Annotated in this window: 49 protein-coding genes and 1 tRNA gene (1 of these 50 running past the window's edge); 14 read left to right on the top strand and 36 right to left on the bottom strand. The window is 62.1% G+C overall.

The genetic code is table 11. The annotated features are described in order from the left end of the window. Positions 1 to 128 precede the first annotated feature (128 nt). From JI752_RS12015 to JI752_RS12075, 13 genes are all read right to left on the bottom strand, one after another. Positions 129 to 428 carry a hypothetical protein gene (locus JI752_RS12015; protein ID WP_216964350.1) on the bottom strand — a complete coding sequence of 100 codons (300 nt, stop codon included), beginning with the start codon at positions 426 to 428 and terminating at the stop codon, positions 129 to 131. A 35-nt stretch (positions 429 to 463) separates the two neighbouring features. After that, positions 464 to 1,129 (bottom strand): hypothetical protein, encoded by a 666-nt coding sequence (locus JI752_RS12020; RefSeq protein ID WP_254200729.1) that lies wholly within the window; start codon positions 1,127 to 1,129, stop codon positions 464 to 466. Positions 1,130 to 1,215: 86 nt separating this feature from the next. Continuing rightward, a complete protein-coding gene (locus tag JI752_RS12025) occupies positions 1,216 to 2,190 on the bottom strand; it encodes a D-alanine--D-alanine ligase (RefSeq protein WP_216964352.1) in 975 nt (324 codons plus the stop codon). A 634-nt stretch (positions 2,191 to 2,824) separates the two neighbouring features. Then, positions 2,825 to 3,085: a hypothetical protein gene (locus tag JI752_RS12030; RefSeq protein WP_216964354.1), complete on the bottom strand. Its 261-nt coding sequence runs from the start codon at positions 3,083 to 3,085 to the stop codon at positions 2,825 to 2,827. A gap of 1,300 nt (positions 3,086 to 4,385) precedes the next feature. Beyond that, the gene (locus JI752_RS12035; protein WP_216964356.1) at positions 4,386 to 4,829 is read right to left on the bottom strand and encodes a hypothetical protein; all 444 of its coding nucleotides are present in this window, start codon (positions 4,827 to 4,829) and stop codon (positions 4,386 to 4,388) included. Positions 4,830 to 5,558: 729 nt separating this feature from the next. Further along, on the bottom strand, positions 5,559 to 5,846 hold the full coding sequence (locus JI752_RS12040) for a hypothetical protein (RefSeq protein ID WP_216964358.1): 288 nt from the start codon (positions 5,844 to 5,846) through the stop codon (positions 5,559 to 5,561). Between the two features lie 59 nt (positions 5,847 to 5,905). Next, a complete protein-coding gene (locus JI752_RS12045) occupies positions 5,906 to 6,475 on the bottom strand; it encodes a hypothetical protein (RefSeq protein ID WP_216964360.1) in 570 nt (189 codons plus the stop codon). A 198-nt stretch (positions 6,476 to 6,673) separates the two neighbouring features. Then, a complete protein-coding gene (locus JI752_RS12050; RefSeq protein ID WP_216964362.1) occupies positions 6,674 to 7,438 on the bottom strand; it encodes a hypothetical protein in 765 nt (254 codons plus the stop codon). Positions 7,439 to 7,571: 133 nt separating this feature from the next. Further along, positions 7,572 to 8,045, bottom strand: a complete 474-nt coding sequence (locus JI752_RS12055; RefSeq protein ID WP_216964364.1) for a hypothetical protein — start codon at positions 8,043 to 8,045, stop codon at positions 7,572 to 7,574. Positions 8,046 to 8,368: 323 nt separating this feature from the next. Beyond that, positions 8,369 to 8,860: a hypothetical protein gene (locus tag JI752_RS12060; protein ID WP_216964366.1), complete on the bottom strand. Its 492-nt coding sequence runs from the start codon at positions 8,858 to 8,860 to the stop codon at positions 8,369 to 8,371. A gap of 81 nt (positions 8,861 to 8,941) precedes the next feature. Beyond that, positions 8,942 to 9,412 carry a hypothetical protein gene (locus tag JI752_RS12065; protein WP_216964368.1) on the bottom strand — a complete coding sequence of 157 codons (471 nt, stop codon included), beginning with the start codon at positions 9,410 to 9,412 and terminating at the stop codon, positions 8,942 to 8,944. A 142-nt stretch (positions 9,413 to 9,554) separates the two neighbouring features. Next, entirely contained in the window at positions 9,555 to 10,229 is a 675-nt protein-coding gene (locus tag JI752_RS12070; RefSeq protein WP_216964370.1) for a hypothetical protein, read from the bottom strand. Between the two features lie 141 nt (positions 10,230 to 10,370). After that, complete coding sequence (locus JI752_RS12075) at positions 10,371 to 10,589, bottom strand: hypothetical protein (RefSeq protein ID WP_216964373.1); 219 nt, start codon at positions 10,587 to 10,589, stop codon at positions 10,371 to 10,373. A gap of 1,569 nt (positions 10,590 to 12,158) precedes the next feature. Here JI752_RS12075 and JI752_RS12080 point away from each other — a divergent pair. Then, the gene (locus JI752_RS12080) at positions 12,159 to 12,914 is read left to right on the top strand and encodes a hypothetical protein (RefSeq protein WP_216964375.1); all 756 of its coding nucleotides are present in this window, start codon (positions 12,159 to 12,161) and stop codon (positions 12,912 to 12,914) included. Here the strand turns inward: JI752_RS12080 and JI752_RS12085 are convergent. The 9 genes from JI752_RS12085 to JI752_RS12125 form a co-directional block, all read right to left on the bottom strand. Then, complete coding sequence (locus JI752_RS12085) at positions 12,911 to 13,993, bottom strand: inovirus-type Gp2 protein (RefSeq protein WP_216964377.1); 1,083 nt, start codon at positions 13,991 to 13,993, stop codon at positions 12,911 to 12,913. The two genes, JI752_RS12080 and JI752_RS12085, sit on opposite strands and share 4 nt — an antisense overlap. Positions 13,994 to 14,204: 211 nt before the next feature. Next, on the bottom strand, positions 14,205 to 14,423 hold the full coding sequence (locus tag JI752_RS12090; protein WP_216964379.1) for an AlpA family phage regulatory protein: 219 nt from the start codon (positions 14,421 to 14,423) through the stop codon (positions 14,205 to 14,207). Positions 14,424 to 14,732: 309 nt separating this feature from the next. Beyond that, the gene (locus JI752_RS12095; protein WP_216964380.1) at positions 14,733 to 16,013 is read right to left on the bottom strand and encodes an AAA family ATPase; all 1,281 of its coding nucleotides are present in this window, start codon (positions 16,011 to 16,013) and stop codon (positions 14,733 to 14,735) included. 178 nt (positions 16,014 to 16,191) lie between these two features. Continuing rightward, positions 16,192 to 16,968, bottom strand: coding sequence for a lambda exonuclease family protein (locus JI752_RS12100; protein WP_216964383.1), 777 nt, complete (start codon positions 16,966 to 16,968; stop codon positions 16,192 to 16,194). 22 nt (positions 16,969 to 16,990) lie between these two features. Continuing rightward, positions 16,991 to 17,215 (bottom strand): hypothetical protein, encoded by a 225-nt coding sequence (locus tag JI752_RS12105; protein ID WP_216964392.1) that lies wholly within the window; start codon positions 17,213 to 17,215, stop codon positions 16,991 to 16,993. Positions 17,216 to 17,217: 2 nt separating this feature from the next. Beyond that, a complete protein-coding gene (locus JI752_RS12110; RefSeq protein WP_216964394.1) occupies positions 17,218 to 17,535 on the bottom strand; it encodes a hypothetical protein in 318 nt (105 codons plus the stop codon). 22 nt (positions 17,536 to 17,557) lie between these two features. Next, on the bottom strand, positions 17,558 to 19,609 hold the full coding sequence (locus JI752_RS12115; RefSeq protein ID WP_216964395.1) for a DUF262 domain-containing protein: 2,052 nt from the start codon (positions 19,607 to 19,609) through the stop codon (positions 17,558 to 17,560). 41 nt (positions 19,610 to 19,650) lie between these two features. Further along, positions 19,651 to 24,525 carry a type ISP restriction/modification enzyme gene (locus tag JI752_RS12120; protein WP_345777350.1) on the bottom strand — a complete coding sequence of 1,625 codons (4,875 nt, stop codon included), beginning with the start codon at positions 24,523 to 24,525 and terminating at the stop codon, positions 19,651 to 19,653. Between the two features lie 132 nt (positions 24,526 to 24,657). After that, positions 24,658 to 25,911 carry a hypothetical protein gene (locus JI752_RS12125; protein WP_254200731.1) on the bottom strand — a complete coding sequence of 418 codons (1,254 nt, stop codon included), beginning with the start codon at positions 25,909 to 25,911 and terminating at the stop codon, positions 24,658 to 24,660. Between the two features lie 267 nt (positions 25,912 to 26,178). Between JI752_RS12125 and JI752_RS12130 the strand changes: the two genes are divergently transcribed. After that, a complete protein-coding gene (locus tag JI752_RS12130; protein WP_216964399.1) occupies positions 26,179 to 27,237 on the top strand; it encodes a hypothetical protein in 1,059 nt (352 codons plus the stop codon). Between the two features lie 384 nt (positions 27,238 to 27,621). Here the strand turns inward: JI752_RS12130 and JI752_RS12135 are convergent, their stop codons facing one another. The 9 genes from JI752_RS12135 to JI752_RS12175 form a co-directional block, all read right to left on the bottom strand. After that, complete coding sequence (locus JI752_RS12135; protein ID WP_216964401.1) at positions 27,622 to 28,524, bottom strand: hydrolase or metal-binding protein; 903 nt, start codon at positions 28,522 to 28,524, stop codon at positions 27,622 to 27,624. Continuing rightward, positions 28,518 to 29,513, bottom strand: a complete 996-nt coding sequence (locus JI752_RS12140; protein WP_216964403.1) for a lambda-exonuclease family protein — start codon at positions 29,511 to 29,513, stop codon at positions 28,518 to 28,520. Before JI752_RS12140 ends, JI752_RS12135 begins: the two co-directional genes overlap by 7 nt. A 69-nt stretch (positions 29,514 to 29,582) precedes the next feature. Beyond that, entirely contained in the window at positions 29,583 to 30,539 is a 957-nt protein-coding gene (locus JI752_RS12145; RefSeq protein WP_216965317.1) for a DUF932 domain-containing protein, read from the bottom strand. 370 nt (positions 30,540 to 30,909) lie between these two features. Beyond that, the gene (locus JI752_RS12150; protein ID WP_216964405.1) at positions 30,910 to 31,374 is read right to left on the bottom strand and encodes a hypothetical protein; all 465 of its coding nucleotides are present in this window, start codon (positions 31,372 to 31,374) and stop codon (positions 30,910 to 30,912) included. Between the two features lie 152 nt (positions 31,375 to 31,526). After that, complete coding sequence (locus JI752_RS12155; protein ID WP_216964407.1) at positions 31,527 to 33,308, bottom strand: ATP-dependent helicase; 1,782 nt, start codon at positions 33,306 to 33,308, stop codon at positions 31,527 to 31,529. After that, positions 33,301 to 35,082: an AAA family ATPase gene (locus JI752_RS12160; protein WP_216964409.1), complete on the bottom strand. Its 1,782-nt coding sequence runs from the start codon at positions 35,080 to 35,082 to the stop codon at positions 33,301 to 33,303. The genes JI752_RS12155 and JI752_RS12160 overlap by 8 nt, the downstream gene beginning before the upstream one ends. Positions 35,083 to 35,316: 234 nt before the next feature. Beyond that, complete coding sequence (locus JI752_RS12165; protein WP_216964412.1) at positions 35,317 to 36,414, bottom strand: XRE family transcriptional regulator; 1,098 nt, start codon at positions 36,412 to 36,414, stop codon at positions 35,317 to 35,319. A 6-nt stretch (positions 36,415 to 36,420) separates the two neighbouring features. After that, positions 36,421 to 37,086: a hypothetical protein gene (locus JI752_RS12170; protein WP_216964415.1), complete on the bottom strand. Its 666-nt coding sequence runs from the start codon at positions 37,084 to 37,086 to the stop codon at positions 36,421 to 36,423. Between the two features lie 207 nt (positions 37,087 to 37,293). Beyond that, positions 37,294 to 38,412 carry a hypothetical protein gene (locus tag JI752_RS12175; RefSeq protein ID WP_216964416.1) on the bottom strand — a complete coding sequence of 373 codons (1,119 nt, stop codon included), beginning with the start codon at positions 38,410 to 38,412 and terminating at the stop codon, positions 37,294 to 37,296. A gap of 346 nt (positions 38,413 to 38,758) precedes the next feature. Here JI752_RS12175 and rmuC point away from each other — a divergent pair, with 346 nt between their 5' ends. Together rmuC and JI752_RS12185 are read left to right on the top strand one after the other, a co-directional pair. Further along, on the top strand, positions 38,759 to 40,402 hold the full coding sequence (gene rmuC / locus JI752_RS12180) for a DNA recombination protein RmuC (protein WP_216964418.1): 1,644 nt from the start codon (positions 38,759 to 38,761) through the stop codon (positions 40,400 to 40,402). A gap of 87 nt (positions 40,403 to 40,489) precedes the next feature. Further along, positions 40,490 to 42,319, top strand: a complete 1,830-nt coding sequence (locus JI752_RS12185) for an AAA family ATPase (protein WP_216964420.1) — start codon at positions 40,490 to 40,492, stop codon at positions 42,317 to 42,319. Between the two features lie 173 nt (positions 42,320 to 42,492). Here the strand turns inward: JI752_RS12185 and JI752_RS12190 are convergent, their stop codons facing one another. The 3 genes from JI752_RS12190 to JI752_RS12200 all read right to left on the bottom strand — a co-directional run bounded on the left by JI752_RS12190 (position 42,493) and on the right by JI752_RS12200 (position 46,384). After that, positions 42,493 to 43,704: an integrase arm-type DNA-binding domain-containing protein gene (locus JI752_RS12190; protein WP_216964422.1), complete on the bottom strand. Its 1,212-nt coding sequence runs from the start codon at positions 43,702 to 43,704 to the stop codon at positions 42,493 to 42,495. Between the two features lie 179 nt (positions 43,705 to 43,883). Further along, a tRNA-Ile gene (locus tag JI752_RS12195) sits at positions 43,884 to 43,959 on the bottom strand. 67 nt (positions 43,960 to 44,026) lie between these two features. Next, positions 44,027 to 46,384, bottom strand: a complete 2,358-nt coding sequence (locus tag JI752_RS12200; RefSeq protein ID WP_216964425.1) for a GH92 family glycosyl hydrolase — start codon at positions 46,382 to 46,384, stop codon at positions 44,027 to 44,029. A gap of 185 nt (positions 46,385 to 46,569) precedes the next feature. On the opposite strand from JI752_RS12200, the gene JI752_RS12205 reads away from it, so the two are divergent. The 7 genes from JI752_RS12205 (at position 46,570) to JI752_RS12235 (ending at position 53,416) form a co-directional block, all read left to right on the top strand. Continuing rightward, the gene (locus tag JI752_RS12205; protein WP_216964426.1) at positions 46,570 to 47,610 is read left to right on the top strand and encodes a LacI family DNA-binding transcriptional regulator; all 1,041 of its coding nucleotides are present in this window, start codon (positions 46,570 to 46,572) and stop codon (positions 47,608 to 47,610) included. After that, positions 47,607 to 48,893 (top strand): sugar MFS transporter, encoded by a 1,287-nt coding sequence (locus tag JI752_RS12210; protein ID WP_216964429.1) that lies wholly within the window; start codon positions 47,607 to 47,609, stop codon positions 48,891 to 48,893. The genes JI752_RS12205 and JI752_RS12210 overlap by 4 nt, the downstream gene beginning before the upstream one ends. Then, complete coding sequence (locus JI752_RS12215; protein WP_216964431.1) at positions 48,890 to 49,885, top strand: carbohydrate kinase; 996 nt, start codon at positions 48,890 to 48,892, stop codon at positions 49,883 to 49,885. Before JI752_RS12210 ends, JI752_RS12215 begins: the two co-directional genes overlap by 4 nt. Further along, positions 49,882 to 51,111, top strand: a complete 1,230-nt coding sequence (locus tag JI752_RS12220) for an AGE family epimerase/isomerase (protein WP_216964433.1) — start codon at positions 49,882 to 49,884, stop codon at positions 51,109 to 51,111. Before JI752_RS12215 ends, JI752_RS12220 begins: the two co-directional genes overlap by 4 nt. Next, positions 51,111 to 52,502 (top strand): glycoside hydrolase family 47 protein, encoded by a 1,392-nt coding sequence (locus JI752_RS12225; protein WP_216964435.1) that lies wholly within the window; start codon positions 51,111 to 51,113, stop codon positions 52,500 to 52,502. The genes JI752_RS12220 and JI752_RS12225 overlap by 1 nt, the downstream gene beginning before the upstream one ends. 71 nt (positions 52,503 to 52,573) lie before the next feature. Beyond that, positions 52,574 to 52,951 carry a nuclear transport factor 2 family protein gene (locus JI752_RS12230; protein ID WP_216964437.1) on the top strand — a complete coding sequence of 126 codons (378 nt, stop codon included), beginning with the start codon at positions 52,574 to 52,576 and terminating at the stop codon, positions 52,949 to 52,951. Between the two features lie 93 nt (positions 52,952 to 53,044). Further along, positions 53,045 to 53,416, top strand: coding sequence for a SnoaL-like domain-containing protein (locus tag JI752_RS12235; protein WP_216964439.1), 372 nt, complete (start codon positions 53,045 to 53,047; stop codon positions 53,414 to 53,416). Between the two features lie 230 nt (positions 53,417 to 53,646). On the opposite strand, the gene rpoD is transcribed toward JI752_RS12235, so the two are convergent. Both rpoD and dtd read right to left on the bottom strand, forming a co-directional pair. After that, entirely contained in the window at positions 53,647 to 55,503 is a 1,857-nt protein-coding gene (gene rpoD / locus JI752_RS12240) for an RNA polymerase sigma factor RpoD (protein WP_216964441.1), read from the bottom strand. Between the two features lie 74 nt (positions 55,504 to 55,577). After that, positions 55,578 to 56,018 (bottom strand): D-aminoacyl-tRNA deacylase, encoded by a 441-nt coding sequence (gene dtd / locus JI752_RS12245; protein WP_216964443.1) that lies wholly within the window; start codon positions 56,016 to 56,018, stop codon positions 55,578 to 55,580. A gap of 101 nt (positions 56,019 to 56,119) precedes the next feature. Here dtd and JI752_RS12250 point away from each other — a divergent pair, with 101 nt between their 5' ends. The 3 genes in view from JI752_RS12250 to JI752_RS12260 are tightly spaced (at most 40 nt apart) and all read left to right on the top strand, a layout consistent with a single transcriptional unit that may run on beyond the window. Beyond that, a complete protein-coding gene (locus JI752_RS12250) occupies positions 56,120 to 57,052 on the top strand; it encodes a lauroyl acyltransferase (protein ID WP_216964444.1) in 933 nt (310 codons plus the stop codon). A gap of 40 nt (positions 57,053 to 57,092) precedes the next feature. Continuing rightward, positions 57,093 to 57,590, top strand: a complete 498-nt coding sequence (locus tag JI752_RS12255; RefSeq protein ID WP_216964446.1) for a PH domain-containing protein — start codon at positions 57,093 to 57,095, stop codon at positions 57,588 to 57,590. After that, a protein-coding gene (locus tag JI752_RS12260; protein ID WP_216964448.1) for a PH domain-containing protein crosses the window boundary here: on the top strand, positions 57,577 to 57,671 show its 5' end (the start). 1,411 nt of this gene lie beyond the right edge of the window; 95 of the gene's 1,506 nt are visible here — the first part of the coding sequence; its start codon is at positions 57,577 to 57,579; the stop codon falls past the right edge of the window. The genes JI752_RS12255 and JI752_RS12260 overlap by 14 nt, the downstream gene beginning before the upstream one ends.

The raw sequence follows: 57,671 nt of genomic DNA on the forward strand, positions 1-57,671 counted from the left end.
AATAAGCTCGTTCATGGTGGACTCCTCTAAGCCGCGACTGTGCTCGCAAACTCAGTCTGGCACTCGATGAGTGCGCTGGTGAGGAGGAGTCCATCCCATTGCTAACGGCCAGGAGCGGACGTTCGCTCTCAACTCAACACCAGATATACCTCTGTGCCCTGTGGCACCCGGTCTTTTGAGATCTCAGGCGGCAGGGCGATGGGAGCAGAAACTCGCTCCGGCCTTGGGCGCGACCCGTAGTTGACCATTTCGACACCTGCGATCTGAGTATCAATGCTTTCGCCGGTGGGCAAGATCAGGCGGATCTTCGCGCCCATGCCAAAGGCAGGTAGATCGGGACTTACGGGAATGCCTGGAACAAGAACTGGGCCGGGGCGTCCTGACAGTTGAAATGCATGGTCGACCTTGAAAAGGAACAAATTAGCCATGCCTTCAAGCGTCCGCTTTGGGTCGTAAGCGGACGTTAGCACCGCCTGCGCGGGCCCGCCCCAACTAGCGAGGCGACCAGCCTTTCCTGCTGCCGGTTCGACTTATGGTGATCCGCCAGTGGTCGAAGCAACTCGGGATTGCTGACGCGAACCAGCTCGAATGTATCGCGGATGACGCGATCGATACGTGGCCCGCCTCCACCAAGAATGGCGGAAGCGAGCGCAGGGACGATCAGGGAGAGAAGCGCGGGATGCCCTGCGACGGCGTTGGCGAGCGCTTGCAGCGCGTGAGCCCTACGCAGGTTGTGTGGTTCGGTCTCCGCGACATCGACAAGGAGGCGAGCCACCTGCGCCGCCCTCTCGGAAGAAAGGTCTGCCAGCACACGCAGCGGCCAGGACGAGACGGTCACGATCCGATTTTGCTCACTCTGCTCCTTTGCGGCCGAGAATGCCGCTTCGAGGAGCTTGTAACGGATAGGACCGCTGGAAAACTCTGCTGCCCGCGCCAGAGCCTGGCATCGGTACCAGGGATGCCGTATGCGGTGAGCGACTTCCGCTGCAGCCTTCGGGTCATCTGAAGCCATTTCCCACACGCGTGAGCGCGCCAGCACGCCATCCCTGATGATCGACAACTCGCTCATGAAGACGTCATCGCGAAAGTGGAAGGACTCGAATGTCCGCTTTGGGTCGAAAGCGGACATTAGCACCGGACTCACCGCGTCTCCGCGCCAAATGTCCGCCATCGGCCACGAGCGGACGCTCGCTGTCGTTGGGATAGCTCAAGCCCCTAGCCGGGTCCTCGCGCGAGGGCTCGACAAATCAGGTGATCAAGTAGCGCCGGAAATGAAATGCCCGCGTGAAAAGCGCCCTCGGGATAGAGACTTGTCGCGGTCATCCCAGGAAGCGAGTTGAGCTCTAAGAGGAAGATCCCTCCCCGCTCATCTACCAAGAAGTCTGACCGGGAAAGATCGCGGCAATCGAGCGCGCGATGCGCGCGGACCGCGACGGACATCAGTTCCGCAAGCACTTCAGTGGACAATCTGGCCGGAAGGATGTGGTCACTGAGCCCCGGCGTGTACCGGTGCTCGAAGTCATACCAAGAGCCCGCGGGCGTTGCTACCTCGACTGGAGCAAACGCATAGCTTCCGTCTAGAGTGTCCAACACTCCGACAGTCACTTCCATACCGACAATGCGGCGTTCAACCATAAGATCTCTGCCGTAGAGCTGTGCGTCCGCGATTGCAGCTTCAAGATCCGCGACTGACGAACAAAACGTGACCCCAAGCCCAGAGCCTTCGCTAGATGGTTTAGCAACCAGATTAACTCCGAGCGCCCTTACGATATCTTCGGCAGCTCGCAACTCGTTCTTCAGCGCGCCCCCTTCGATAACCGGGAGCCCAGCGTCGCGAAACACGAGTTTTGCCAAGGGCTTTTGCATCGCCAGCTTGCTTGCCAGAACTCCGCTACCTACATACGGAATGCATAGGACCTCCATTGCGCCTTGGAACGTGCCGTCCTCGCCAGGTCCACCATGCATTACCGGAAACACAACATCGGGCACGAATTCAATCAACGCAGACATGACTGAGTGCCCATACTCGAAGAGTTCCATGACGTGCCCCAAACTTGCTAATGCATCCAAAACCTGCCGGCTGGAGGCGCGCGACACATTGGCTTCCGGCGACGGCCCACCGCAAACGACGGCGACCCTGAGAGCACGCGGATGCATGAGGATCGCTTCGCGGGAGATCTGTGGCTTCATGAGTGCTCAATTGGAGGTGTTTGTTGGTCCGGCATCGCCCATGTCGGCTTTGGGTCGAAAGCGGCCAAAAGCGGACATTGGACGACGAACCAGCCTAGCCCCCAACGGCTTGGCCGGATGCACTATCCGGGTGGCTGCGAAGGACGAACCCGTCGTCATTTGCGTTCGGCGAGCAATCGATGACGTACGTCGCATCGGCCTGAACAGTAAACCGAAACGTGGGAAATGCATCGAGGTAGATCCGACCGCCGGGTCTTCCGCATTCAAGGTCAGCGATGTAAGTGCCCGGCCTTAGCGATATCTGGTCAGCTGGATCGATGTCCTGAGAACGGACCATATGTTTGGAGTGTATGGACCGCAGTACCACGGCTGGCTCCCCGGAGGGCAACCGAGCAACCCGCACAAGCGCGTGGCCAGCAGGCGCAGGCTGGTTCACGAGGGCCAACGAGCAGCCAGAAAGCATCAACGCGATAGCTGCGCTCGCCCGCATGGCGTTCACCGTTGGAGGTTGGTGATATGGCTCACCTTGAACGACCGCTTTGGGTCGGAAGCGGACATTAGCACCAGTCCGACCGCCCCGCCCGGCCCAATGTCCGCTATAGGCCAGAAGCGGACATTGGTATCTGAAGAACTGTCAGGTCTGTTGTGCTTCGTCACCGGGCGCGTCCATAAAAGCCTGCCACTCCCCCATGTGATAGCTCTCTGCGTTGAAGAGCAGGCAGTATCGGCCCTCATGCTTGCCGACCATGCTGATGCATGCGTGAGTATCGCCATAATCCAATGAGATCCGGACCTCCATATCTTGATCCTCAAAGGTCTGCAGCTCACTAATCAGCTGCCTGATGGTCTTGCCACGAGTGACCCACGCTGGGATCGCGTGCTTCGGTTCATCCATCTTCTGCTCCTGAGCTTCAGCTTCGTGGGCCTAATTCGTCCAGGAGTGGCACTCCACGGAACCCGATCCGAATGTCCGCTTCGGGTCGAAAGCGGACATTAGCACCCCGGCGGCCGGGCCAGCCCGGTCGAACGTCCGCTATCGGCCAGAAGCGGACACTCGTTGGTACGCCGGTAGCTCGACGACAACGACCGTAGAGGGTCCAACCTGCATCGCCTTGTTCATTGCGAATACTTCGAGAGGCACGGACCTTCCACCAGACTCGAACCCGAATCTGAAACGCATCGTCGCGCCATCCTCGCTGATCGTCTTCGAGGAAATCGGGATGTTCGGAAACGAAAGAAATGGGGCCTGCGTGTCCGGGGAACGGAAAACGAATCCCAGGTCCGCGACCGAGAAGACGCTTCCTTCCGGTACCGATACCTCGATGAAGGCATACGTGTACGAGTCGCATCGCCCCGGAACGTCAGACTTTGGATTCTCGACAGACGCAACGCGAACGAGGGGCCTCGGCACAGGTTCCCAAGGCGGTGACAGCTCGCGCTCCTGTGTTCCGGGTTTACCTGGCTCATACCCAACAAAGCCGCCCACGATCGAACACGCCCCCGCCGGCGGCGCAAGAAGGACGGCCATGAGGCCCACTGCCGCGAAACGAGTCCAGTCCCACATCAAATGAACCTCATCCCTTAGTTCCTGGTTGGCCTGCACCCAATGTCCGCTATCGGCCCCAAGCGAATATTCGACACCACGACCTACTCACACCGCTCGGCGTGGTTGATCTGATTGATGAGTTCAGGCCGGCTATGCACCGGGGAAGCAGGCAAATGTACCGTCGGAGGGTTCCGTGTGAACCGAATCAGGACGGGCAGCATCCTCGAACCCCGCGCAAGGATCTCGCATTCTGGTTCCGTTGATTCGCCAAGATAGTGTCCAGCCAGGGCAGCCAGCGCCTCGTCGCCTGACACGGAGGTGTCTTTCACGAGTAACTCCAGCGCACGATTGGCGTGCAAGTTGGCGCGTTTATCACTCGCCCCCGCGCGAAGGGCCGTCAAGGCATCGCTGAAACGGGTGACGTGTCGCTGTGCGTCGGGGCTGAGGACGCTTGGCGGAGCGGCCGCCGTAATGCTTGCAGCAAACAGTGCCGTGATCCCCAAGACGCATGCGGCGAATCTCATCTTACCCCTCCCCTATCGGGCCATTCGCGATCCTTGCTACCCGTCGCGCCGGATGTCTGCTTTGGGTCGGCAGCGGACATTAGCACCGCTCCGACCATTCCCACGTCCTGCCGCACGTCGCGCGGCTATGGCTTTCGCCAGAACGCCCACCATGGGCGGTTCGACCGTTTAGCCTCGTAGAAGGAAGAAGGACACAGCACGGCCCACCGCCCATCCTGCTCCGACATAAAGATTCGTTGGGAATAGGTGGCCCCATCGGCCCTGCGCCCCGCTTCGGTCACGATGTGGAACTTGCCGGCATGGTGTTCGACCGCAGCCACACGCGAGATCACGCCGTCGAAATCTGGCGGAGTGGCCTGCTTCCATTTGGCTTCCAGCACCTCGGCCAGTTGCGAAAGCGTCGTTTCGTCGAACGCCTCGCCGGCCCCTTCCCAGGTCATATGGAGGGCCATCAGTTCGGCCTCGTGCCGGAAGTCACGGCATCGCAGGGCCGAGTCCATGTCCTTGTCGCGATATGCCTGTTCCAACGCGTGCAGGGCCTTCTGGGGCGAGGAAAGTTCGAACTCCATGTCTTGGCTTCCTTGCTGTTGAACGATGCTTCACGTTTTGAAGGTGGTGATTGATCTAAGGGTGCGACAACAACCATGGCGGAAACGCGGCTGCTACCTTCTCCGAAGCGTGCTCGAACGACAGTCCGATTTCGTTGTCCGTGACTGGCACCCCGAGTAGCATCGTCACCGGAGAGCCATGCGAAACCGCAACATGCGTGCCGGACGGAACGAAGGCCATGTGCCGGTACGGGCTTCGCGCGTTGTGCCTGACGACGTCCTCGCAGACAAGGGGCCAGTCATCGGTTGAGCGTTCGTTCAACCAGTAGACCGAACTCACGAGGGCATTCGGAAGCCAGCGGGGCTGTCCGCACGCGGCAAGTTCGTACCGACCGGATGGCAGGTCAAGGCGCCTGTCACAAACCCCCACCGTCGTATACAGACGCGAGCGCTCCGGACCAAACTGCGCCACCAGCACTGGGCGGCGCCCATATTCGTCGCGGTACGCCGCCGCGCTGAAATGGCCAGTAGCGCGCGTGCGCAGGTGACTCACCAGTTCCTTGTGATGTGCTGCCGGCTCCACGCGTTCCTCGCTGCTTCCTTGTGATGCGACAACCCGGCTTCGTCCGCTTCGGGTCGGAAGCGGACCTTAGCACCGAGTTCCCGCCTCAGCCCTGCCCCAATGCCCGCTATCGGCCAGAAGCGGACATTCAATCTACGCGTGAGGACGCGAAACGCTGCGCCTTGGCCTCATTTCAAGCTCGTGATGGGGAGATTCCAAAGATCCCACGCGATCTTTCTACCAAGTTCCTTGTTGCCCGCCTCAAACGCGCCAAACATCGCTTCTAGCTGACGTTGCACACGCTCTTCTTCTTCGTTGTTTCGCAAATGCGGTCGGACCCTTGTCCAGAGCGTCTGAATCTCACTCTTATGAATATCATAGGTAGTCGGCAACCAATCCGGATACTCGTCGGGGGCATCCGTGGTGGCTAGGGAGATCAATCCGGCCAGATCACCTAGCAGTTCAGATAGCGACATAAGGAAGCTCCAGTCTGGCGCCAAACAATCTACTGAGCGGGGTCGGTTCGCATGAACTGTTAGCCATCGCCGACACACTTGATGTCAGAGATATACACGCCAAACTGGCCGTCCAAATAGTGCAGCTGACACAGGCGGGTTACCTTGGGACACAGGCTACCGCGTCCAGCGACTTTCCACTCCTCACCAGATGGAAGACGGAAGAGAGACCAGGCTCCTCTCACCTTGTCTCGCCCTGAATACATGCAGGTTGCTGAAGTGGAGGACTTGTCCGTTGAGAGCAGGGCCGTTGGATAGCTCGGCGCGCTCACAAGCACTGCTGCAATGAAGCTGCCAAGGAGAGCCGATGCTGCAGGAAACACCAAAACCGCCTTCGCGACTTGCCCGCGCTCGCCATGACTCCAGGCTGACGCGATCCAACGAAAGCCTCGCGGCTCGCGATCAGACCCCATCCACAGGGCAGAAGCCACGAGCAATCCAATGAATGTGAGGGCGGAACAACCGATGCTCAGGTTGAAGAAGGTTTGCGGCGCCGGCACATAGGGAGTCGACGCACTTACAACCAACACCGACACCATCACGCCGAAGGTGCCCAGTATCAAAAGCGGTGGATTATGGCCGCGTTGCATCATCGGACCACCTACCTGGCAGACGGGTGCTGCGCAGCAGTTCGCCACGCCTGGCAGAACCTGATCTGTGCCGTAACCTCCTCATCTACGGCCTCCCTATGGACCGCTACGGGTCGAAACCGGACATTTTCACCGCCGACGCGGGTCCGGCTCGCGGACCGTCCGCGATCGGCCAAAAAGCGGACGCTCCTCCGCCCCTTAACCCCGATCTGGCAGGTGGCCGGATTGGGTCAGCACATCTCGCGACTTGCGCATGAAATTCCCTTGGATCGAGGCAGGGAACTGCTGGAGGAAGCGAGTGTAGATGCCCTTCGCCTCGGCGCCTCGCCCCATGTTTACGTAGGTCACCACGCTTACGTACACGAGGCGTTCGGTCATGGTTCGATCACCCGCGACGCGCCGCAAGAGATCGAGCGTCTTCTCTGCATTCCGGAAGTCGTCGTTCGCCGCGTACGCGAATGCCAGAAACTGAAGACCTTCTACCTCATGAAGTTGCGAATCGGCGAACTGAAGATCAGCCAATGCTGAGGCGCATTTGCCTTTGATGCAGTCTTCTGCACCCCCAATCAAGCGGGTGTAAGGACTGTCCGGAAATCTCGCCCGCGCGTCGGCTGCCACGATGCCCCGCTCTTCCCTCCGACTGAACGTTCTGTAGAGGCTCCAGTAAAGAGCAGAAAGGCGCTTCGGCTCCGTCTGCGGGTCATTGCTCGCAATGCCCTGAAGCAGTGAAATCGCCTGATCGGGATCCCCTGTGTTCGTCGAGTAGACCGCGAGCTGGAAGTCGCGCTCGAAAGACCTTTTGCACTCATCTCGAAGCGCTGCCACCTTCCTCGAAAGGTCTGCTGAAGGGCCTCCAGCAATGAGCCCCGTGTTTCCTTTAGCCACCTCTGATAGAAGCGAATCGCAGTTACTAGCTCGGCGCTCGGCCGAACAAGACGGCATGGTTGAAAGCGCCATCGCCATGAGAAGGCATTTGGCTGACAGCATTGACCTGTGATTCGATGCAGAAGTCATCCGTTCCCTCGAACTAGAGATAGTCGATCTCAGCACCCTGCCCGCCGACGGCAGTGCCTGCCGCTCGCCAGGCCGGCATGGATCAGTAAATGCGCCGTGTGCAGTTGCCGCGAACTTCAAGGACCTCGAATGTCGGCGGAGGCGAACCTGAGCCGATATCAACGAGCAGTACCTGGCATTTCGCCTCGGACGTTGTCTGCCTCAAGGAATAGGTGTGCCCAAGCTCAGGAGTAAAGGAAATCAGGTTGTTGCAGTACCTGGAACCTACCTCGATCAGCTCCCCCGCCAGCCGAGCGCCCGAAGTGCGTTGGAAGGTCGCGAGAACATGCAATCGCTTGCCTGGCTGGACCAGTAGCGTCTGGTTCTTGTCCTTGCTGAAGTTGAATGCCGCCATGACGTAGCCAGGAGTCTTGCACTCAGCGTCGTCGAATGAGCTGAACATCTGCGCACTCATGAATCCGCTCTGGTCGGAAGCGATGCTCAGCTTCGCATTCGGCTCGGTAGGTGCCGGCTGCTTGTAGTTGTAGTTTCCGCAGCCGGACAACACGAGTGCCATTCCGCCGGCCAAGGCTAGGCACACGGGCCCAAGGCCCATCACAAGAGGTCGCATCCGTGTTGTCCCCTGGTAGGAGCCGCAGGCCGGGACCCCTTCCCGGCCGGGCGATGCTCGCATGAGGTCGAGGCGCTAGCAATCCCGCGACGTTGGCCAATGACCGCTCTGGGTCGAAAGCGGACATTACCAGCCCGGCCACCGGCCGTCCTGCCCGAACGTCCGCTATCGGCCAATAGCAGACATCGCCGGAGTGGCTGAGTTGGGCCAACCCGCGAAAGCGGGTTCGGCTTGAATGATTGCTAGGCCTTATGGGCGAGGGCCTCAAGTCACGACTTCGGGGCGGGCGTCCCTTCGAGCTTTGACTTTGATTGCCTGAGTTTGGAAATCGCGTCTTCGTACATGAAGCCACCTACTGCGGCAGAGATGGCTTTGAGGAAGAGTCGCTCAGCCTCTTGCAAATTAGCGATTTCTGATTGCTGGGTGGCAGTAGCGACATGCGATGAAGAGGCCAACCCTAGCTCTTGATCCGCGAGCAGGACGTTCACCCACGCGTACGAAGCGCCGTTCTGGACACCATAGTCGCCAAGTACCAGGAATGTCAGGCCCTCGTGCCTTACGCGAGTACAAATTCCAGAAAGTTTGGGGTCGTTGATCCCGCCGCTCTGAGAGATGAGCTTTGCCAATTTCGCATCTGAAGCGACGGGACATTCTGCATTCACTTGGCCTGTAATGCTCAGAGCAAGAATTGCGATAGCCAACTTCCTCATACGATCACCTTGGAATGTGAGCCGACGACTGAATTGGGTCGAAGCGGACATTAGCACCGCCTGCGCCGACTCGTCCGGTCGACCGTCCGATATCGGCCAGAAGCAGACATTCGCCGAGGCCAGAACTCGCCTTCAGCCTCCACCAAGGTCGAGACCGGCGCCAAACAGGGACTCGATTTCTGCTGCAGTCGTCCAGCGAACTTGGGGCGAATGCTCGGAGAGCAGCTCCACGCAGCAGTCTCCAGAAAGAATGCAGTAGTGGGAGAGCGGACCGCGAAAGGCTCCGACCTTCTGTGCCCAAGCAGAGTTAGCCACTTTCAGAAACGGTCTGCCGCCAGGTTGAGTCGCCGCAAGTTGCGGATCCCACGTTGGCAGGGTGTCGTCGTGTATCTGGATGGATTCGACAGGCCCGAACACAAGCACTGGGCATTTGCCATTGCGGAAATGCCCGTCGCAAACGACCAGAAGATGATTCGTTCCAAGGTGCAGCACCCAGGCTCCGTGAAGGAAATCCGGCGCATCGGGAAGCGGTTCCCATACCTCAAACGATTGCATGTCGTGCAGTTTCCTGGGGAACGTCCGCTTCGGGTCGAAAGCGGACATTAGCACCTGCCACCGAACGAGGACCCGGGTGTGCTTTGGTTACCCGAACTACGATGGCTACCTCGCTTTCATCGCATCCAACTTGGGTTCGCTTCGCGAACCAGGCTGCGCGCGCTTTGGCCAGATCAGCGTGCCCACCAGATCAGGAACGCAGCCCCAGCTCTTTCGACCAGTCGTATCGCTGATGGACGAGCAGCGTGTCCAGATACCACAGGTAGACGGACGCGGCGTCGTTGAACGACGCCCTTCGCGGTATCGCTTCCCGCCCCGTCAAGTAGTACGTGGCGTACTCCAGCCATCCGCTCGTGTCGTCCATGTCGAGGCCAAGGCGTCTTGCGGCAGCGGTGACGCGAGCCGGCTGGGGTTCATCCGGCCACTTGCAGTTCATTTCCAGCAAGTAAATCAGGTACGCGGGGGCATCCACGCCGGGGAGTGCCCGCAGCGTCCTTGGATCGCTTCGAAGTGAGGCGAGGTCGCGCCGAAAGCCACTGAGGTCGAGGACCGTGCCGTCGCGGTCGGACAACTGGGGGTCGTCCAGCGTTTCGCGCGCCTGCGCCAACCAGAACGCCTTGTCCTTGCGACCATCGAGCTGCGCGAGATGGGTGGTCGCATAGGCGGCCGCCGACTCCGCATCCGCAAAGAGGGGCGTCAGAACCTGATCCATGCGAAAGCTGTAGCCGAAGAAGTACTGCTGACCGTCGATCCGGACCGGCTCGATGCCGCCCACTACCATTGCACCGTAAGGCCGCTGAGCGGCTGCCTGTGCACACAGCGCACCGCAGAACGCTAACGCGGCCAATTGAATTGCCCACCTCATGCCCGCCCCCTTGCGATTCGACCTCCCCGGGTCGAGACCAGACATTAGCACCTGTGCGAGCGGCCAACCTGCCTCAATGTCCGCTAACGGCCAGGAGCGGACGTCGCGGTGACATGCAGGAACACCCGGATGCGGTTACGCCTACGAAGCGAGCAGGACCGCCAGCGCGACCAGGAGGCCAACGACGATGAATTGCATCGGCCACGCCGCGCGCGATTTCCGCCGAATCAATCGTCCTGTTACGAATGCCGCAAGCGGAAGAGGAAGGAGGAATAGACCGGAAAACGCTGCCAGCAGGCCCGCATGCGCGTCGCCGATTGCGGGATGCAGCGGCATGGTGAGCAGATAGAGGGCAATCATTCCAGTAAGGAGCGCTACGAGATAATTGCCATGGGCCAACACCCGAAGGGCTCTCATACCAGTTTCATCTCCGCCATCCCATGTCCGCTTTGGGTCGAAAGCGGACATTAGCATCGCTGCAGAGGAACTGTCCGGCCGAGGATCCGCTAACGGATAGAAGCGAAGACTTAGCCAAGCGGCGCCGATCTGCAATGGGCCATCAGCTCAGAACTCTGTCTGTACTGATCACGAGTACCTAGCTGGCATTGGACCATCGGCGCGGATGGCCTCGAGGACGCTGGCTGGGTCGCTCTGGCACCAGTAGCGGAAGTACACGGCCGGCTTCTCCGCTCCCCTGAAGATATCTCCCACACTCGTTTCAAGAGGGATCAGAAGTTGAGGGAGGTCCCACTGTTGCGCCATGACCCCAATTGGACTCGCACGACCCGCGACATCGATGAGCCACGTGGCTTGGCCACCCGCGGTACCCGCGAGAGGGCAAACCCGCCATGCCATAGCCAGCATTTCCAGCACATTGAAAGAAGAGGCCACGGAGAAAGTGGCTTCGTGCGATAGGACATCGTCCCCCGCGCAAACGCTATCCCGATCAGCTGTAACGGTGAGGAGCATCGGTAACGGGATCCGTAATGGCCGCCTCGGGTTGGAAGCGGACCTTAGCACCGCCGGCGACGGAGTGGACCAGAGGGATGCCCGCTAACGGCCATTAGCGGACCTTTACATGAACTTGGCTACGAGCGCGAGCGACGTCAGGTAGAATGCCGCAACCAGCAGGGTCAGGCTCCACTCACGTGTATTCAAGTGCAGGTAAAGATGCCTCTCTTGGTGGATGCTTGATCCACCGTACAGCCGCATCGGAGCGACAAACTCCGCGAACGTCCACCATTGATTGGCGCAAAACGACAATCTTTGACGGATCCCGCAACACTCGCCAACGTCATGCAACTACTGGTGGCCCACCAGCCCTCGAATAACTCACGCATCCCATTGCTATAGCAAGAACTTTGGAACAAAGCATCTAGCAATGACTCACCTTTTGACTCACTTTTTGATCGGCAGAGGTCGGATTCGATTGGACTGCATTGGACATTTCGCTGGGCCCCGGATCCGGCAGGCTGATAGCCTCGCACGTCGATACGTGGAGACGAAGCGTTGCCCAGCGCGGAATCTATCGAGCACCTCTTCTTGATGTCCACCGGCAAACGCTCGTCCTATTCCTGGCGCCAGGACAGCGTTGCGCAAGGCGGACTGCTCCGGCGCGATTATTGACGCGCGGCACCGGTGGCGCCCGCACTAGATCTTCGTGCGTTGCCCCGAAGACTTATCATCGATTGCCGGCGGGCAACTAGCGAGAGTGCTCCGTAACAATCTTGCTCGCCGGCCTTGCCTCCGTCCGCTTCTTAATCCACATCCACAGCCGGCCTGCCGCCCTCTGCCATGACACAGCCAACCGGCGCCCGCCTCTTCACCAGCCCTTGTGCGCCCTGCCCTCACGAGTGCGGAGCGCATCCACCGCAGGCACTTGGCCTGATTGAACGAGTGCCATGGGCCACTCTGTCTGGCCTAGCTCCTATGGCGCGCGACGCCTCAATCGACCATGAAGCAGCATCGGGGCTTTATCTGGCGAGCTGGTACAAGTCCACGCAGGATCCGCCTTGCCTGCTCCGAAGCTTGGAAGGCGCGCTCTACCAGATCATTCTGGTCAAGATGGCCCGGTTCGACTGCACCTCAACGCAGGCTTTGTGCGAGTGGCTTACCAGAGCGCGGCAACGCTTCATGCAAGGACTCCCCGTCAGTGTGTATGCGCAGTTCCACCTTCAAGCGGAAGATTTCGCCCTTGATGACCTGATCGATGTGGCTCTGGGTTACTGGATCGAAGCGGCCCAGGCACATGACGCGGCCAGTCCTGCGCGCAGCTGGCCCTCCCTGGCGCAAGCCAGCCTCTATCTCGGACTAGTACTTGGTCCGACCTACGCGATGGAGTCGGGAAAAGCTGGCGGTCTAACACGCAGCGCCAAATTTGACTCGCTTAAAGAGAAGATTCTGGAGCTGCTTCGGACGTTCCCCGACAAGCACTTCCCGGACCTCAAGCATGCCAGGGAAGCTATCACCGCCCCACTGAAGGCCTTCTGCGACGAGTCCCGTGACAGCCGGAGTACGAGTCTGGAGCAGTTTCTGAAGCGATGCAGTCAACAACAGAGGAAGGCGAGCTCGCGCGACAATGAAATCCGCGCCGAGTTTCATCGCGTCGCAAGCAGAGTCGGACCGGGACGCCCCCCGCAAAGTTGCCCTCGCGGAGTAGCCGCACGTCGGACGCGGCGACGTTAAGTCTGCAAAGCGCCCTGCTCCCCAGGATCATCAGCAACGGGCATCTGGGCAGGAGACGTCTGGCGAGGACGTCCTCGCCCGCTGTGTCTTCCGGGCAGGACACCCTTGCCGAACACGCGACCGATCTCTGGCCCAACCAGTCGGGCGTAGTAGTCCACCTTGGCCAGATACATGGCCGCCTGCTCCAGGCCCTGGCGCAACCGGACATCGGCATGGTGGATCAGCCCGATCCCTAGGCACCCACGTAACCGGTACGCGTCGGCATGGGCATTGCAGTTCCAGTACACGCCCCGCTCAGTGATTGCCTGCCACTTCTGGCCCAAAAGCTTTCCCCAGCTGATCCCTTCGCGGACCTGATGGCCGTTGAACAGAACCATGAGGTGGGTATGGTGTCCCTTGATTGCGCCGTATTCACGCTTCCACACGTAGCCCACTTGGCCGGGGAGCTTTCGGATATGCCCCAGCATCTGGGTGAGATCTTCCTTAGCCTGCGCGTCGGTCACGATGACGGCGGGCTCCGCAGGATCGTGCCGGTATCCAACATCTAAGCGCACCACCAGCATCTTAGCGTAGCGGTCGAATAGGCCATCCAAGTACTGCCGAAGGCTCGCGGCATTCTTGCGAGCAGCACGCTCATGATCGGCCACTCGTTTGCTGAAAGGCTCGCTACGCACCTGTCGGCGCAGCTCATCAATCCACTGGTTCAGCGCATCCAGGTTCTCTGGACACAGTCCTTCCCACCGGATCGGACAGGTGTCCAGGTTCCGCTCCAACAATTGGAAGTAGGGGCTGAATGTATGGCGGGCCAAGCAAGAGCGAAGTGTGCCGGGATCAAAGCTGCCGGCACAACGCTCCAGACGGCGCCCCAGTGGGCATGCTTCCACTTGCTCACCGCCTCTGCGGCGGTGCCCACGCCAGAACAGGTCCTTGCGGTTCTTGGCAAGATCGGCCATCAGCCGATCCACCTCCATGAGAATGCGGGGACTATCGTGTTCGTGGGTAATCAGCCAGCGCTTGCCGGTCCAACTGGGCGTCGAGGCTGTCCAGTGCCTCTGGAGGAGGTTGTCTTTGTCTTGCATGGGGGCTCGAGGATAAGTCTGTCGTCAGCTCCCAACTGGAGTCGGAGAGCAGGGCAAATGGGGCTGGGTAAAGCCACAGCAAAGACATGGGTCTTATAGAAACCATACGAACCCAAATTCGCGGAGGCGCCCAAGGGGTAGATTTCCCGGAACGCGCACTAGGCAATGTCCGAGGTTCTCCTGATTTCGGCTTCGGCCGCAGCGGGCCAGGTTAGTGCGTCGCTTCGGCCCGCTGACTCATTCGGGCACGGATCCACTCTTCGACCTCGGACTCGATCCAGCCCACGCAGTTGGCACTCATCTTGATGGGCCGCGGGAAGCTGGGGTCATATCGCGGGGAGCGCTCGTTCAAGAATTCGTAGATCATCGACCTGCACACGCCGACCCGGTCGGGCATGAAGCGCATGCGGATCACACGGAGGTTGTTCATATCGTCATTTCCCGCTGTGTTCGAGGATGGCCCCACGATGCGGGCGATCGAACAATTGGAAAAGGACGTGTAGGCCTTGGCGGGAATTCCCGCGCCACGCGCGAGTAGAGCCGGGACGGGCGTCGGACGCCCATGGACTCGCAGCCCCGGGCCATCTTGGTTCCTCCCCCACTCCAACTTAGTTCCACCGTGTTGCGAGATGGTTCCTCCGACCGCATCGGCGCCCCCCAGCGGAAGAAGGAGTACCGACAGCCTGGATCGCTTTGGACTACGCGGGATCGCTATGGACGCTGCAGGAGAAATGGGGGATCAGCGGTCGATACCCAGATCCCGATAGAACGCCAGGACTACAGGGTCTGTCCGCACGTCGCGCATTGCGATGGGACGGACTAGCCTGATGCCATCCAGCGTGCGCGAGCGTGAGAGGGCTACGTAGGTCTGCCCCTCGGCGAATGCGCCGCCCCCGAGGTCCAGGGTCAGATTGTCCAAGGTCAGGCCCTGCGACTTGTGGATGGTGATCGCCCAACCCAGGGCAAGGGGAAACTGCCTAAACTCCCCGACAATTTCGGCTTCGACGCGGCGGGTCTGATAGTCGTAGGCATACTTGTATTTGTGCCAGGTCTCGCGTCCGACAGCGACCACATTGTCCGACTGGTCCTTCCGAATGTGGATCAGGTCGTCGTCGAGCTCCACCACGGTGCCGATGTCGCCGTTGATCCAGTGGGGCTTGCGGTTCTTTAGAAAGATCGTCTTGGCTCCTACCTTGAGCTCAAGGCGGTCCGACACCGGTAGCTTCCAGCGGTTGGTGGAAACGTTGCCGCTGATTTCCGCCACATATAAGCGAACCGGCTCAGGCAGCGTGTCCAACTCGCGCATGTTGAGGGTTCGTGCGGCCTGGTTTGTCGGTACTAGGTACACGCCAGCAGGTGAGCCGGAGGGCTTGTCTCGATAGCAGTGCCTGTTGAACTGAGCCACCGCGTCCCGGCAATCGTCATTCAGACGGATCCGGTTTAGCGCGTCGATGAAGGTTTCGTCGGCCTGGCGGCGGACCTTAGTCAGCACGACAGGAATGATCTTTTGTTCCTTGAAGATGTCAGCCGAGAAGAAGTAGGGCGTCGGGTATCGGTGACTGAAGTACACCGACTCTTCAGGTGTACTGACCACTGGGGGCAGCTGCAGCAGATCGCCGACAAAGATCACGGGGACGCCACCAAATGGCAGGCTATTCCCGCGCGCGCTACGCAGAATATTGCTCATGGTGTCGACCAAATTCGGCAACACCATCGAGACTTCGTCCACGACCAGGCAATTGATGTTCTCCAGCACGAGCCGAACCTTGGTAGTCGTAGAGTGCTTTTCGGCGGGGTCGATCAATCGCGGCGGTAGGCCAAAGAAGGAGTGGATGGTGTCGCCTTGGACGTTGGCCGCAGCCACGGCTGTTGGGGCAAGCACAGCGCACGAGTCCAGCTGACTGCGCAGCCAATGGATCAGGGTAGATTTGCCGGTGCCTGCCTTGCCTGTCACGAAGATGGCAGGGCAACCGGCCTTCACCGCTTCAAGGATGAACTGGTACTCGGGCAGTACCTCCACCTCGGACAGCGCATCCGGCTCCGAAGTGAATTTGTCTCGTCGGCCTGGGGGTGATGGCGAGGCAACAGAGAGAGGGCGCGATATGTCCCTTGGTCGCACAGACTTTCCGCCCTCTCCGAGGAGCGTGTCGGCCAACTTGGTGATGGTGTCCCAGATCCCCATACCTACAGTCCCGCCCCTAACGGAGCAGTGCTCTCAACAAGCCTAATCCGACCATGGTCAAGAGCAGCCATGCCCACCCTGGCATGCTGCGCGACCCAGTCATACGGGGGCCTTCCGACGAGCGGGAAACCCATGCCTTTGGCAGGATCGGCGCCTCCTGTCGCGGGGGCGGTGGGGGCCAACGGGTAATGGCGGGAGTGATTGTCGTCGCTGGCCGCCACGGTCCCACCCTGCGCTCAACCTCCCGATTGACCTCGCGACAACGTGCGTCCAATTGGTCGAAGTCGCGTTCGTCCTGAAAGATACGAATGACAATGCCTTGGCCGGGTGGGTAGAAGCACACGAAATCCAGCCACTGGCGCCGGCATACCCACAGCTGACCCTGTACCTGCCAGCGGTAGCGCGAAGGCATCTGGCGCGTATCCATCACTTGGCGGAATGTCTTGATCTGCGGGCACTTGATCTCGATCAGGCCGTCATCGGAGACGAGGCCATCAGGTGAAATGCCGACGAAGTCGTGCTCCGGATGCACCACGAAGCCGGCCTCTGCAACATGACAACCGCGCGATCGCCCATACCATTGGCGGGCATTGCTCTCGTGGTCCATCCCCCATTGCATCGCGGCGTTGATGTACCCGCCGTCAAGGCTGCGTCCGGTTCGACGCTCTTGGACAAGTTCATCAATCAGACTGCGGTAAGTGCTCGAGTGCTTGGAAGCCATGGCACGGGCGAAGCGGGAACCGGTGATCCTGCCGGCGCGCGCCTTGTACCAGGCTTCGGAACGCTGCTTCATTCCCGTCCCCTCGGCATGAATGCTAGTCGGTATCTGCCGATTCGTTCCATGCCGGCCCGTCCTGGTCCAGCACGAAGTGCTGCCACTCAGGATCCACACGTAGATTAACCAGAAGTTCGGCCCAGTGACGGGCGGACTTGGCCACCTTAAGCATGTTTGCCTCGCTCGGTGAGAACGGATCCGCGAGCCGGCTGATCAGGAGGGGGACCAACGCTTGGACAAAATGGCGCTCGCTGTAAGCACTCATCTTTATCGCTCCCCTGTGCTGGTGAGACTAAATTTGTCGAACCAGACCTTTCCTGGTTCGGATCGAATCACGACGCTCGTTCCCTTAGCGTAGGTCGCAAGTAGTCGACTTACGGCTTCCAGCGGAATATGGGCGGTTCCAGCCTGGCTCACGACCGCCGCGACCGATGCACTGCTATCCAGAGTGCCCATCATTACCAGTGCTGTACCGCCGGCGGTCACTTCCACGCTGGGTTCGTGCAGCGAGCGAAAGCGGCTGCGCCGCGGCTTGAGCCGCAGCAGCGCAGTGCGCAGCGCATGTGCATCCACAGTGGCATGCATGATCTCTCCCCAGTTGCCCGATTTAGTTACCAGCGAGTGCAGACGCCACTACGGTAGGAGCTACGGCGACGTCGGCGGGGCGTGGCCAAACAAGCAATGCGGCCTTGCACAGGGTTTGGGAACGGACAGCTATTGCAGCTTCCTCCCATTCGGATATCCCCGCATGGTGGAAATAGGTGTTCATTAGCAGGGCGCTTTGGCCGAGTCTGGAACGCTTGCCCAGCATTCGCGCACCGGCCGCATCCTCCGAATCGACGAACGGTCCATTGCTGACGGAGCTATTCAGCGGCTGCGTTAGCAGGGTCAGGTTTCCGAAGCTATGAACTGCAGCCTCCCTGAGCTGACGCTGGACGTCAGTCATGTCGGTGATCTGGTAGGTCGGAAGCTTTTCCCAGCTTTGCGGCATCACGTGCTCGACTGTTAGGTCAGTCTGTACCGGTACATGATTGCTCCCCTGCATAGTGCCGCGGGCGGCGTACTCCAGCGCGCGCAAGATGCCGCAGGTCTTGGCAGGCCGAAGTTCGATATAGGCCGCTCGATGCCGCCACTTGTCGCGAAACGTCGTGTCATCCGGCCACGCCTCGCTTGGCGCGGTGGCCTCCAGAAGCACCTTGCGCAGGGCCAGATGGGGCTCCGCGTCCGCGCTCGTCACGGCTTGAAGCACGCGCATGAAGAAGCGGTTGTAGCTCTTGGTAGTCAGGGCGCACACCGTACGCCGCGTTAAGTAGGACGCCAGGTCGCCGAGCGCCTGCCTCAGCTCCGCGCTGTCGCTATCCAGGCGCTCGCGCAATGCTAAGTACACCGGGGTAACCGTACCCACGTCCAGGGACTTAATCAGGCGCGAGAACTCGGCCAGATAACCCGTGCCTTCCGGTGAAACTAGCTCCCTGAAGTGCTGGCTTGATGCAACGAGACGCGCCAGCTCCACTTCAAGCTCCCGCGGCTGCTTCTGCCACCATGCTTTGAATGCCTGGAACACATGGCTGGCCAAGGTGACTTCCTGGCTGCGCAGGACGGTGTAGTTGTAGAAGAACAGGTCGATGCGCGGATAGGTCAGGCGACCTTGGCGCTCCTTCTCGCGCCAATAGGCATTGGCCGAGACCCCTTTGCCGGTCGTGGCGACAAGATCGAACGGGCTCCAGTACTCCGCATAAAGCTGCTGCACAGGCCGTCCCTGGCGTGCTGCCTCAAGGAAGACGAAGTTGCGAACCAGGTCCGACGCTAACAGAGGTTCGCCGCGTGCGTTGAGCGTCTCGAAGATGACTTGCGGATCGTCCTCGACCTCAAGCGTCAGGGTCATAATCTGGACGTGGTCGGACAAGGCCATGTACAGCGCTTGGGCACGGGCCGGATCCAGCGGACGGTTTGCCCCCAGGGGCGCCACGGCGTTGCTGCGACGGATGTCGGCGACGAGCGCATCTCCCAGCGTGCCGTCCGTTGTGGGATCGACGGGATCGGTGAGATCAAGGCCGCGCATGTACCCGAGGCAGGCGTGGTAGAGGTACAGAAAGGTCTGCACCATCAAGGGCCGTTCAATCTTCCTGCGTCCGTCCCGGGCCGGGTACGCTGCACACAGATCCTGAATGCTTGTCGCCGAGTCGCTCAGACGCCGCATCTCGTCCTGGCCCGCCTGGGTCGGCCAGACTTTGTAGTGATCTTCGGGGCGCTGGTAGGGGCCAGGATTCCGAGCCAGGCCATCTAGCATCTGGGGGATGGGGCTATCGGCCAGTTGGAGCGCAGCCTGGCGGAACGCAAGCAGCAGGAGCTGCAGCGTGGTGGACCGCTGCTGACCGTCGATCACCTCAAAGGCCGGGACCCTCCCGAAGGTGTTGGGTACCGGGGTCATGACGATCGAACCCAGGAAGTGCTTCGGCAGCGGCTTCGCCACCATGGCCGCGCCCTTGGCCGCCAGCGCCTGCTGCTCCAGCACGGCATCCGACCGGTCCTGAATGTCTGCCCACAGCGGGCCGACTTGCTTCTCGAGCGTCCAAACGTAGCCGCGCTGGAAGATGGGAATCTGGTACTGGTGCGGCGTACTGAACAGGCCGGTGACCGTGGTCTTGCTGGGCTGCATCCGGAATCCTCTTAAATTTGTTGTGGCCGGAGTTGCTCGGCTCAGCCGTCGTCGCGGATATCGAGGGCAGGCAGATTGGCAACGATCTTTTGAGTCTCCAGGCTGACTGTCACCACGCGCCGGAACAGCTCCAACGGGTACTTCGGATTGTTCATGGTCTCGATGGCCCAGTCGTTGGCGTCGTTGACGATTCCGCTGTCCTTGTCCTCGCGCACACCCTGGCGCTCCATCACCCAGTCGAGCGCGGCTTTGCCATTGATGACGTACTCCCAAGCCGCCTCAGGGATACCTTTGAGGGTGATCTTGGCGTTGTAGAGCACCGTGCTGCGGTCATCGACGTTCTTTCCTGTCTCCGAGTCCTTTTTCTTCGCGAACTTCATCTTCTCGACGCGATAGTCGGCGTCGGTCAGTGCGCCCTTGGTTTCGACAGTCAGCGGGTACATCTCGACCGTTTCGTACTTCAAGTGCAGGTGGGCCAGGTCGCGGCCCGCCTTGCTGAAGGCCCAAAAGTCAGCGACCTCCTTGGCTCGTGGGATGCGTGGCAGTTCCTTACTTAGGTTGTCGGCATAGCGTTCGCGGTATTCCGGCGAATGCAGGAGGCCGTAGACGTAATAGAAAAGATCTTCCTTTCTGATCGTCTCTTCCGGATACGCGGACTGGAAGTGGGCTAGGCCGGCATCGGTAATGGCGTCGCGACGGCGCGGCCCACGGCCATTGACGTCTCCAAAAAGGCCACTGGCGTCCGCCTTCTCCTCCGACGCGTCATAGACGTAGAGCGGGAAGCATTGTGTCCCGCCAGACGACTGAACATCGATTACCCGATCCACGATCAACGCCGGGAATCCTTCGCCCTCCCAGCTTTGCTTCACGACAATCGCAATGTTCTCCCCTCCGCCATCGGGGAAGATGCGTGCCATCTGGTATCTGTTTTCGTTGAAGTATGGGTCGTAGTACATCCAGCTTTTGTTGAATGGGCGATAGATCGCTTGAACTAGGCCGTCGGGCCTAAACTGTCCGACGAACCCCTTTTCCTGCCGACCTCGAAGCACCCACGACCACCCAATCTTAGTTGGGTCATTTACATCGAACTTCGCCGTACCGCTTGCAGCCTCGTTGTATGAGCTAATCATGAGGTGCATGTTGGACGAGACCTTGTCTCGCGAAGCGTTATAGGCCCACGCATCCCGATTGGTCTTGACGCCACTGCTATACGCCGCGAAGACAACGATTGGCGCCAACTTGCTCTTGTCCCCCATGGGCGCAAATTTCTGGAATCCGCCGTCCCGCTTCTTTACCCAATCTCCGTGAGAGTCGGGGATGATGGACTGCCAGTTTTGGATACCAGCCACGCTGGCGTAGCCAGCGATCTTCTCTAGCTTGTCCTCGCGACTAAGATAGTCACCGATGTCGTGGAAGTGGATCTGGCCACGTTCGGTCGCCCGCGGGTTCTTGACCAGCAACGAGATGGCGATCGGCGCACGGCTGCCGCTGCCAAAGATCTTGCCACCCTCCCTCCTCGACGTCTCTCCTGAGGTGCGCTGATTGCCGCGCAGATGGAACACGTACAGGCTGGAAAACTCCTCGGCCAAGCATTTACGCAGGCCGTCGGCTGCCTTGCCATCGACAAATCCCGCGTTGGTTACGTAGCCAATGACCCCCGCATCTCCCACACGATCGCTCGCCCATCGAATGGCTCGGATGTAGCTGTCATACAGACTCCGTGGATTTCCGGTTGATCGGGCAACATAGGTTGACTGAAGTCGCGCATCGAGCCCGGGGTACTGGAGGTTAGCCGCGGCATCGTTGTCATCTTTCTGACCGACGGAGTACGGCGGATTCCCAACAATCACCCGGATATCCAGCTTCTTCTGCCGCTTTCGCCGCTTGCTGTTGTCCACCAGCAACTGGTCGACGAGGTCATCCTTTTCGTACATCTGGAAGGTATCGGTCAGACAGATTCCTTCGAATGGCACGTAATCGCCGCCCGCGATGCTGTGGTAGGTCGCCTCGATGTTGATGGCGGCGATGTAGTACGCCAGCAACACCAGCTCGTTGGCATGGATCTCGTGCTTGTACTTGTGCGGCAGTTGCTCGGGACTGAGCAGGCCCGACTGCAGCAGCCGGGTGATGAACGTACCGGTACCGGTGAACGGGTCGAGGATATGCACGCCCTCACTGCCCAGCGTCTGGTCAAACTCCCGACGCAGCAGGTGGTCCACGCTGTGCAGGATGAAGTCCACCACCTCCACCGGGGTGTACACGATGCCAAGGCGCTCGGTCATCTTGGGGAAGGCATTGCGGAAGAATTTGTCGTACAGCTCGACGATGATCTTCTGCTTACCGGTGGCGCTCTCGATGCCTTCGGCACGCAGCTTCACGCTGTCGTAGAACTCCTGCAGGGTGGACGCTTCCTTGCCCAAGTGCTGCTCGTGCAGCACGTCCAAGACGCGTTGCATGGCGCGTGACATGGGGTTGTGGTTGGCAAAGCTGTAGTCGGCAAACAGCGCCTCGAACACCGGCTTGGTGATCAGGTGCTGTGCCAGCATCTCGATGACTTCGGCGTCGCTGACCTTGTCGTTCAGGTCGTCGCGTAGCTCGCTGGCGAACTCATTGAAGGCTTCGCGAGCGGCGGTCTGGGCGGGATCTTCCAGCAGAGCCTTGATGCGGTCGATGTGGGTTTGGGCGATTCTGGCGATGTCATTGGCCCAGTCCTCCCAGTGGTGGCGGTTGCCACACTTGTCCACCACCTTGGCATACAGCGCGCGTTCGATCTCGCCGACCTCGAATTCCAGCTGGGTCTGGTCGGGGGCGGGCCCGTAGATCTCGGCTTTCTCGCCGATGGCGTACTTGCCCTTGGCCTTGCCAGCCTGCTTGGCGCTGCTGTCCTTCAGCGGGCTGGCCTTGCGCTGCACGGTGTCCGCGATGGCGATGACTTCCATCTTGCTACGGTCCGGCCCCACCAGATCCAGCTTGTTGACCATGGCGTCGAAGCGGTCGTCGTGCGAGCGCAGCGCCTGGAGCACCTGCCAGACCACGGCATAGGTCTTGTTGTCGTTCAGGGCCTCGTGCGGCTCGATGCCGGCGGGGATCACCACCGGCAGCACCACGTAGCCGCGCTTCTTGCCGGATGCCGTGCGCATCACACGACCAACGGACTGAACTACGTCCACCTGCGAGTTGCGTGGGGTCAGGAACAGCACGGCGTCCAGCGCGGGAACGTCAACGCCTTCGGACAGGCAACGCACGTTGCTCAGCACGCGACAGGTGTCGGGCGGCGTGGGGGCCTTCAGCCAGTCCAGCTTGGCCTCCTTCTCGCCGGCGTTCATGCCACCGTCCACGTGTTCGGCCTCGCAGGTTAGGCGGGCACCGTCCTCAATGTCCTCGGCGTCCTGATAGGCCTCCACCACCGCCTGGAACATGCCGGCGATTTCCTTGGAGCTGACCTTGTGGGTCTTGCCGCCCTTGCCCGGCTCGATGACCTGGCAGAACGCCACGGCGCGTTTCATGGGCTCCGGGGTAACGCTGCCATCCTCCTGGATGCCCAGCTTGGCGAGTGCCTTCCAGCAGCCGACGATCTTCGCCGCGTCGTCCACCTTGAGCTGGTTGTTCTCGTCGGCCAGCAGCTTCTGCAGGCGACGGTTGATGTGGCTTTCCTCCACCGCCAGCACGATCACCTTGTAATCCACCAGCAGGCCGCGCTTGACCGCTTCGGAGAAGGTGATGAGGAACAGCTGCTTGCCGTACCACGCCTCGTTGTCCATCGAGTACAGCGCCACGTTGTCGCGCTCGGCCACGGCCTTGGCGCTGTCTCCGTAGATGCGCGGGGTGGCGGTCATGTACATACGCTTGGCGGAGCGGATGTAGCTGGCGTCGTGAACGCGCACGAACGCGCTTTCGTCATCGCCCTCAAAGGTGGCGCCGGTGGTGCGATGTGCCTCGTCGCAGACGATCAGGTCGAAGTCGGGCAGCCCGTGGCCATGCTGGGCATCGCGGATGACCTCGATGGAGTGGTAGGTGCTGAAGACCACCGTCATGTGTTCGTCGTCGTGGCGCAGGGCCGCGCCCTGGGCCAGCCGCTTTGCGTCCGTGGTCGCCGGGTAGCGCAGCTCGTGCGCTAGCGTCTGGACGGCGTCGTCCTCCTTGCGGCCGCGCTTCTTACCCACGTCGCTGTCGGAGCACACTGCGAAACTGTGCAGCGGAATGCCGCTCTCCTGCGTCCATTCGGTCAGGGTCTGCGACAGCAGCGACAGGCTGGGCACGAGGAACAGCACGCGCTTGGCCTTCCCTGCCATAGCCTCGGCGATCTTGAGGCTGGTGAAGGTCTTACCGGTGCCGCAGGCCATGATCAGCTTGCCGCGGTCGGCGTCCTTCAGGCCGGCGATGACTTCTTTGAGAGCGGTCTCCTGGTGCGGGAGCAGGGACTTCTTCGCCTTGAGCACCGGCGCTTTACGAGGCTGGTACCGTGCCCAGTCGATCTGGCTCTCTTCTAGATCGTGCAGGGTGATCTTGCTGACCGGCGGCTGCTGGTCGACCAGCGCGTTCTCTGCGTGGTCGGACCAGTGGTCGGTGCTGCTGACGATGATGCGATGGGTGAACGGCTTGCGCCCGGAAGCGGTAAAGAAGCTATCGATGTCCTTCTTCTGCAGCTTGTAGTCCGGGTCGTAGAACTTGCACTGGATGGCGTGGAACTCGCCGCTGCCAGCCACCTGGGCCACCAAGTCGATGCCATCGTCCTTGGCGGTGAAACCGTGGCCGGGCGCCCAGCTGGCCCAGGTCCAGACCTGGCTGTAGAGGTCGCGGTAGGTGGCTTCGTTGCGCAGGTAGGTGAGGATCAGCTCCTCGAAGTAGGTGCCCTTCTCCCGCTCGGTGACGGCGGCGGCGCGGTAGGTAGCGAGAAGCTGGGAGAGGGCTGTCACGGATACGGATCCTGGTGCGGCTGCGGAATCGAGTGGCCGGAGGGGCACGACGATGCACACGTCATTTAAAATCAATGACATAGCACACAGCGATTGGTCCACCCCGGACAATCGATTCTAGGTGTTGGCACCTCAAAGGGCGAGGAGCCCGGACTGATTGCCGCTGAGAGCTTTTCCCGCACCCACGACGGCGACGGGCCAACCGGCTGCTGGCGGTGGGAGGACTTCGCACTCGCCAACGGGGGCAGCCAGGCGACGGATCAGGCGCGCCGATTCAAGCCGGTCCATGAAGTCGTTGATCGGCGTGTAGAAGTTTGGAATCCGGTCGTTCTCTTCGTCGGTGAATACCCAATAGGCGAGGCGATGCTTTGAAATCCCGGCCCGGCGAGCTTCTGCTCGGTTGGCGTACTGGGCGACGAACAGTCGGTACAGAGCCTTCTCGTAGGGAAAGCTATGGCGGACCCAACTGGCAACGTCTCTCTGGTTGAAGCGGTCACCGGCAGAGCGCCTTGTCACAAAGTGGTCGTAGGCCAAGAGCTGCCAGAGCGCCGGATCTACTCCAAAAACCCAGGCATCGCCGTGGACGGCCCGCAGGCATGCAGAACGCACTGCGGGTGGAGCGGAGTCCAATAGCGAGCTGACACGCTCTTCGGCAATCGCCTGGTATTCCCGAAGAATCCGCTCAATGCGAGCCGGCGACGTCAGACCCGCCAGTTGCGCGAGGTCGCCCGCGTGCTTTTCCCGCTCCCGCCGGCGGATGTAGGCTTTTCGGCCGTCCTTGTCCTTGGTTTCCTGAGCCTCACGCTCACGCCGCGCCTTGGCTGCCTTGATCAACTGATCCCGCTGTTGCGCTATCTCCTTGTTTCGCGCCGCAATTTGCTCGTCCAACTCCTGCTTGGACGCGTGCCAATCCACGACCGCCTCGGGACACGATATCCAACTCCGATTTGCCGGATCGAAGAGGACCACCTGCTCAAAGGCCGCCAAGTCGTGCGGCGTGTCGCGGTGTAGGTGCGAGAGGTCTATTTCGACCATCCGACGCCCCTGCATCCGGACTCGGGCGGCCTTGCCGTCGTCGACGGCGTGGGTGACACGGATCTCAATGAGCAGCTCGCCGAGCCCGTCCTGTGCATAGACATCAGGTTGGTATGTCCCAAACGACCGCTCAACCTCGATGTCGCGTAATCCGACGAGGCGCGCCGGGCAATCGATCTGTCGCCCCCAGTGGAGCCGCCCCTCGTCATCTCGGGCATGGGGCGGATTGGGCATGTCGACAAAATCTCCAATCCACGCTGGGATCACCAGTTCCTGGCGCTCGGCAATCAGCTGCTTAGCTCGCAGGTGGATGCCTGTTTCACGACCGGTCTGGCAGCCGGTTTCGATCAAGTGGGCGAAGTGGGGCCGCTTGCGCCGGCTCTCCTGGGCTTTTGCTACCAAAGGGGCATGGCACCCCGGGCAGAGGCAGCCGCAGGCCTTCCCCTTGGCGACCTCCCCGGGAGCCCAGACCCGACCATCCCGCAGTCCAAATGGGACTCGAAATCCGCCCCGCCTTGAGAACGGGTTGGTGGACGCATTGCTAAGCGTGAACGGCTCTGGGATGGTGTCCAAGGTGCTTTCCTTGATCGGAGGGAAAGCAAAAAGTCGCGGTAAGCCATGGACGCAAACAGGTCTAATCCCGCCCAATCCTGTAATCCACAGGTTGAATCCCTGCGACTGGCGCTTGAATGGCTGGACAGGGAGGGTGGCCAGCAACGAAACGCGCGGGTACTCAGGGAGCTGATCGAGGCGACTGTCACCGCCCTGTCGCGCGGCGACGCGCCCCCCGAAAAGGACACCACCACTCTCAGGGATCTATTGCAGCAGTTGGATGGGGACAAGGACGGGGCTTGGTCGAAGCCGTTCCGGGCAAAGGAATTGGCCAACTGGTGGGATGCGCGAGCAGAACAGTTGCGTCAGGTGTGCAGCGTGCGTGGATGCGGCTGGACGCCAAAGCTTGTGGTCAAAACTGGCGGCGGGCGGGGCCTTCCCTCACGCCTGTCATTCGAGTTTCATCCGTCCGGTGAGGCTGAACCCGAAGCCGGCACGACGACGCCGGAGTCCAACGCGATCCTCGTGCGTTATCAGATGGATCCCGCCAAGCCGGCGTGGTGGCTGCGCCTGCTGGTCGGAAGTCGCCCCTTCCCCGTGCAGTCCTGGCGCGGCTACGTGCTGCTCGGGACCGCGGCGCTGAACATCGTGCTGATCGGGCTCATCTGGTTGGGGATCTACGCTTCGTGGTCACGGGACCAACCAATCACCACCGCGGCGGTTGCCCAACTGGCTGCGGCGCTGCTAGTAACTGCAGGGCTGTGGTGGCTTTCCGAACCAATTCGCCAGCTTCCAACTCAGCGGGTCACGATGGCCGGCCCTTCATTCCTGGCACTGAGTGAACTCTATGGTCAGCTTCGAACGATGCCGGCGACGGGTCGCAACCTGAAATCACGTGAATTCGCCGTCGTCCGCCATTGGGCCACCTGTCCGATCTGCTCAGCGGAAGTGGACTTGGACTCGGGTCGCTCTGCTTTCCCTGATCGCCTGATCGGCCGCTGCCATGATGCTCCGTTGGAGCACGTCTTCTCGTTCGATCCGGTGCGTTTGGTGGGGCTGCCATTGAGGCGAGACGCCCACCGCGGGGTGGGTGAACCATCAGGCGATCAAAAAAACGAAACCTAGACCGCACCCGCCAGCCCGCACAAACGCGGGCTGACGGATCGGCTTTATTAGCTTGCTTCTTCCTTGTGCCTTGCGTGCATGCGTTGTAGATACACGCCCAAGCCGAACATGGCGAAGCCATAGACAACGACACCGCCGATAACCTTCAGCATCGCAACTTCCTCCAACTCAGATGCAGCGGCCCTTGGCCTTTGAGATAGATATTGCTCAGGTACTCGCCTCGATGAAGCAGAAGGCTTCTGCCTGCGCCTGGGTCAATCCGCCCCGGACGAAGTACTTGATAAACTCCGCGTTTTCGCTGTTATCGTCATTGGATAGCACGTCTTCTACCCAAGTCACCTCATCGGACGTGAGGCCGTACCTGATTGCCCCCATACGCCCCTATTACCCGCTCGCCAATCGAGTGACCTTGCCATCCAACTTGCCCCGCAAGTTCGATGCGGGCAAGTCTTGGAGCGTATCGGCAACCACCGGATGCGCATCCTGCGGATAGAACTCTTCAACTACCGCAGGCACATCCTCCGCCGAGTCCTCGAACGCCCCGTTCGCGAACCCACGCCGGGCCGCTTCGTCCAGCGCCTCCTGGTCCACGCCAATCGTCCTGCGTACCTCATCCTTCTGGATGGCCTCGGCAATGGCCTGCTCCAGCGTGAGACCTGACCGGACGACCAAATCCACGTAGAAGATGGCTGAGCGATGACTCATGGCCGTCGACTTGCCCCGCAGCTTCAGCTCCAGCGGCATGCAGGCAAGCCGACGACCCGAGACGGCACTGAAGTACTGCAGCCGCGCGGCAAGGGTGCGGATGGTGTTGAACGAAGTGGTACGGAGCACGAAGCTGCCCAGAGCGTCGTCCTCACCATCCCCTACCACCACGTTCAGGCGGGCATATGCCTTGCAGTCACCCATCGCAAAAGGACAGGTATCAGGCCCAGGACACGGATGCTGACTCACCCCTTCCTTCTCCATCCGCCGACACGTTTCCCCATTGCCTACACACCGAGGCCGACCAGTGTTGCGGTCGAACAAGGAGTAATCGGCCCGCAGGTTGAGTGCCGGATCGTTGAAGAGCATCCGTACGGGAATGGAGCGGAGCTTCTGCCCTTCTGCCGCTCGCCTCAACTGCTCATCCAAGGGGTGCAGCACCCAACCGTCCCGGTTTTGCACCTGGCTGGTCAGTGTGAACTGGTCGTCCTTCTCCGGCAGACGCTTTCCATTGCGCTCCACAACCCGTCCGATGGAGATCCGCCCGACCACAGGCGGGGTGATCACAAGACCTCTCAGCATGTCGCACTCCTTTCAGTCGATTCGGTCTGACGCGAGAGCAAGAACCGGCGCGAGCCGGGGGCGGTCACGGTGTATCGGGCTGCGATGTCGGGATGCTCTGCCGCCAATCCCTTCGTATCGATCCGAGCTCCATCCTTGGCCCGCTTGAAGGTCACCATGCCGTTGGCAAAAGCTGCCTTGGAGGCATCGCCCATGGCCTGCTGGATGACCTGCTTAAGGCGCTCGGCCTCCCGCTCCTTGGCTGCGATCTCCATATCCAGGTCCGCCAAGGCATCGAACGTGTTGCCAAGTTCCGCATCCCCGGTGAAGTCCAACGTTGCATCGTTACCCCGGTACAGGTGACGCAGCGCTCGCGCGGCCGATTCGCTGCCATCCGCAGGCGGGGGCGTGTCGGTCTCGACAAAGCCCCAGAAGTGACTTTCGAGCACCATCAGCCGGGCGATGATTTCGTCATCCCGGTTGATACGGTGGATCTCCAGCTTCTGCCCACAGAGCAGGACGGCCACGTCCGCCGCGGGCTTGCCGGTCACGGCTAGCTGGTGCTGCACCTGGAGCTGGACGTACTCAGGAACCCCGTCCTTCCAGAGCTTCGAACCGAACTCACCCGCGGTTTTGCATTCCAGGATCTGCACGTCGGGACTGCCCACCACTTCCCGGTCGATGTTCGCCAGCATGAATGGCATCGTCGGATGTTGGAGCACGGCGTTGAGCCTTCTGACCTTCCGGTTGGTCTTCTGCTGATAGGCCACGGCAACATACGGTTCCAGCAAGGTCCCCCAGAACCGGGGATCGTCCATGCCTTGATGATCGCCGGTTGAATCATTCCGGCCGGTCTTTTCCAGCCACAGCTCCAATTGGCTCTTGTACGGGTTCAGCCCAACTGCAGCAGCCGCGTCGGAGCTCCCGATGCCCCCCTTGCGGACTTCCAGCCACTGGTCACGATCAAGCGCCCGGGTATCAGCCAGGCGCAGTGCGGTTTGCGTTTTCATCTCAATCCTCCGAAAAGCAAACGCCCGGCTCTAGGCCGGGCGTTATGGCGCGTTGGACAAATTGATACCTCAGGACAACAAATCCAGAACTTCCTCCCAGGCCTTGTGCTTGATCTGCGCACCGTGCCCAAACCAAGCCGCATCGCGGCGGTAGTCGTCGCTACGCGCCCTGCGGTGGTGATCCACGAACTCGGTGACGCTGTTCAGCAGACCCCAAGCCGTTCCTCGGCTGGACGTCAACATCGCGCCCCGTCCACCTCCTTCGTACAGGGCACGGACATTTGCCAAAGCCTGTTCGTTGACCACGTCCGCCTTGCCGTTCGGGACCTGATAGGTGAGCACGCGGCGCAGCAGCCCTTCGACGGTGTCCGGATCCACGGGGCACTCCACCAACGCCTTCATTCGGGCCACAAAGCCGTCCCACGATGAGACCGTGATTCCGAGTTGGCGTTTGACCATGTCCGCATCGAAGTGACTGCGGTGCGGCACCTTGATCGCACCGGTGGCGCCGCCCAGCGCAACCCGCAATGTGTTGTTGCATACCACTCGGACGGATGTGAACTGGGCCGTGGTGGCAAGCGTCCCATCACATGCCGTGGCGAGCAGCAGGTACCCATCCACTCGGTCACGCCCCTTGAGTACGGTGCTCTGCCCCGTTCGGGCCAACGCCCAGAACTTGCGCCCCTCGCGCAGGACGCCAGCCGTTTCCAGCTCGAAGCCACTGTGGGTGGTCAGGTCGCGATAGAACTCCAGGATCTCCCCGGGCTGGACGACCTTGAAACGCCTACTGACCACAGCCAAGGGAGCCTTGGAGTCGGAGCGATACAGCACCTTCTGCTCAGGAAAGGCGTTGATGACGCCCACGTTGTTGCTTCCCGAGATGTAGCGAACCTCCGATTCCTGGATCTCCCAGTCCATGCCGGCCTGCTCCCTCCACACTTCGATCGGCTGCTGCGCGGCCAGCTTGTTGCCAAGGCCGTGCCAGGGCCTCTCCCCGGTGTAGGCCATCGTTTGTACCAAGTGCATATCGAATTCCTCAATTGGCGGCATAAACGCAGAAGGCCCGCCGGTAAGGGCGGGCCTTCTGTGATGCCAGTGGAGCTGCTTAGGGAAGACGCATGTCCCGCTTCGTCAGCAGGCCTGCCAGTACAACAGCCGCTAGCGTTAGCAGTTGAACAATCGTCTCCTTGGTGTCATCGCGCATGGCTCTGACCTTGCCGTGAGCGCCTGGGACGTAACGCTCGGCCGTGAAGCAAGGGAGTCCCTGCTTCAGATGGGTATTAAGGGTTTGAAACTCTTTCTGTTCTGAGAACCTATCTGAAAGAACCCCGCTGCGCGCCTGCTTCCGGCCCGTCAAGCATCATGAGCACTGGCTTTCGGAAGCGCGGCGCAGAAGTTAGGCGCGGGTCCTGCGCTGCACCACGGTCTGATGGGTAATCCTACGGTTGATCTTCTCCTTCCAAGCAAGCTGTTTGGGAGATAGCTTTCGCTTCAGGCGGGTTTGGACAAGGAATGCATATTCCTGGTCGTAGATGTAGCCAAGCTTGCGTGCGTGTTCGATAACGTCCAGATTTGCGTTAGCAAAAGGGTCCTTGGCGATTCGCTTGAGCCCGTCAAACAGGTTGCCCGTATCGATGCCGATGAAGCGGTTGATGCAGACGTTACCGACATACGTTGAATTGCCTGTGAGCTTATTGGTGATGTAACAGTGCTCCTTAATCTCCTGGCCACATGGGCAGGAATCAAAGTCATCTGTAATCTCCACCGCAATCAAATCCCATTCCCCACGAGCTTGTTCGAAGCTGGAGGCCTGCGAAAGCGGCAGGATGTGCGCCTTTAGCCGTTCAAAATTGTGGTCCATCCGACACACCCCTACATATTTCGGTTGAGTGGCCGAGCCTTCGAGGCGCCACCACGCTTGAAGTCAATAGGGAAAATGCGCCGCCAGTCCGAACCAATAACGTAGCAGCGCCCCCAGGAGCGACAGCGACACACAGGCCCTTGCGTCCTCCCTCACCCCTGCCTGCTACGCCGATACAGTTCCTCCACCCAAGGCGAATGGTTGCCGTCTTGGAAAACGATGGAGAGTTCCTTGCGAGGCCGCGTTACACCGACATAGAAGAGTCGGCGAGCTTCGCGTAACCCCGCTTCTGAGCGGCTATCGCGGCGATCCGGCATGTCGCCTGCGTTCATCCCGTAGAGGATGACGGCGTCGAACTCACGTCCCTTGGCGCTGTGAAGCGTGCTCAAGCTGAGACGTCCAGAGCCCTCGATTCGACCGGCGAAGATCTGGAGCGGCATGTCCCTGCTTTGAGCCGGGTCGGTTCTCGAGGCCATCTCGGCGCAGATGTCCCACTCTTGGTGCGGATTGCGGGCCAGTGAACGCCAAGGCGCAATCAACTCGCGGCAGAGCCGCTGGAGCCACACATGGGTCGTTTCGCCCGATCCAATGCTGCTTCTGAGAAACGCCACGAGTTGCAATGACAATGCGTTCTCTTCCCGCTCACTCGCACCCGCGCCGTAAACCAGCGCCACGGCTTGGCGCCGTAGGCGCGCGAATTGTGGGTTCGCCTCGTGCCAGCCCCCGGCGACCCAGCGGGCGCACTCCTCGATGAAGCGTGCGAGGCGAGAGCTGCGCTTGACCAATGCGTTACCGTCGGTGCGGACGTACGGAAATCCAGCCGAGTCGAGCACACCAGCTATCTTGTTGCCCAGCCACGCAGCGCGATACAGAACAGCGATCTCATTCGCTGGATGGCGCTCGAGCAGAGACGGAAGCACCGTTCTAGCGATCGTTTCCGCTTGGGCATCGAGGCCGCCCTGGACCTTCCAGAACGTAAGTTCGCCATCAGCCGCGCCCTGCAGACCGTGGTAATCCCGTTCCTCACCGAGCGCTCCCAGCGACGCCCGGATGATCCTCGCGCCCGACCGATAGTTGAACCGCAAGCGGATGGTGCGTACGTCAGCACGCACCGTCAGACTCTGCAAGAGTTGGGGATTGGCGCCCGTGAACCCGTAAATGGATTGATCGGGGTCGCCCACGGCAAATAGCCGCACCTGCCCTTCAAAACAGAGAAGGAGCACCAATTCATGCAGTGCGTGGCCTAGATCCTGATACTCGTCGACAAACAGGACCGGGAAGCGCGCCTTAAGCGCGGCACGGATCCAAAGGTGGTCCTTGATCAGGCGGAAGGCGAGCAATGGCATGTCATCGAAATCAATGAGGCCCCGCCGACGTAGCTCCGCCTCGTACGCTTCGATGAAATCGGCAAGCTCTGGGTTCCTCCCGCGCCAGAGCGGAAGAGAGCGGTCCACGTCCCTCTGACGCTTCTGCGCGGCGTATATCCAGCGGTCGTGCGGATTCGCACTGTGATCGTTGAAGACTGCGGTGTGCGCCGCTTCGACGGCTGAGCGATGCTCGGCCTGGCTAGCCACCCGGAACCCCTCCGGCAGGAAACCCGGAAAGCACCGCGCATACGGCGTGATAACTTGGGTCAGCGCGAAGCTATGGACCGTGCCGATGAAGGTGCGCTCACTCGCGGCCACCCCGAGCGCGCCTAGCCGCGCTTCAAGCTCGATTGCACACTCGTTGTTATAGGTGATGCACGCTACGCCGCGCGGTTCAACTACGTCTTTCGCCAACGTGCGCGCCATCGCCGTCGTCAGCGTCTTGGTCTTTCCACTTCCGGGGCCGGCCAGCACGACGCAGTGGCCCATCTCGCGCACGGCCTCACTTTGCTCGGGATTTTGAGCGAGATCGGCCAACGCCTTCGAGAGGGCAAAGTGGTTAGACACGTGATGCGACGAAGTGGATAGCCGCCTGTATGTACGGCGGCGGCGTCAAACCGTCTGGCAACTTACTTTTGAGCTTCGTGCTGAGACGGCCCTTCCCAATGTCGGCAACCATGGCGAGGAGCTGCGCGGCATCGATCGGTGCGCCGGCTCGCCATGCCGCGATTCGGCCAGAGCGGACAGGGCCGAAGCCTTGCTCATCGAGAATGTCGAGCAAAGCACCTTGGAGCTGTTGGACGGCGCCGACCGACACCTCGAACGTGTGTTCGTTCAAGAAGACTCCGGCAGGTGCAGCGCCATTGCTAAACGATGCAAAGTCGGCGGCATTCCATGCGGCTCGTTGTGTTGGGTTCAACTTCGTCTGACCGGTGGCATCGGCTGCAGCGTCGAAGATGCCGAGGGTGCGCACTTTGCCAAGGGGGGGCTTGGTCCCGTCGAGGGGGTCCCAGTCAGTCACCACGGCATACGGAAGGCCCAGACTCGCCGCGAGCTTGACGTATGGTGCGAAGTTCACGCCGGCGACATTGCATACCGTTATGCCTCGCCGATCCAGGTTTATGCCAATGGCGTCGGCGAAGACCGGCATCAGCGTTTCCTCCGCATCCCCTTCGACGAAGATGACTCCCCGTGCGAAGAGCATTTCCGACCGCGTGGCGTTAAGGTACCGCTCGATGTCCTCGAGTTCAGTGTCCGTCACAGGCAGGTTGGCCAACGAATACCCCCACGTCGCACCATTTCGCGCTCTCAAGTGAACGATCGAGCGCAGCGGCGTCACCGCCGTGAGTGTCGGCGAATGAGTGGTCACAACGAGCGCTTGGGCGGGATCGCCCGCGTTGAACATCTTGTCAAATACGGCCCGCTGCAGATGGGGATGCAGATGTGCCTCCGGCTCCTCGATACATAGAAGCGAGTAGTTGCGCTCGTTCTTTTCCCGGCGCCAAGTGAACTCGGCGAGCTTCAGCGCGATGAGCGCGACGTTGGCCGATCCCAGACTGGCCTCGGCGATTCCCCGCTTGCCGTTATCGATGAACATTGCGATCGATCGGAAGAGCCGAAGCGGATCGGCGGGAGCGAAGCGCAAGCGTGCGTCGATATCGTGTGCCGTGCTCGCGAGATCCAGCATGCCGGCACGCAATGACTCCTCCAGCGCCGTGACGCTTGGGAAGCTCTCGAGCTTCCGAGTGGCGGACTCAAGATCCGCAGCGACAGAATCCAGGTCGGCTCGACCAACGCCTGCGATTGCGCCCTCGAGCAACGGCCTGAGCGGCGAGCTTCGCCATGAGGCAAGTTGTCCCTCCGCGTCGCGCAGAGCATCCAGCATGTCGACTGCAATGCGCCGCCGGACACGGCTTGGCACCGACCGCGCTTCGTCGCCGCCGCCGAAGACGATGAACTCACAGTCCTCGCCCGACGCGGGTTGGCCTGCAATTTCGGGCTTCTTGCGAAAAACGTAGCTCAACCGAGCAATCGCCGGGTTTTCTGCAGTGCGAAAATCTGTCAGTAGAGCCACGAGAGCGTCATCGCCGTCAAAATCGGCGAAATCGACATGAACTTCGATCTGCGGGTTCGTCGCCCAGTCACAGCTATCCCAGAAGTCCGAAAGTTTCAGCTGACGCGCCGAATCGGGAAGCGTGGGGTCCAGCACCAACCGGATGGCGAAAAGCAGATTGGTCTTGCCGACCCGATTCTCGCCGAGCAGCACGACATTGCCGGCTAGCGGTACGTCGATCGCCTGGAAATTTCGAAAATTGCGCACACTCAATTTGGCCAGACGCATCGATTCCCCTTTTTGTTCTCGTTGCCGACGGATGCTCTCGCAGAGAGAGCACCCGGCGGGCCAAGTAACCTCACCTTCTGTCATTGCCCCAATGGACGGCCGGCCATGTGGTCTACAACTCAGAACGATTGAGCAGATCTTGGCGCGGCTCGCCTGTTCCTGGGCGAAGAATTGCTAGGCGACTCGCACCCTGCGCCGGTGCGCGCAGTCATACGAGGCGCGCTGAGGCGTCGATCAATCTACGAGCCGCAGATGTCCTCGCCGTGGGGGCGTGGTCTGCGCCGCCAGGTTGGTGATCCCCAGGGAAACCGACGTCAGGCCGAACAGCAAGCGGTGAAGCTCCTCAACGGGTAGCCGCAGGTCCACCGCAATTTCACGCAGCCCCTGGCCCCTTGCCTTCATAGCATCGAATACCTTCTTGAACACCAAGGATGTTTCCCGCTCAGCGCTGTCAACCTCACGCGTGCGCATCCCTTGACTGCTCAGCTCGATGCAGAGCGACTTGTAGAGCCACTCGGTCAACACGCCCACCTTGTGCAGCCGATACACCAGAGCCATCGCCGACACGTTCCAGCGCTTCTTGAGCCGCAACACGTCGACTACCGAGGGGCACTGGGACGCGAGGGCCAGCATTTCGGTCTTGGGCATCAAGAGCGCGGAGGCGAATGCATTCGCTTCGGCTTCCACCTGCTTGCCCTTGGCCTCGCCGTGTCGGTGCAGCACCAAGTGGCCAAGCTCATGCGCCGCGTCGAACCGGCTCGATTCGGAGGACTTGACTGTGTTCAAAAAAACAAACGGCGTTTGCCCTTCGCGCCACGAGGAGAACGCATTCACCTCTCGGCTGTCTTCCACGAGCGAGAAAACGCGTACGCCACGTGACTCCAGCAGGTGGATCATGTTCCTGATCGGCAGGACCCCCAGCCCCCACTCCGCACGCACTATCTCCGCCGCGGCCTCCGGATCCGCACCGGTGAGATCGGGCACGGCCACCGCCGGTAGGTGGAAATTGCGCTCCATCCACGCCGAAAACTCAAACGCGTAGCCGCCCGCCGCCAGCGCGGCATCGCGCTGGGCTGAGGTCATGCGTGAGAACGACCGAAAACTGGCGTTTTCGGGCGTTGGCAACGTCAGGTCTGGGGCAAAAAAGAACTCGGCTGTGACGCCAAGTACTTGTGCGAGGCGGGCAAGCGTTCCCAACGAGGGTTGCCGCCCGTCCTCATAAAGCGCGACGCTCTTATGCGTGACTTCAGCGCGCTCGGCGAGTTGTTTCTTGCTGAGCTTCGCGCGTTGTCGCGCCGCGACGAGTCGCGAGGGATTGAAAGGTCGTTCCATGGCGCATCAGGACTGCTTCGGAATGACGTCGAAATCGATGTCGGGCAGCTCGTCGGAGGCGTTGCCCTGGACTTCAGGGAATAGCGGCATCGGCGGCAGGATATAGCGCACCGACCAGTCGTTGATCTTGTCGGCGTCCGACATGCCCGTTGGCCGCGAAAGCTCCACCCGCATATGGCCTGCTTCGAGGTCGATGTAGTACAGGAACAACCACAGCGCTTGCCCCACGCCTGTTGGCACGGGTGCGCGATCAGCAGACTGCATGGGAAACAGCAGCCCTTGGCGGGCATTGAACTGCACGCTGGTCGCGGTCTGGCTGCCCTTATCGTTTCGCGTCTGCGGGTTGCGGTTTGGAACACCCGTATCGGCATTGCCGCTGCTCACGGTGATGCTGAGCTTGCCATTCGGCGCAACGATCCGTGGCTGGCCGGCGGGGTCCTCAGGCACCCAACCCTTCGGGATCAGGGTCGCGCGCAACTGGGCCGTGCCTTCCGCCCAGGCATTTGTGCCGTTGAACCCCTTCGGATGAAGGGCACTCACCCGGACGAAGCCCTGGTAGATGCGTGCAGCAACGTCCCTCAGGTCTTGGATGCCCAGGGCAAACCCCCGTTGCAGCTCGATTTCGATTCGGTCCGCGTCGACGAACACGTGCTGCGGGGCGAGCTGGTCCATTCGGGCGGCCTAGACAGAGAGTGAGTTCCAGTTTTTATACATCCTTCGATGTGGAAAAACAAGAACCTGCCGCAGGCTCGGGACACATCCCTCGGGGCCGACCAACCTCGAAGCCCAACCGATACCGTGGCCCTCAGCGACTATGAGGTTGGCCAGCGAGACGCCGGCGAAAGCCGGCGCCCCTAGTGTCAGGAGTAGGAGCCGCCGTCAGTTGCGATCCCGTTGGGCGCTGATCCGAGCGAATAGCTGTCCGGCCGTCTGGCGCGCAGCGACATCGGCGCCGCTCGGGAGCGGGTCCAAGTCGATGCCCTCGTCGCCGCCGACGTAGGCAGGTCCCCCTATGTCATCGTCGTAGGGCGTGCCGTCCTCGTTGATGGCCTCGTACCGATCCTGACTCAGGTCGTCCTCTAGCAGGCGGGACAGATGCATCCACACCCAGGCCTGATCGTTTGACTCGCCATGGTCAAGGATCAACGCACGCATTGCGCCGATGTCGCCTTCCTGCGCAGCGACCGTGAGCCAATAACGTACCTTCTCTCCATCTCCGTGCTCGTCAGCGAGCTCGACCATGCTCATCGGGTCCATTTCATCCGATGGCTCCCGCTCAAGAACCGCCGGGTCACCGTAGCGTTCGGCCGTTTCCAATAGCGCGCGAATGTCTCCGCCCCGGGCCGCGGCCAGCAGATGGTGGCGGTACTTTTCTTCGACTCGCAGTCCGTTGGCCTCGATATCTGCGAAGCTCACGAACGGGCTCGTCCAAGTGCCCTCGCGCTTTACCTGCCGCCTCATTCGTTCTTCTTCGTCGCCAAACAGAATCGCTTCGGGCTCGAGCAGCTTCGCGATGGCCAAGTGCGCGCCCGGCGCCCCGCGCTGAGCCGCCGCCTCCAAGCCTTCCTGCAGCAACCGCTGGCGTCCGAAGTGGAGGCCCAGTGTCCCGTGCGTGGCTTCGACGACATGCATCCGCACCCACTCGTGCCAGTCGGGGTCATCTTCATGACCTTCGACCGCTACGATCAGCGCATCGAACCGCACCGGCGCGTAGCCGGCGTCGTGCAGAAATAGAGGCAGCCCTTCTACGACTCGCTCACCCTCGTCCGCAGGAAGACCGAGCTCTCGGCAGCGAGCCCGCATGGCTCCTGGGTCGGGATCGATACCGGTGAGGCTAAACGGCACGTCGCACCAGGTCGCGTCATGCTGGAACGCGGCGTGGGTGGCATAGCCCACCGCGGCGGCGAGCAGCTCATGGACATGGCTGCGCTTGAGTGGCGTGACGCAGCGTGCCTGGAGGAACGCGTGCGCACGGTAGGCCTGTTCTTTGATGGTCATGACTCGCCCTCGATGGCCAGGCCGATCCGGGTCAGGCGCACACGTTTAAATCCCCGGCAGCCGGGCCAGAAGTCGAATCGATTCTAGGGATCAGGCCTGTTTTTGCTCGTGTGCAAGCAGGGCGGGCGCCTCGGCCAGTCTAATCCCGGCAGCAGTCGATTCCAACTGCTAAGCCCACTTTCGACCAGAAGCGGGCGCCTCTTACATCGGACCTTTGGTCTTCTGGCCTCCCATTGCTACGGAAACAAGATCCTAAGCGAAAGCAGCTTAAACCATGATATCTATCCAGCTCTCAAGGTTAATCAGGGGGCTTGGAATGCCAGTTTTGGGGTGGGTTGGGTGTGCGGTGCTGGCAATCGTGGGTGCCGTTGTGGGTTGGCTGTTGGGACGTAGCGGCCTGAAAGCGCAACTGAAGATCCGGGAAGATGAGCTGCAAGCCGAGCGTGAGCAGGCCGACCGCCTGCGCAACGACGCTGCACGGCTTCCGGATGCTGTCGCCAGGCTCAGCGCCGCCGAAGGCCGAAGCGCTCAGCTAGAACGTGAGTTCCGTGAAGCCTCATCGGAAATTGCCGCCTCGCAGGCGCGCCTTGAAGAGACCGTCGCTGGGCGGACCGCGCTCCAAGGTGATCTGGCGTCCCTTCGCACCCAGTTCGATGAGCTTCAAGCTCAGCTGCAGTCGACGCAGCTCGCCGCGCGCACAAGCGACGCCACGGCCCAGGCGATCAGGAATGAAGCCGAAGGGCTGCGCGGCACGAACAAAGAGCTGACGCTCACCTTAGACGGCCTTCGTGAGCAACTGCGTGAACTATCCATCCAGCTAGCCGGCGTGACGGCCGAGCGCGATTCTGCAATTGCTCTGGTCCAGCAGTCGAAGGCCTACCTCGATCAAGCACAGGATCGTATGCGCACCGTCTTCGTTGAGGCAGCCAGCAAGGTCTTCGACGAGAAGTCCGCTGTCCTCGACCGCAAGATCCTCAGCTCCACAGAGATCTCCAAGCAACAGCTTGAAGCCACACTTAAGCCCTTCTCTGACAACGTCACAGTCTTCCAGCAGAAGCTTGAGGCATTCGAGACCACGACCGTACGCGAGAGCGCCAAGCTGGAAGGCGCAATCACGCATCTGCGCGACCTCAACACCGACATGGCAAAGGCGACCGAGTCCCTGGCCACGGCACTTAAGGGCAATGCGAAGGTGCGCGGCGACTGGGGCGAAATGATCCTCGACCAAGTGCTCATCGCCAGCGGTCTCGAAGAGGGTGTCAACTATCGCAAGCAGGACAATGCAAGGGATGACGACGGCAAGCGGCACGTTCCTGACGTGATAGTAGATCTGCCCGATGGCCGCCAAGTAGTCATCGACTCCAAGGTCAACCTTGTGGATTGGGCCGCCGCCAATAGTATCGATGTGTCCCCGGAGGATTACCGAGCGGCCCTCATGGCCCATGCTGCGGCGCTTCGCAGGCACATGGTGGAGCTGTCCGATAAGAATTACCCAAAGATCTTGGGTGGCCAGACGCTTGAGCTAACGGTGCTCTTCGTCCCAATCGAAGGCGCGTTGTCCGCTGCCTTGTCAGTCGATCGCCATCTGCAGACGGATGCGCTCAAGCGCCGTATTGCTTTTGCCACGCCGAACACGTTGATGAGTCTGCTCAAGGTGGTCGACCAGCTGTGGACGCGCGAGAAGATCCAGAGCCAAGTGGACAACATTCGCACAGAAGCCAATAAGCTCTTGGACTCGCTGACGAATTTCCTAACGGACTTCCATCGCATCGACAAGAAGATCGTTGAGCTTTCGGATACCTATGCCGCTACTAAGAACAAGCTTAGCGACTCTCAGCAGTCGGTGCTCAAGCGTGCAGGACGCCTGATCAAAGCCGGCATCCGGGGCAATAAGAAGCTCCATGAAGATCTTCTAGAAGCTGCTGACGAGGATCCGGCCGATACCTCGCTGCTGCCCGCGCTGGAAGGTTCAGCCGTTGAGGAAGCTTAGCGGCCTGCGCCTCAGCTCGAACGCCGCTTCAAGCCCAGCGTCGTCGCCTGACCAAGGGCCTACGACGCTTAAAAGAAGGGAATCACCATGCGCCTCAAGTCCGTCAAGCTGACAAACTTTCGCGGGTACCGCGCTACAACCGTTGTTCCGATTGACGAAGCCATGACTGGCATCGTCGGTCGTAATGACTATGGCAAATCGACCATCCTGGAAGCCTTGGCAATCTTCTTCGAGAGCGACGGTGCCAAGGTCGACAAGAGTGACATGAACTGCTTCTCCCTGGCTGACGGAGATGAGCAATTCGAGATTGCATGTGAGTTCGACGACCTACCCGACACTCTCATACTGGATGAGAACGCTGAGACGACATTTGCACAAGAGTATCTGCTCAACGCCGACGGTGTGCTGGAGATTGTCAAGACTTTTAAGGCCAGCAGCGGCAAGCTGGAGCGTACTGCAATACGCTGTCAGCACCCAGCCGACGCTGACTTGGCGAAGCTACTCAGCTTCAAAATGGCTGAATTGGAGAAACTTGGCGAGCAGCGCGAAGTTGTCGACCAGGTAGTCGATAAGCGGATAGCTTCGCATTGGCGACAAGCTGTTCGCTCTGCCGCGGAGCCCATTTTCTGCCAAGAAACCCTACTCGATGTAAGCAAGGGGATCTCCGCTGAAAACAAATCCATCTGGGACAGAATTCAGGATCGCCTGCCCATCTTTGCGCTATTCAAGGCAGATCGCGAAAGCAGTGATGATGATGCCGAAGCCAAGAACCCATTGCAGCAGGCGGTCAAAGAGGCGCAGGCTGCGCTGCAGCATGAGATCAGATCGCTAGAACAGCAGATCGAAGCCAGTGTGCTGGATGTGGCCAACCGCACCCTCGATAAGCTGCGGGAAATTGCGCCCGAGCTGGCAAACGAACTGACTCCGCGATTTAAGGAAAAGCCCAGGTGGACCTTCAATTTCACTCTGGATGGCGAGAATGGCATTCCCATCAACAAGCGCGGCAGCGGTGTACGCCGTCTGATCCTGCTCAACTTCTTTCGCGCCGAAGCGGAGAAGACGGTAGTTGGCACCAAGCGCAATGTCATTTACGGCATCGAGGAGCCGGAAACCTCCCAGCACCCCAACTTTCAGATGTCGCTGATGCGTGCGCTGCTGGAACTCTCCAGCCAGGTCAATCGGCAGATCATCGTCACCACCCACGTCCCCGCCCTCGCTGGCCTGATTCCCATCGAGGGCATCCGCTACGTCACTAAGGAAGAAGACGGCATCCCAATTGTCAAAATGCCTAACGACGATGTGCTCAAGGAAGCCGCCGAGAGTCTGGGTGTACTCCCCGAAAGTGGTATGGAGCGGGCAAAGGGCGTCGTGCTGGTAGAAGGCAAATCAGACGTCACCTTTCTCCGCCACACTGCAAACATACTTAAGGCTGGCGGGCACCTTGAATCCAGTCTCGACGATGCCGGAATTGTCCCCATCCTGATCGGTGGCTGCGGCAACGTAAAACATTGGGTCACGCTCAACTTGGCCGATGACCTGGGTCTGCCCTGGTGCGTGTTTCTCGACTCAGACATCGGGGGCAGCCCAGAGCAGACGGCCTCTCTCGCTAAACGCAAGCAGGAAGTTGAAGCCCGAGGTCGCCTCTTCTATTCGACGCGCAAGCGAGAGATCGAGAACTACCTGTGCCCTGATGTGATTGAAGTTCAAACCGGACTAAGGGTGAAATTCACCGACACCTGCGACGCCAAGAAGATTATAGGTCAGACGGCCCGCGTCAAAGCGGATGATGTGATCGACAGGTTCTGGCCACTGATGACTGCAGAGCAAATCCTTCAGCGCTCGATGTATCAAGATGGTGGTGAGCAGCGTTCGGAGCTTAAAGAGTTGATTGAGAAGTTGCTGGTTTTGGCCGCTTGAACTTAGTCATCGAAAGATTGCAGTTCGCGAAGTTCGAAAGGCTCTACCAGAGGCACCCGCAGGATTCACAGTCATTAGCCTGAGGTCCGCCAAGGGTCGCTAGCGACCACCTGTGAGGCACGATTGCAGTGCCCAGGAGGTCCTCAGCCGCAGGGCGGGCGCCCATCAATTGTCTACCCTGCTCTTCGGATAGGTACAACCTTCTTTGTCTCTTCGCGAAGTTGATCAAGATAGTCAGCCCACGCCTGCATCATTTTCTTGCGCTCGGCTAGGTGCGCAGTTCGGTTGTAGGCGCGTCCCAGCGGATCTCGTACTGCATGCGCCAGTTGGTGTTCGATGTAGTCAGGTCGAAATCCCAGGACCTCATCTAGAACGGTTCGAGCCATTGCCCGAAACCCGTGCCCGGTGATTGTGTCGCCGTTAAAGCCCAAGTAGCGCAATGCTGCATTGATCGTGTTTTCGCTCATGGGCCGCTTCGCGCTTCTGACGCCTGGGAAGACAAACTCGCTGCGTTTGGTGAGAGGCTGGAGATCTTCAAAGACCTCCTTCGCCTGTGTTGAGAGCGGGACGATGTGCGGAGTTTCCGTCTTGCTCGCGATAAAGCGCCATTCGGCGGCGGCCAAGTCGATGTCGGCCCAACGTGCCTTTCGAAGCTCCCCTGGACGGACGAACAACATAGGGGCCAATTTCAAGGCCGCCAGCGTCACCGGCGAACCCCTATAGGAGTGCATGGCGCGCAGCAGGTCCCCGATCTTGTCGGGGTCGGTCACGCTCGCGAGGTGTTTGACCTGTGGCTGCTCTAGGGCGCCAACAAGGTCATCAGCCGGGTTGTACTGCGCACGCCCCGTGGCGATTGCATACCTGAAGACGCGACCTGCGAAGGACCGAGCCCGATGAGCTGTCTCGACCACGCCCCGCTTCTCCAGCTTGCGCAGCACCGCCAGCAATAGTGGCGCAGTCACGTCCGTGATGGGGAGCCCGCCGATGGCGGCCATGTCTTTCTCGATTAGTCGACGCTCGCGCTTCACTGACCCGGGACTGAGCCCTTCCTTGGCCCGCTTGTTCAAGAACTCAGTCGCAATCGCGCCAAAGGTCGTCTCTGCGCGTTCGACCTTCGCGGCCCGCTCGACCCTGGCAGCGTTGGCGGGACTACCGCCCCCTTTTACCAAGGCACGAAGGCGATCCCGTTCGGCGCGCGCCTCCGCCAGTCCCATTACCGGGTACTCCGCCATCGTGATGATGCTCGGCTTCCCGGCATAGCGATATCGATACCGCCAGACCTTTGCGCCGCTCGGGCGCACTTCGATGCAAAGGCCATTGGTGTCCGCGAGGCGGTAGGCAGTTGTACGTGGCTTGAGTGTGCGCAGCTTGGTGTCGGTGAGCATGTGTGAGTCAGCCATTTGTGAGTCAGCGAATACTTGCCAGCCGCCTGACTCACAGCCTGACTCACTTTTTTTCCCGATTCAAGTGGACACGCTTGGACTAGCGCGCACAAAAAACCCCGCTGTTTTGCGGGGTTTTGGATCATTTCATGGATTGCCTTGGGCAACCTTGGACGCTTATGTGGTGGGCCCAGCAGGATTCGAACCTGCAACCAAGGGATTATGAGTCCCCTGCTCTAACCGTTGAGCTATAGGCCCGTGGGCTGCGAAGTTTAGCAGCCCGTGGTGCGCCGCCGGCCGGGTGGCCGGCGCGATGGGGGCGACTTCAGCGCGTGGACATTGAGTAGGGACGCTGCTCCGGTGCGGCGCCCCAGGCCTTGTTGGGTTCGGCCTGCATGGTGAAGCGCAGTTCGCCGCCGGCCATGACGTCTTCGTGACGCAGGTAGGCGCGGTCCAGCGGTTTGCCGTTGAGCGTGGCGCTGCCGATGAAGTGGTGCGCGTCGTCCAACCCTTCGGCAATGACGGTGAAGCGCTTCCCGTTCGGAAGATTGAGCGTGGCGCGCGGCATGAAGGGGCGGCCGATGATGTACTCGTTGCTGCTCGGTGCGACCGGATAGAAGCCCAGCGCGGTGAACACGTACCACGCCGACATCTGGCCCAAGTCGTCGTTGCCGGCGAGGCCATCGGGGCGCGGTGCGTACTGCGTCTTCATGATGTGGCCCAGGCGGTCCTGCGTGCGCCAGGGCTGGCCCGCGTACGCATAGAGATAAGCGACGTGGTGGCTGGGTTCGTTGCCGTGCGCGTACCAGCCGATCAGGCCGGTGATGTCTTCCATGTGCTCGAAGATCTTTGGATCGACCTTCGCATCGAACACGGCATCCAGGCGCGCGAGCAGTTGGTCTTCGCCGCCGTGCGCGGCGGCCAGTCCGGCGACGTCCTGCGGCACGTACCAGGAGTACTGCCATGCGTTGCCTTCGGTGTAGTCGCTGCCGTAGCCGCTGGCGCTGGGGTCGAAGGGTTCGCGGAAGCTGCCGTCGCGCTTGCGTGCGCGCATGAAGCCGGTGTCCTTGTCGAAGGCGTGGCGCCAGTTCGCGGCACGCTTGCCGAACTGCGCGGCGACGTCCTCGCGCCCCATCGCGCCGGCCATGCGCGAGATGGCCCAGTCGTCGAAGGCGTATTCCAGCGTCTTCGAGGCGGCTTCGCCTTCCTCGTCGATGGGCACGTAGCCCAGCTGCATGTACTGCGCGATTCCGTCGTAGGGACCGTAGCTGGCGCTGGCGACCATCGCGTCGAGCGCTTCGTTGGCGTCGTAGCCGCGGATGCCCTTCATGTAGGCGTCCGCGATCACGGGCACGGCGTGGTAGCCGATCATGCACCACGTCTCCAGGCCGTGGAACGACCACACCGGCAGCACGCCGTACGGGCTTTCGCGGCGCGAGGCGAGCAGCGAGTTGACGAAGTCGTTGGTGCGTTGTTCTGGCTGCACGATGGTCAGCAGCGGATGCAATGCGCGGTACGTATCCCACAGCGAGAACGTGGAATAGTGCGTGAAGCCCTTGGCCTGGTGCACGGCGTTGTCCGGGCCGCGGTAACGGCCGTCGGCGTCCATGAACAACGTCGGGCCCATCAGCGTGTGGTACAGCGCGGTGTAGACGCTGCGGCGCATCGGTTCGGGCGCATCGAGGTCGAGCGCGCCCAGCGCCTGCGTCCACTGCGCCTTCGCATCGTTGCGCACGGCGTCGAAATCGAAACCGGGCACTTCGGCGTCGAGGTTGGCGATGGCGCCTTCTTCGCTCACCGGTGAAATCGCGACCTTCACGATCATCGATTCACCCGCGGCGCCGTCGAAATCGAGCGCGCCCACCAGCTGCCGGCCTTCGATCTGCGCGCGTTGGCGCGGGTCCTTCTCGCCCGGCGGCGGGAAGCCCTTGTAGACGACGTCCTGTTCGGTGTCGTGGAACTGATGTCCGCTGACGGGCCGGGAGAATCGCATCGCGAAGTAGAGCTGCCGACCCGGCGCCCAGCCGCGCGTTTCGCGGAAGCCGGTGAGCGTGCCGTCCGGACGCAGGCGCAGACGCGACCACTGCACCTTGCCGGGGTAGTCGTACATGCTCGTGCGCAGGTCGACGAGGACGTGCGCGGGTTTGCCCTTCGGGAAGCGGTAGCGATGCACGCCCACGCGCGGGCTCGCGGTGAGCTCGGCGCGGATGCCGTAGTCGCGCAGCGTCACGGCGTAGTAGCCGGGCTGCGCGATTTCGTCCTTGTGATCGAAGCGCGAGGTGTAGCCGCTGCCGGGCTTGGTGATATCGCCGCGCTCGAGCTTCACCTCACCGGCGATCGGCATCACCAGCACGTCGCCCAGGTCGGAATGCCCCGTGCCGGAGAAGTGCGTGTGCGAGAAGCCGACGATGGTGTGGTCGTCGTAACGGTAGCCGGCGGCCCAGCCGTAGCCTTCCTTGCGCGACTTGATCTGCGTGTCGGGGCTCAGCTGGACCATGCCGAAGGGCACCGTCGCGCCGGGGAAGGTGTGCCCCTCGCCGCCCGTGCCGATGAAAGGGTCGACGGCGGCGTAGGCCTTCGCGCCTGCACCGCCCGACGGCGGTGCGGCCGAGGCCAGGCCTGCGGCGATCCAGAGTGCGGCGCCCACCAGGCGCAGGGAGGTGGAACGGGCACGACAGGACATGGGCGCTCCTGAGCAAAGACGGGGCGGCGGCGGCCGAATTTGGATCGTTCTAAACGCCGCACGCTAGCATGGGCCGACAAGCGGATTCATGCTGCATCGCACGATTGCACGGGCGGGCGCTGCCCCGCAGGATGCCCGAGTTTAGAACGATCCAAATTCATGCCCCACGCCACGGACCCATCGCCATGAACGCCCCTGCCGTGCGCGGACGGGTGACGCTGGCCGACATCGCCCTCGCCTGCGATCTGTCGCGGGCGACGATCTCGCTGGTGCTGCGCGGCAGCCCGCTGGTCAACGCGGAAACGCGCGCACGCGTGGAGGCCGAGCTCAAGCGCCAGGGCTATGTCTATCACCGCGGCGCGGCGAACCTGCGGCGCAAGGTGTCCTCGACCGTCGCGCTGGTGATCAACGACCTGTCCAATCCGTTCTTCGCCGAGTTCGCGGCGGGCGTGGACGAAGCACTTGCCGCATCGGGCTACGTCACGCTGCTCGGCAGCACGGGCGAATCATCCGAGCGCCAGCAGGCGGTGCTCACCTCGCTGCTCGAACACGATCCGGCCGGCATCATCCTTTCGCCCGCCGAAGGCACCGACCCTGCGCGCCTTCGCCCGCTGCTCGCCTCGCGCACGCCGGTGCTGGTGTTCAACCGCGCGCTCGGCGGCGACTGGGATTACCTCGCGCTCGACAACACGCACGGTGCGCGCCTCGCGACGGAGCATCTGCTTGCGCAGGGTCATCGCCGCATCGCGTTCTTCGGCGGACACGAGGAATCCAGTTCGTGCCACGAGCGGCGCGAAGGCTATCGCGCTGCGCTCGCCGACGCGGGCATCTCGCCGGAACCGCAGTGGATCGTCGAATGCTCGCCGACGCGGCTGGAAGCGGCGCGGCAGACCGGCGCGCTGTTCGTGCGCGATCCGGCGCCCACCGCGGCCGTCTGCTACAACGATGCGGTCGCGCTTGGCCTCATGGCGGGTTTGTCGACGCGCGGCCGTCGCGCCGGTCATGACTTTGCCGTCACCGGCTTCGACGACATTCCCGAGGCCGCGGTGAGCGCGCCGCCGCTGACCACCATCGCCGTCGATCCACGCGCGCGCGGTCGCCAGGCGGCGGAGCTGATCCTGCAACGCCTGCGCGAGCCTGCAACGCCCATCGCCACCACCATCGCCCCCGTGCGCCTCAACCTGCGCGCGAGCAGTCACTTCACCCTGCCCGGAGACGCCGCATGAGCGGTCGCCCGTTGTCCACGCGCACCGCGATCGCGGTGCTGACGATGATCTTCTTCACCTGGGGCGCGCTCACCAGCCTCAATGACGTGCTGATTCCGCATCTGAAGGCCGTGTTCGAAATGAACTACGCGCAGACGATGCTGATCCAGTTCACGTTCTTCAGCACCTACCTGCTGATGTCGGTGCCGGCGGGCAAGGTGGTGGCGCTCGCCGGTTACAAGCGCAGCATCATCATCGGCCTGTGCGTCGCCGGCGTGGGGGCGCTGCTGTTCTTCCCGGCGGCGAGGATTCCGTCGTACCCGTTGTTCCTGTTCGCGCTGTTCGTGCTCGCCAGCGGCATCACGCTGTTGCAGGTCTCGGCCAATCCGTACATCGCGCTGCTGGGCGATGCAAACAGCGCGTCGAGCCGGCTCACGCTGGCGCAGGCGCTCAATTCCTTCGGCCACACGATCGCGCCGCTGCTGATCGGACCGCTGATCCTGTCCGGCGTCGTCATCGGCGCCACCGAGCTGGCGCAGATGCCCGAAGCGCAGCAGGCCGCGTACCGCATCTCGCAGGCCGAGTCGGTGCAGCTTCCGTACCTCGGCATCGCCGCCGGTCTGTTCCTGCTCGCGGTGTTCGTCGTGCTGTTCCGCCTGCCCGCGCACGCCGAGGCCACCGAGAGCGCCGATCACCAGCGCCACACGTTCGCCGAAGTGCTGCGCCATCGCCATCTGCGTTTCGGCGTCGTCGGCATCTTCATGTACGTCGGCGCCGAGGTTGCGATCGGCAGCTTCCTGATCAACTACATCAGCGATCCACGCATCGGCGCGCTGGATGAAGCTGCGGCGACCGAATACGTGGCGTGGTACTGGGGCCTGGCGATGGCGGGTCGTTTCATCGGTTCGTTCCTGTTACGGCGCATCGAACCGCGCGTGCTGCTGGGGCTGTTCGCGATCGGCGCGATGGGCTTGCTGGCGACGACCATGCTCAACGAAGGTCGCGTGGCGGTGTGGAGCGTGGTCGCCATCGGTCTGTTCAACTCGATCATGTTCCCGACGATCTTCACCCTCGGCATCCACGGCCTCGGCCCGCTGACGAGCAAGGCCTCGAGCCTGCTGGTGATGGCGATCGTCGGCGGCGCCGTGGTGCCGCTGCTGCAGGGCGTGCTCGCCGACCGCATCGGCGTGCAGATGGCGTTCGTGCTGCCGCTGGCGTGCTATGCGTTCATCACCTGGTACGGATTCCGTGGTGCGCGGCGCGAGGCGCTGGATGAAGCGCCGGTGCCGGTGGCGTCGCCATGAGCCATGCCATCAAGCGCGAGGCCATCGTCTGCTTCGGCGAGGCGCTCATCGACTTTCTCGCGCTGCCGGCGCTGCCCGGCCAGCCTCGTCATTTCGTCGAGTTCGCGGGCGGTGCGCCGGCCAACGTCTGCGCCGCCGTCGCGCGCCTGGGCGGCAATGCGCGTTTCGTCGGCATGCTCGGCGTGGACATGTTCGGCGAGTTCCTCATGTCGCAGCTGCGCGCGTTCGGTGTCGACACCCGCTTCGCCGTGCACACTTCCGAGGCACGCACGGCCCTGGCGTTTGTATCGCTGGATGAGGAAGGCGAGCGCAGCTTCAGCTTCTATCGCCCGCCGGCGGCGGACCTGCTGTTCCGCGAAACACATTTCCGAGAGGAATGCTTCGACGACGCCGCCGTGATGCATGTGTGCTCCAACAGCCTTACCGAGGCGGACATCGCGCAGACCACCGTCGCCGGCATGCGCCTGGCACGCGAGCGCGGCGCGCTGGTCAGCATGGACCTCAACCTGCGTCCGTCGCTGTGGCCCGAAGGCCTCGATGCAGCGCCGCGACTGTGGGAGGCATTGGCCGAGGCGGACATCATCAAGCTGTGCCGCAGCGAGGCCGACTTCCTGATCCGTCGCGCAGGCCACCACAACGCGATGCTGCAACGACTGTGGCAGGGCAACGCAAGGTTGGTGCTGATCACCGACGGCGGCAAGCCGGTGCGCTGGTACACGCGTGACGCAGAGGGCGAAGCGCCTGCGTTCCGTGTCTCGGCCGTGGACACCACGGCGGCGGGCGATGCGTTCGTCGGTTCGCTGCTCCTGCGGATCGTGGAACGCGGCGTGAGCGCACAGACGTTCGACACCTTCCTTGGCGACGCGTCCGCCATCGCCGACGCGCTACGCCATGCCGCCGCGGGCGGAGCATTGGCGGCGACGAAGCACGGCGCATTCGCCGCCATGCCAACCCGCGACGACATCGAACAACTGCTGCGAACGAGCCCATGAACCTGCCCGCCACTCCCGCGCCGGATTTCCGCAGCGAAACGTTCCTGCGCACGCACATCGCCGACACGATGACGTTCTACCATCCGCGCGCGATCGATCCGCAGGGCGGTTTCTTCCACTACTTCCGCGACGACGGCAGCGTCTACGACGCTTCGCATCGCCATCTCGTGAGCAGCACCCGCTTCGTCTTCAACTACGCGATGACGGCGCGTGAATTCGGCAATCCCGAGTATCTCGACGCTGCACGACACGGCCTGCGCTATCTGCGCGAAGTGCATCGCAACCCCTCCAGCGGCGGCTACGCGTGGACGATCCGCGATGGATCGCCGGAGGATCGCACCAACCACTGCTATGGCGTGGCGTTCGTGCTGCTGGCTTACTCGACCGCGCTGAAAGCGGGCATCGACGAGGTCGTGCCGTGGATCGACGAGACCTGGGACCTGCTCGAGGGCCGATTCTGGGACGCGGACGCCGGCCTGTATCGCGACGAGGCCGATGCGGACTGGAACTTCTCCGACTACCGCGGCCAGAACGCCAACATGCACATGTGCGAGGCGATGCTGGCGGCCTACGAGGCGACGCGGCAGCCGCGCTTCCTCGACCGCGCGCTCACGCTGGCCGACCACATGACGCGCCGACAGGCCGCGATGGCGGGCGGGCTGGTGTGGGAGCACTACGATCGCGAGTGGAATGTCGACTGGGACTACCACCGCGATGATCCCAAGCACCTGTTCCGACCGTGGGGCTACCAGCCCGGCCATCAGACCGAATGGGCCAAGCTGCTGGTGATCCTCGATGGCCACCTGCGCGAGCGCGGAACGCCGGCGCCGTGGGCCGTCGACACCGCGCGTCACCTGTTCGATGTCGCCGTGCAGCGCGCGTGGGATGCGCAGTACGGCGGCCTGGCTTACGGCTTCGGCCTCGCGCCGGAGTTCGCCGTGTGCGACGACGACAAGTACTTCTGGGTGCAGGCCGAATCGCTCGCCGCGGCGGCGCGACTGGGCGATGCCACGTGCCAGACGCATTACTGGGACTGGTACGACCGCCTGTGGGCCTATGCGTGGCAGCACTTCGTCGACCACGAGCACGGGGCGTGGTACCGCATCCTCGATCGCCGCAACGCCAAGTACAGCGACGAGAAGAGTCCCGCCGGCAAGACCGACTACCACACGATGGGCGCCTGCTACGACGTCCTCGCCGTCCTGCGTTCCCGGAGACACACCTGATGCGCCTGCGTCCGTTGCTGCTTTCCTTCGCCCTGTTTGCGGTCCCCACGATCGGCGTCGCGGCCGAAGCCTCCTTCCCCGATGCCGCGACGCCGGTCGTCTTCTCCGATGCCAAGGCCGCGCGCAGCGCAGAGCAGGTGAAGGCGCAGTTCCTGCACGCATGGCGCGGTTACAAGGAGCACGCATGGGGCCATGATGCGTTGAAGCCGCTGAGCAACAAGCCGCACGACTGGTACGGCGAGTCGCTGCTGATGACGCCGGTCGACGCGATCGACACGATGATCGTGATGGGCCTGGACGAGGAAGCCCGCGATGCGCGTGAGCTGATCGCGACGAAGCTCTCTTTCGACCGCGACCTGGACGTGAAGCATTTCGAGATCGTGATCCGCCTGCTCGGCGGGCTGCTGTCCGGCTATCAGATGACGGACGACAAGCGCCTGCTCGATCTTGCTGAAGATCTCGGCACGCGCCTGCTGCCAGCGTTCGACTCGCCCACCGGCCTGCCCTACGTTTATGTGAACCTGCGCACCGGCAATGCGCACGGCAACGAAAGCAATCCTGCCGAGGCCGGAACGCTGCTGCTGGAGTACGGCACGCTCAGCAAGCTCACTGGCAATCCGGTCTTCTACGAGAAGGCGAAGCGTGCGCTGGTGGAAACCTACAAGCGCCGTTCGAAGATCGGCCTGGTAGGCGAACGCTTCGACGTGACGACCGGCGAGTGGACGAACACGCGCAGCCACGTCGGCGCGCGCATCGACTCTTACTACGAATACCTGTGGAAGTGCTGGACGCTGTTCGGCGACGAAGACTGCCATGCGATGTGGAAGGACAGCATCGCGGCGGCCAATCGCTACTACCCGGAAGAAGTGGAAGGCTCGCTCTGGGTCGGTCACGTCGACATGGAGACCGGCAAACGCGTGGCGAGCCGCTATGGCGCGCTCGACGCATTCTGGCCCGGTCTGCTCGCGTTGTCGGGCGACGTGGCGCAGGCGCGACGCCTGCAGGATTCGTCGTTCGCGATGTGGCAGCAGTGGGGCATCGAGCCGGAAGCGTATGACTACCGCAAGCGCGAGGTGACATCGGCGGGCTATCCGCTGCGACCGGAGATCGTGGAGTCGGCGTGGTACCTGCATCGGCTCACGGGCGATGCGAAGTACCGCGCCATGGGCCAGGTGATGCTGGACGACTTCGTGCGCTACACGCGCACCGGCTCGGGATTCGCGACGCTGAAGAGCGTGGTGACGAAGGAGAAGGTCGACGACATGGAAAGCTTCGTGCTGGCCGAGACGTTCAAGTACTTCTACCTGCTGTTCGCGCCGCCCCAGACGCTGGATCCTGAGAAGGTCGTGCTGACCACCGAGGCGCATCCGCTGCGTCGCACCTGGAAGTGATCGCACGACCGGCGGTGCGCTGAGGCGATCCGGCGCGGGCTACGCTCGCTTGCCGGGTCAGGAGCATCGCCATGAGCACGCAGGACATCGCCAGGCGTCTGGTCGAGTTGTGCCGCGCCGGGGCGTTCGAACAAGCCCTGGAGGAGCTGTACGCCGACGACGCGGTGAGCATCGAGCCGGACGACATCCCGCCCGGCGCGTTGAGCAACGCGGAAGGGCTCGACGCGATCCTGCGCAAGAGCCGCCGGTTCTGGGGCGGTGTCGAGACCCTGCACAGCGTGCGCTGCAGCGAACCGCTCGTGGCGGCACGCTGGTTCAGCACCGCATTGAGCGTGGACGTCACGTTCAAGGGCGTCGGCCGCATCGACATCCGCGAAATCTGCGTCTATCGCGTGCGCGATGGCCTGATCGTGCTCGAGCAGTTCTTCTACGACACCTACGAGCCGTGACGTACCGGACGTCCGAAATTCTCGCAGCCTGCTGACAACACGCTGTCAGGGGTTGGTCTTAGGCTGTGACTTTCCCAGCAAGGAGACATCAGCATGGATATCCAGCAGGTTGCCAACCGCCTCGTCGAACTCTGCCGCGCCGGCCAGTACGACCAGGCGCAGGAAGAGCTGTACGCCGACGGCGCCGTCAGCATCGAGGGCGACGGGCAGAAGGCGGAGTCGATCGCGCACGGGATGGCGGCGATTCGCGAGAAGGGCAAGCAGTGGGCGGACAACCTCGTCGAAATCCACGGCGGCAGCGTGAGCGATCCGGTGATCGCCGACGGCTGGTTCAGCGTGGCGATGGGCCTGGATGCGACCTACAGGGACATGGGCCGTGTGGCGATGAAGGAAATCGCGGTGTATCAGGTGCGCGACGGCAAGATCACGCACGAGCAGTTCTTCTACAACGCCGACAAGGGGTAATGCGGCGGGCTGTCGCCCGCCCCGTGGAGGCCGCCATGAACGCGACGAAGACGCCAACACCTTCGACCACCAATAACGGCTGGAAGACCTGCAGCCGCGGACACAAGTACCGCGGCCCGGGCCCCTGTCCGAAATGCTGGCCCAGTGGTGCGCAACGAAAGCGGGCGGCACAAACGACGAAGCCCCGCTGAGCGGGGCTTCGTGATCGAACATCGGCGGACGTTGTCGCGTCAGTCGATGTCGAGGAACGAACGCAGCTGTTCCGAACGGCTCGGGTGACGCAGCTTGCGCAGCGCCTTCGCCTCGATCTGGCGGATGCGCTCACGCGTGACATCGAACTGCTTGCCGACCTCTTCCAGCGTGTGGTCGGTGTTCATGTCGATGCCGAAGCGCATGCGCAGCACCTTGGCTTCGCGCGGCGTGAGGCCGGCGAGGACATCGCGCACGGTCTCGGTCAGGTTGATGTTGGTGGTCGCCTCGACCGGGGACTCGATGTTCGTGTCCTCGATGAAATCGCCCAGATGGGAATCCTCGTCGTCGCCGATCGGGGTTTCCATCGAGATCGGTTCCTTGGCGATCTTCATGACCTTCCGGATCTTGTCCTCCGGCATGTCCATTTCCTTCGCCAGCTCTTCCGGAGTCGCTTCGCGGCCGTACTGCTGCAGCATCTGGCGGCTGATGCGGTTGAGCTTGTTGATCGTCTCGATCATGTGCACCGGAATACGGATGGTGCGCGCCTGATCGGCGATCGAACGCGTGATGGCCTGACGGATCCACCACGTGGCGTAGGTCGAGAACTTGAAGCCGCGACGGAACTCGAACTTGTCCACGGCCTTCATCAGGCCGATGTTGCCTTCCTGGATCAGGTCGAGGAATTGCAGGCCGCGGTTGGTGTACTTCTTGGCGATGGAGATCACCAGGCGCAGGTTCGCCTCGACCATCTCCTTCTTCGCCTTGCGCGCCTTGGCTTCGCCATAGGCCATCTGGCGGGAGATGTCCTTGATGTCGGACAGCGCGAGGAACGACGACTTCTCGATCTCGATCGTGGCTTCCTGCTCGGAAATGATCTGGTCCTTCACATCGCGAAGGCCCGAGGACCACTTCTGCTTGCGCTTGAGCAGCTCGTCCACCCACTCCAGATTGGTCTGGTTGCCTTCCCAGGCGCGGATGAAGTCCTTGCGCGGCATCTTCGCCACGCGCGTGGACAGGTCGAGGATGCGGCGCTCGTGTTCCTTGATGCCGTTGACCACGTCGCGCAGGCCCTTGACCAGCACGTCGGTCAGCGGCAGCGGCAGCTTGAAGGTGACGAACACCGCGGCCATGTCCTCGCGCAGCTTCAGCACGCTCTTGTGCGCCGGACCGTGCTTGGCGTAGGCCTTGAGGAACTTCTGGTAGTTGTCGGCCAGGGCTTCCATGCGCGCGGCGACTTCGACCGGATCCGGGCCGCTGACCACTTCCTCGGTCTCGCCCTCGGCGACTTCTTCCTCGTCCTCGTCGGTCTCGGCATCGGTGTCGGCGGCCTCGACGACGGGCGCCGGCGGCTCCGGCACTTCGTCCAGATGGTCGTTGAAGCCCACGATGATCTCGGCCAGGCGCTTCTTGCCGGCCTTGTGCTGCTCGTAGTCTTCCAGGATCGAGGCGATCGTGGCCGGGAACACGCCCAGCGAGGCCTGCACCTGACCGAGGCCTTCCTCGATGCGCTTGGCGATGGCGATTTCGCCTTCGCGGGTGAGCAGTTCCACCGTGCCCATCTCGCGCATGTACATGCGCACCGGGTCGGTGGTGCGGCCGCCTTCGCCGTCCAGCGCGGTCAGCGCGGCGGCGGCTTCTTCGGCGGCGGTGTCGTCGACTTCACGGTTGCCCGTGCCGCCGTCGGCAAGCAGCAGTGTTTCGGCATCGGGGGCCACTTCGTGGACCTCGATACCCATGCCGTTGATCATGCCGATGATGTCTTCGATCTGCTCGGCATCGACGAGGTCGTCGGGCAGGTGATCGTTGACCTCGGCATAGGTCAGGTAGCCCTGCTCCAGGCCCTTACTGATCAACTGCTTGATATCGGAGGAGGGGGGCTGACGTTCGTTGGCCATGCTTGCGCCACCGCGCTAATGGGAAGGGATGGGGAACGTTCCAGTATATCAGGCCGGCCCCTTGGGGACGGACTTCAGGACCGCAGGAGGAAGGTGACCGGGCCGTCGTTGACCAGGCTGATCACCATATGGGCACCGAACCGCCCCGTTTCCACCCCCCCGATGTGTTTTTGCCTGCAGATGTCGACCAGCCGGCTGAACAATGGTTCAGCCACCTCCGGCGCGGCGGCCGTGCTGAAGCCGGGACGCATGCCGCTGGCGGTGTCGGCGGCCAGGGTGAACTGGCTGACCAACAACAAGCCGCCGCCGGTCTGGGCCAGTCCGAGATTCATTCGCCCGTCCCCGTCAGCGAATACACGGTATCCGAGCAGCCGGTCGGCCATGCGCGCGATCTGCGCGTCGCCGTCGCCCGGCTCCACACCGACCAGAGCGAGCAGGCCCGGACCGATCGCCCCGACGACCTCGCCGTCCACCCGCACGCTGGCTTCGGTCACGCGCTGGATCAGGGCGAGCATGGGGCTCCGGCCGTTCGGCATGGGGTTGGGACCGACGATCCTGTCGAGCCCGCCCGGCACGGTCAACCGGTGCGCCCGGGTCGCGCCGTTAGACTGAACGGATGAGCCGCTTCGCCGCACGCCTCCTCCACCTCCTCGCCTCCCTGATCGGCCGCCTCACCTGGCCCTGGCTGCTGCGCCTGGGCGATGCGCTTTCGGCCTGGTGGCGCTGGCGCGACGTGCGCGAAAGCCGCGTCGTAAGGATCAACCTGGAACTGGCCTACCCCGACCTGCTCCCGGCCGAACGCGACGCCCTGCACGCGGCGATCCTGCGCACCACGGCGCGCCAGGTGCTGGAGACGATCCGTCTGTGGACGCGCCCGCACGCGGAGAACCTGCGCCTGCTGCGCGAGCAGCACGGCACCCATCTGATGGACGAGGCCATCGCGGCCGGCCGTGGCGTCATCATCGCCGCCCCGCACCACGGCAACTGGGAACTGCTGAACCAGTGGCTGGCCTGGCGCACGCCGCTGGCGATCCTGTACCGGCCGCCGGAGTCGAAAGTGGTCGAAGACTTCCTCAACCTCGTGCGCGCCGACCACGAACAGCCCGGCGAAGGCGAGCGCGTGACCCAGGTGCGCGCGGAAGGCCCCGCGATCCGCCAGCTGTTCAAGCGCCTGAACGACGGCGGCGTGGTCGGCATCCTGCCCGACCAGCAACCCAAGGCCGGCGACGGCGAGTTCGCGCCGTTCTTCGGCGTGCAGGCGCTGACGATGACGCTGCTCGGCCGGCTCGCCTCGCGCACCGGGGCGAAGGTGCTGTTCGCCTGGTGCGAGCGCGTGGACACGCACGCCGATCGTCCGGGCTTCGCGCTGCATATCCAGGCCGCGCCGGAGGCGGTGTCCGACGCCGATCCGAAGGTCGCCGTGGCCGCGCTCAACGCGTCGGTGGAAGCCATTGCGCGGCGCGATCCGGCGCAATACCAGTGGACCTACAAACGCTATACGCTCAGGCCGCCGGGTTCGGGGGAAGACAACCCGTACTGGAACCGCTGACGGCGCGGCGCCGTCGATACCGCAGACCGCGAAACCCACGATGGCCGACCACGACCCGTCCGCTGCCGCGGCCGATGCTCCCGCCGACTGGCACCCGCTGCCCGAGCGCGCCCGCCTCCCTTACATGCTGGCGCTGATGTTGCCGTTCGCCGGCCCGGGGATGGTCGCCGGCTTCGTGCTGGCCGGCGTGTTCGGCCTCTGGCTCGCACCGCCGGTGCTGGCGCTGGCCGGCCTGGCCCTGGGCGCATGGGTGGGCCTGAAGCATTACCGCAGCACCTTCTGGCGACTCGACGACGACGGCCTGGCGATCCGCCGCGGCCGCCTGTGGCAACGCGAGACCCGCGTGCCCGCCACGCGCGTGCAGCACCTGGACCTCAAGCGCGGTCCGCTGCAACGGCGCCGGCACCTGGCGACGCTGGTGGTGCACACCGCCGGCACGCGCCACAGCGCGGTGACCGTGCCGCACCTGGACGCCGACGACGCCGAACGCCTGCGCGACCGCCTCGCGCGCCAGCTCGACGCCGATGACGACGCCTGAGCCCGGCGCAGCCCCGCCCGACGCCGCGACGCTGCCCGTGGCCGAGCGCCGCCTGCACCCGATGTCGTGGCTGTTCGTGCT

This window comes from Lysobacter sp. MMG2, assembly GCF_016735495.2.
Classification (GTDB): Bacteria; Pseudomonadota; Gammaproteobacteria; order Xanthomonadales; family Xanthomonadaceae; genus Lysobacter_J.

Excerpts from the sequence above, each read along its gene's own strand:
- JI752_RS12165 (WP_216964412.1), bottom strand. The coding sequence starts at position 36,414 with ATGGAACGACCTTTCAATCCCTCGCGACTCGTCGCGGCGCGACAACGC.
- JI752_RS12035 (WP_216964356.1), bottom strand. The coding sequence starts at position 4,829 with ATGGAGTTCGAACTTTCCTCGCCCCAGAAGGCCCTGCACGCGTTGGAA.
- JI752_RS12205 (WP_216964426.1), top strand. The coding sequence starts at position 46,570 with ATGAACGCCCCTGCCGTGCGCGGACGGGTGACGCTGGCCGACATCGCC.
- dtd (WP_216964443.1), bottom strand. The coding sequence starts at position 56,018 with ATGCTCGCCCTGATCCAGCGCGTGACCGAAGCCAGCGTGCGGGTGGAC.
- JI752_RS12090 (WP_216964379.1), bottom strand. The coding sequence starts at position 14,423 with ATGAACAACCTCCGTGTGATCCGCATGCGCTTCATGCCCGACCGGGTC.
- JI752_RS12190 (WP_216964422.1), bottom strand. The coding sequence starts at position 43,704 with ATGCTCACCGACACCAAGCTGCGCACACTCAAGCCACGTACAACTGCC.
- JI752_RS12235 (WP_216964439.1), top strand. The coding sequence starts at position 53,045 with ATGGATATCCAGCAGGTTGCCAACCGCCTCGTCGAACTCTGCCGCGCC.
- JI752_RS12015 (WP_216964350.1), bottom strand. The coding sequence starts at position 428 with ATGGCTAATTTGTTCCTTTTCAAGGTCGACCATGCATTTCAACTGTCA.
- JI752_RS12140 (WP_216964403.1), bottom strand. The coding sequence starts at position 29,513 with ATGAAAACGCAAACCGCACTGCGCCTGGCTGATACCCGGGCGCTTGAT.
- JI752_RS12075 (WP_216964373.1), bottom strand. The coding sequence starts at position 10,589 with ATGATTGCCCTCTATCTGCTCACCATGCCGCTGCATCCCGCAATCGGC.
- JI752_RS12080 (WP_216964375.1), top strand. The coding sequence starts at position 12,159 with ATGGCGCGCGACGCCTCAATCGACCATGAAGCAGCATCGGGGCTTTAT.
- JI752_RS12065 (WP_216964368.1), bottom strand. The coding sequence starts at position 9,412 with ATGTCCGCTTTCGACCCGAAGCGGACGTTCCCCAGGAAACTGCACGAC.
- JI752_RS12055 (WP_216964364.1), bottom strand. The coding sequence starts at position 8,045 with ATGGCACTCGTGTTGTCCGGCTGCGGAAACTACAACTACAAGCAGCCG.
- JI752_RS12060 (WP_216964366.1), bottom strand. The coding sequence starts at position 8,860 with ATGTCCGCTTCGACCCAATTCAGTCGTCGGCTCACATTCCAAGGTGAT.
- rpoD (WP_216964441.1), bottom strand. The coding sequence starts at position 55,503 with ATGGCCAACGAACGTCAGCCCCCCTCCTCCGATATCAAGCAGTTGATC.
- JI752_RS12255 (WP_216964446.1), top strand. The coding sequence starts at position 57,093 with ATGGCCGACCACGACCCGTCCGCTGCCGCGGCCGATGCTCCCGCCGAC.
- JI752_RS12030 (WP_216964354.1), bottom strand. The coding sequence starts at position 3,085 with ATGGATGAACCGAAGCACGCGATCCCAGCGTGGGTCACTCGTGGCAAG.
- JI752_RS12020 (WP_254200729.1), bottom strand. The coding sequence starts at position 1,129 with ATGTCCGCTTTCGACCCAAAGCGGACATTCGAGTCCTTCCACTTTCGC.
- JI752_RS12100 (WP_216964383.1), bottom strand. The coding sequence starts at position 16,968 with ATGAAGCAGCGTTCCGAAGCCTGGTACAAGGCGCGCGCCGGCAGGATC.
- JI752_RS12225 (WP_216964435.1), top strand. The coding sequence starts at position 51,111 with ATGCGCCTGCGTCCGTTGCTGCTTTCCTTCGCCCTGTTTGCGGTCCCC.
- JI752_RS12210 (WP_216964429.1), top strand. The coding sequence starts at position 47,607 with ATGAGCGGTCGCCCGTTGTCCACGCGCACCGCGATCGCGGTGCTGACG.
- JI752_RS12250 (WP_216964444.1), top strand. The coding sequence starts at position 56,120 with ATGAGCCGCTTCGCCGCACGCCTCCTCCACCTCCTCGCCTCCCTGATC.
- JI752_RS12220 (WP_216964433.1), top strand. The coding sequence starts at position 49,882 with ATGAACCTGCCCGCCACTCCCGCGCCGGATTTCCGCAGCGAAACGTTC.
- JI752_RS12115 (WP_216964395.1), bottom strand. The coding sequence starts at position 19,609 with ATGCAGCCCAGCAAGACCACGGTCACCGGCCTGTTCAGTACGCCGCAC.
- JI752_RS12040 (WP_216964358.1), bottom strand. The coding sequence starts at position 5,846 with ATGTCGCTATCTGAACTGCTAGGTGATCTGGCCGGATTGATCTCCCTA.
- JI752_RS12150 (WP_216964405.1), bottom strand. The coding sequence starts at position 31,374 with ATGGACCACAATTTTGAACGGCTAAAGGCGCACATCCTGCCGCTTTCG.
- JI752_RS12145 (WP_216965317.1), bottom strand. The coding sequence starts at position 30,539 with ATGCACTTGGTACAAACGATGGCCTACACCGGGGAGAGGCCCTGGCAC.
- JI752_RS12130 (WP_216964399.1), top strand. The coding sequence starts at position 26,179 with ATGGACGCAAACAGGTCTAATCCCGCCCAATCCTGTAATCCACAGGTT.
- JI752_RS12160 (WP_216964409.1), bottom strand. The coding sequence starts at position 35,082 with ATGCGTCTGGCCAAATTGAGTGTGCGCAATTTTCGAAATTTCCAGGCG.
- JI752_RS12200 (WP_216964425.1), bottom strand. The coding sequence starts at position 46,384 with ATGTCCTGTCGTGCCCGTTCCACCTCCCTGCGCCTGGTGGGCGCCGCA.
- JI752_RS12170 (WP_216964415.1), bottom strand. The coding sequence starts at position 37,086 with ATGGACCAGCTCGCCCCGCAGCACGTGTTCGTCGACGCGGACCGAATC.
- JI752_RS12185 (WP_216964420.1), top strand. The coding sequence starts at position 40,490 with ATGCGCCTCAAGTCCGTCAAGCTGACAAACTTTCGCGGGTACCGCGCT.
- JI752_RS12050 (WP_216964362.1), bottom strand. The coding sequence starts at position 7,438 with ATGGCGATGGCGCTTTCAACCATGCCGTCTTGTTCGGCCGAGCGCCGA.
- JI752_RS12175 (WP_216964416.1), bottom strand. The coding sequence starts at position 38,412 with ATGACCATCAAAGAACAGGCCTACCGTGCGCACGCGTTCCTCCAGGCA.
- JI752_RS12135 (WP_216964401.1), bottom strand. The coding sequence starts at position 28,524 with ATGCTGAGAGGTCTTGTGATCACCCCGCCTGTGGTCGGGCGGATCTCC.
- JI752_RS12215 (WP_216964431.1), top strand. The coding sequence starts at position 48,890 with ATGAGCCATGCCATCAAGCGCGAGGCCATCGTCTGCTTCGGCGAGGCG.
- JI752_RS12110 (WP_216964394.1), bottom strand. The coding sequence starts at position 17,535 with ATGCATGCCACTGTGGATGCACATGCGCTGCGCACTGCGCTGCTGCGG.
- JI752_RS12085 (WP_216964377.1), bottom strand. The coding sequence starts at position 13,993 with ATGCAAGACAAAGACAACCTCCTCCAGAGGCACTGGACAGCCTCGACG.
- JI752_RS12105 (WP_216964392.1), bottom strand. The coding sequence starts at position 17,215 with ATGAGTGCTTACAGCGAGCGCCATTTTGTCCAAGCGTTGGTCCCCCTC.
- JI752_RS12230 (WP_216964437.1), top strand. The coding sequence starts at position 52,574 with ATGAGCACGCAGGACATCGCCAGGCGTCTGGTCGAGTTGTGCCGCGCC.
- JI752_RS12025 (WP_216964352.1), bottom strand. The coding sequence starts at position 2,190 with ATGAAGCCACAGATCTCCCGCGAAGCGATCCTCATGCATCCGCGTGCT.
- JI752_RS12070 (WP_216964370.1), bottom strand. The coding sequence starts at position 10,229 with ATGAGGTGGGCAATTCAATTGGCCGCGTTAGCGTTCTGCGGTGCGCTG.
- JI752_RS12045 (WP_216964360.1), bottom strand. The coding sequence starts at position 6,475 with ATGCAACGCGGCCATAATCCACCGCTTTTGATACTGGGCACCTTCGGC.